Here is a 57,671-nt window from a genome sequence, read left to right as displayed (position 1 = left end):
CTGCGGGTTCGCCTGGTGGAAGACGAAGTGGTCGATCTGGTCCAGCGAGACCCCTGCCTGCTCGGCCACCTCGTGCACCAGCTTCGGCACCACGTCCTCGAAGTACTCTCGCACCGGGCGCCCGTTCATCACCATGTACCGCTCACGCGAATCCACCGTCTCCGCGTCGAGCGGGCGGCGGCTGCCACCGGCGGGCTGGCCGACGAAGTCGGCGTTGCACCCGTCGGTGATCAGGGAGTGCGCGAGCAGACCGTAACCGTCCGGCACGCGGCCCACCCGGGTGGCGGCCGCACCGTCGCCGAACACCGTGACCGTCTTGCGGTCGGGCTTGTAGAGCACCTTCGAAATCGTGTCGGACCCGATGACCAGCACCTCGTCCAGCGACGGGTCGGCACACAGCAGCGAGTGCGCCATCACGAACGAGAACACGTACCCGGAGCAGGCGGCGCTCAGGTCGAACGCGAACGCCCGGCCCAGCCCCATCCGGCCCTGCACGATCGCCGCGGTGGACGGGAAGTTGTGGTCCGGCGTGCTGGTGCCGAGGATGACCGCGCCGACGCTGGCCCGCTTCTCCTGGCAGCCCTCGTACAGCTTCTCCACCGCGAGGCAGGCGATGTCCGAAGTGGACACGTCGTCGGCGGCGTAGTGCCGCTCGACCACCCCGGTGCGTTCGAGGATCCAGGACGGCTCCTGCCCGACCCAGGCACCCACCTGGTCGTTGCCGACCACCCGGGGCGGCAGATAACCGGCGGCGCCGAGAATTCCTGTGGACATGACAAAGCTCCTTACAACGCGGCGAGCGGGGAAAGGCCGATTCATCCCGAAATTTACCGTCCGGGGACAGGCCGTTCAAGGAATTGCGATACAGCGACAAAAACCCGGTGTTTCAAATGGTGACCCCGCCCCCGCAGGTCAGCACCTCCCCGGTGACGTAATCGGAATCGGGCCCGCAGAAAAGGTAGATCGACCCGGCCGCCTCGGCCACCGTGCCGAACCGGCCCAGCGCCACCGTCGACCGGATCCGTTCGAGCACCTCCTCGTTGATGCCGATGGGGATTTCCCGGTCGCCGACGGTGATCGTGTCGTTCTCACCGACCGCGCGGATCAGCCGGGTGTCGATCAGCCCGAACGCCACCGAGTTCACGTTGACGCGGTAGCGGCCCCATTCCTTGGCCAGGGTTTTGGTCAGCCCGAGGATGCCCGCCTTCGCCGAGGCGTACCCGGCCTGCCCGACATTGCCGAAAATCCCGGCGATCGAGGAAACGTTGACCACCTTCCGGTGCACCCGGCGGCCTTTTTCGTCGTCCTCGCGGACCTGCCCCCGCAACACCGGCTGGGCGGCGCGCAGAATGCGGAACGGCGCCTTCAGGTGCGTGTCGAGCACGGTGTCCCACTGCTCGTCGGTGGTTTTCTGGATCACGTTGTCCCACGGGAACCCGGCGTTGTTCACCACGATGTCCAGCGAGCCGAACTCGCGGACGGCGATCTGCACGAAGTGTTCGGGGAACCCGTCCGCGGTGACGTCGCCGACGCACGCCACCGCGGCGCCGCCCGCCTCGGTGATCGCGGCCACGGTGTCGTCCACCGCGCGCTTGTCCATGCCGTTGACCACGACAGCGGCGCCTTCGGCCGCCAGCCGTTCGGCGACCCCGCGCCCGATGCCCCGGCTGGACCCCGAGACGATCGCGGTCCTGCCCGCCAGTGGTGTGCTCACTGCTGTCCTCCGGTGTTCGTCGTTCGCCCGGCCGTCACGGCCGGTTCGGTTCGGGGCAGGAACCAGGCCACCACCCCGCAGAGCAGGACCAGCCCGGCCCCGGTGAGCTGTGCCGCCGAGATCGCCCCGGCGAAGGCCGAGCGCGCGTGCTCGGCCTGTCCGCCGGACTCCGCGCGGCCGAGCGCCTCGGCCAGGGAACCCGCTTCGAGATCACCGGGCAGGCGCCAGGTGAACAGCGCCGCGCTCACCGCGCCGAGCACCGCCACCCCGAGGGACGCCCCGGTTTCGTGCACCATGCCCTGCACGCCCGAGGCCGCCCCGGTCTGTTCCGGCGGCACCGAGCCGAGCAGCGCGTTCGCCACCAGCGGCCCGGCGATGCCGAGCCCGCAGCCCGCGGCGAGCAGTCCGGGTGCCAGTGCCGGATAACCCGCCGACGAGGGCACCAGCGCGATGCTGGCCAGTCCGGCGGCGGCCAGCGCCATCCCGGTGGTGATCCCGCGGGCGGCGCCGAGCCGGGCGCCGGCACGGGCGCTGACCAGGCTGCCGCAGACCAGGAGCCCGGCGGCCATCGGCAGCGTGCGCACCCCGGCGTCCAGCGGTGAGTAACCGAAGTTGAGCTGCAGGTGCTGGGTGAGCAGGAAGATCGAGCCGGCCAGGCCGAAGGCGGCGAGCAGGCTGGTGACCACCGACAGCCGGAACGCGGGCACCCGGAACAACGCCATGTCCAGCATCGGCTCGCGGGTGCGCAGTTCGTGCCGGACGAAGGCCACCAGCAGGAGCACCCCGAGCACCAGCGCGGCCAGCACCTCGGGCGCCGTCCAGCCCCGGCCCGGCGCGGCGATGATCGCCCAGCCGATGCCGACCATGGCCGCGGCCGAGAGCAGCGCGCCCGCCACGTCCGGCCGCCGGCCGCCCGTACCGCGGAACTCCGGCACCCACGACCGGGCGAAGACCAGGCACAGCACCGCGATCGGGAGGTTCAGCGCGAACACCGCCTGCCACGGGAACTCGACCAGCAGCACCCCGCCGACCAGCGGCCCGAGCGCCTGCCCGCCCGCGGCCACCGCGGTCCAGATGCCGATCGCGCGCGGCCGGTCCGCCTCGTCGAACACCCGGGTGAGCACGGCGAGCGTGGCCGGGATGACACACGCGCCGCCGACCCCCATGCCCGCCCTGGCCACGATCAGCTGCGCCGGCGCGGTCGCGGTCACCGCGAGCACGGAGAACCCGGCGAACAACGCCAGCCCGAGCAGCCACATCGCCCGGTAGCCGACGCGGTCGGCGATCCCGCCCGCCGCCACGGCCAGCGAGCCGACCGCGACGGTGTAGGCGTTCACCATCCACTGGACGTCCGCGGTGGTCGCGCCGAGCTGCTCGATGATCGACGGGATCGCCACGTTGACCACCGTGTTGTCCAGCACGGTCATGAACAGCGTCAGGCACAGGGCGAACAGCACCCACCAGCGCCGGGGCCCGGCCGCGCTCATGCCCGGCTCCGGCGCCGCGCCAGGCGGGCCCGCCCCGCCGCCGCGCGGGCACCCAGGTCCGCCGTCGTCCGCTCGGGTTCACCCGGCTCGCTCCCCTGACCGGCCGCGGCGATCGCCCGCGCCTGCGCGGTAACCGTGGTGTGCCGGAACAGCTCCACCACGCCGAGCCGGACCCCGGTGGCCTCGCTGAGCCTGCTCCGCAGTTTCAGCAGCACCACCGAATGCCCGCCGAGATCGAAAAAGTTGTCGCGCACGCCCACGCGTTCGATGCCGAGCAGGTCGCCCCACACCTCGCTGACGATCCGCTCCAGCCGGTCACGTGGCTCGACGTACCCGCTGTCCCCGCCGGGACGGGCGCGATCGGGCACCGGCAGCGCGCGACGGTCGAGCTTGCCGCTCGGGGTGCGGGGCAACCCCGGCACCTCGGTGAGCACCGCGGGCACCATGTACTCCGGCAGCCGGTCACCGAGGAAGGCGCGGACCGCGGACAGGTCGACGGCACCGACCGCCCCGTTCCTGGGCACCACGAACCCGGCCAGCCTGCTCCCACCCTCGTCGGTGTGCACGGTGACCGCCGCCTCGCCGACGTCGGGGTGCGCGGTCAGCGCGGCCTGGATCTCACCGAGTTCCACCCGGAACCCGCGGATCTTGACCTGGTCGTCGATGCGGTCGAGGTATTCCAGGAAACCGTCCGGCGTCCAGCGCACCAGGTCACCGCTGCGGTACATCCGCGTGCCGGGCGGCCCGAACGGGTCGGGCACGAACCGGTCGCCGGTCAGCGACGGCCTGCCGAAGTACCCGCGGGCGACCTGCGGTCCGGCGATGAACAGCTCACCGGGCACGCCGGGCGGGGTCAGCCGCAACCCCGCGTCGAGCACGTATAGGCGCATGTTGCCCAGTCCCCGGCCGATCGGCACGCGGTGCGGCCAGCTGCCGGGCGCCGGGTCGAGCAGGTGCGCGGTGGCGGCGTGGGTTTCGGTGGGGCCGTAGAAGTTGTACGCCCGGCGATCGGGGTGGGCCAGGAAGAACTCCCGGATCGCGTCGGTGACCATGAACGCCTCGCCGCCCTGGAGCACGTCGGTCAGCGAGTCCAGCTCGCTGCCCTGCGCGGTCGCGGCCTCGATCATCGCCTCGATCGCCAGCCGGGGCGCGAACAATTCGTTCACCCGGTGCCGGTCGATCCAGCGGACCAGTTCGTCCGGGTCCCGGCGCACGCGCTCCCCCGGGATCACCAGCGCCTTGCCCATCAGCAGGGTGACCAGGGTTTCCTGGACCGAGAAGTCGAAGCTGATCGCGGTGAACTGCGCGGTCCGCCAGCCGGGCCCGCCACGCAGCGTGGCACGGTGCCAGTCCAGCACGTTGACGATGCCCGAGGTGGGCATGACCACGCCCTTGGGCCTGCCGGTGGACCCCGAGGTGTAGATGACGTAGGCGGGATTGCCCGGCAGGGCCGGGCGCACCCGGTCCGCGTCCGCCGGTGCGGTGTCCGTTGTGGACAGCGCGTCGAGCGTTCCGGTGCCGGTGACCACCAGCCGCGGGGCACCGTCGGGCACCAGGTGTTCCAGGCCGGGCGCGGTCAGCACCAGCCGGGGGGTGCTGTCGGTGATCATGTAGCGGACGCGGTCGGCCGGGTACTCCGGATCGATGGGCAGGTAGGCCGCGCCCGCCTTGAGCACCCCGAGGATCCCGGCGACCAGTTCGAAGGACCGCGGCAGCAGCAGCGCCACCACCTCTTCGGTGCCGACGCCCTGGTCGATCAGGTGGTGGGCGAACCGGTTCGCGGTCCGTTCGAGTTCGGCGAAGGTCATCGTCGTGTCGTCCTGGACCAGTGCCGTGGCCCCGGGCAGCGCGGCGGCCCGTTCCTCGAACAGTTCGGCCACGCTCGCCGCGGTCACCTCGCGGTCGACGTCGTTGAACTCGACGAGCAGCCGGTGCCGTTCGTCCTCGGCCAGCACCTCGGGCGCGCCGATCCGCTGCCCGGGGTCGGCGGCCAGCGCGCGCAGCAACCGCCGCCAGCGCCGGATCAGCAGGTCGATGTCGTCGGCGTCGAACAGGTCCGTGCTGAACTCGATGTCACCGTCGAGCCCGCCGGTGCCCGGCCGCTCGGTCAGGCTGAACACCAGGTCGAACCGCGAGGTGCTGGTGGCGACGGTGACCGGTTCACTGTCCACACCGGACAGCGACAGCGCCGCGCCGCCCGCGTTCTGCAGCACGAACATGATCTGGAACAGCGGGTGGTGCCCGGTCGAGCGCACCGGGTTCAGCTCCTCGACCAGCCGCTCGAACGGCACCCGCTGGTGTTCGTAGGCGGCCAGGTCGGTTTCGCGGACGCGGTCGAGCAGTTCGGCGAAGGTGGGGTCGCCCGCGGTGTCGGTGCGCAGCACCAGCGTGTTGACGAAGAAGCCGACCAGTTCGTCGAGCACCTCGTCGGTCCGGCCGGCGATCGGGCTGCCCAGCGGCAGGTCGGTACCGGCGCCGAGCCGGGTCAGCAGGGCGGCGAGCCCGGCGTGCAGCACCATGAACAACGTGCAGCGATGCCGCCGCGCCACCTCGGCCAGCGCGGCGTGCAGCTCGGCGTCCAAGGCGAACTCGACGGTCCGGCCGCGCTGGCTCGCCCGTTCCGGCCGCGGCCGTGCCATCGGCAGGGTCAGCTGATCGGGCGCGCCCGCCAGCCGTTCGCGCCAGTACTCGATCTCGGCGTCGGCGGCCGCGTCGCGGTCGAGCCAGAGCGTGTAGTCGGCGTACTGCACCGGGAGCGGTTCCCAGTCCGGCGCCCGGCCGCCGAGCCGGGCTAGGTAGGCGGTGGCCAGGCCGCGGCACAGCGGCGCCAGCGACCAGCCGTCCCCGGCGATGTGGTGCAGCGACAGCAGCAACGCGTGCTCGTCGGGGGCGGTGGTGAACAGGTAGGCGCGCAACGGTGGCTCGGCCGCCAGGTCGAACCCCTCGCGCGCAGCCGTTTCCAGTGCCGTGGTCAGGTCCTCGGGATCGATTTCGGCCGTGTGCAGCCGGGGCCGGGCGTCGGCGAGCACGAGCTGTTCCGGTTCCTCGTCGGTTTCCGGGAACACCGTGCGCAGGCTTTCGTGCCGTTCGGCGAGATCGGCCAGCGCCTGTTCCAGCGCGTCGACGTCCAGTTCGCCGCGAAGCCGGAAGGCCAGCGGCATGTGGTACGCCGCGCTGGGCCCGGAAGCGTGGTGCAGGAACCACAACCGGCGCTGCGCCGAGGACAGCGGGACGCGCTCCGGGCGTGGCACGACGGTCAGCCCGGCTTCTTCCGTGCGGTATCCGGCGATGCGCGGCGCGAGCGCGGCGACCGTCGGTGCCTCGAACAACGCGCGGATCGGCACGTCCGCGCCGAGCACCGGGCGGATCCGGCTGACCAGCCTGGTGGCCAGCAGGGAATGCCCGCCCAGCGCGAAGAAGTCGTCGTGCACACCCACCTCTGGTACCCCGAGCACGCCGGCGAAGATGCGGCACAGGGTCTCCTGGAGCGGGGTCAACGCACCAGTCGCGACGGTCGTCTCCGGCGGCTCGGGATCGGGCAGCGCCGAGACGTCGAGCTTCCCGTTCGCCGTGACCGGCACGGTGTCCACCGACGTCCAGGTCGCGGGCACGAGTTGCTCCGGCAGGCGCGACCGCGCGAACGCCCGCAGTTCGGCGGAGTCGACCGCGGCCGAGGGCACCACGTAGGCGTCCAGTCGCAGCGAACCCCGGCCGTCGTCACGGGCGAGCACCACGGCCTGCCGCACCGACGGGTGCGCACGCAGAACCGCCTCGATCTCGCCGGGTTCGACGCGCAGGCCCCGGATCTTGACCTGCCGGTCGCCGCGGCCGGTGTAGGCGAGACTGCCGTCGGCGCGCCAGCGGCAGCGGTCGCCGGTGCGGTACATCCTCCCGCCCGTCACCCGGCCACCACCCCCCACGGAGCCGCTGCGCGCCGCTGTGTCATCGGGCGGTCCGAAGGGATCCGGCGCGAACCGTTCGGCGGTCAGGTCCGGGCGCCCGGCGTACCCGCGCGCGACCTGCACACCGCCGATCCACAGTTCACCGTCGACGCCCGGCGGGAGCAGTCGGCCCCAGGCGTCGGTGACGTAGAGCAGGGTGTTGGGCGCGGCGAAGCCGATCGGGACGTCGGGGTCGCGCTCGCGGCCACACGGCCACCAGGTCACGTCGACCGAAGCCTCGGTCGGCCCGTACAGGTTGTGCAGGCGCGCGCCCGGCAGCACCTCGGCGACCCGGTCGCGCAGCGCACCCGGCAGGACCTCACCACTGCACACGATGTCGCGCACGCTCGTGCAGCCCGCCGCCGACGGCTCCTCGGCGAACACACCCAGCATCGACGGCACGAAGTGCAGCACCGACACGCCTTCGTCCTGGATCAGGCCGGCCAGGTAGCGGGGATCGCGGTGCCCGCCGGGTTCGGCCAGCACCAGCCGGGCCCCGGTGATCAGCGGCCAGAACAGCTCCCACACCGACACGTCGAAGCCGATCGGCGTCTTCTGCAGCACGACGTCGTCCGCGGTCAGTTCGAACGCGCGCTGCATCCAGTCGAGGCGGTTGACCACCCCGGGTTCCTCGACGACCACGCCCTTCGGCCGTCCCGTGGAACCGGAGGTGAACATGACGTACAGCGCCCGGTCGCGGCGTTCGCCCACGGCGGCCGCGTCCTCGGGCAGGTCGTCGACCGCCAGCCAGCCTTCGCCGGGCAGGTCGTGCTTCGCCAGGGTCAGCCCGGTCTTCGCGTCGGCGTCGGCGAGCATGGCCGCGATCCGCTCGGCCGGGAGTTCGGGATCCACGGGCAGGTAGGCCAGGCCCGCCTTCAGCACGCCCCACAGCGCGACCATCAGCTCCGCTGACCGGGGCAGCGCCACGGCCACCACCGAACCCGCCGCGCGGGCGGCCAGCACAGCCGCCACACGGTCCGCGCGCCGGTCGAGTTCGGCGTAGGTGAGCCGTTCTTCGCCGGAGACCACGGCGACGGCGTCGGGTTGGCGGCGCACGACCTCGGCGAAGCGCTCGGTGAGCGTGGCGTCGCCCGGATCGGTCCGTTCGCCGGTGCCCCAGTCGAGCACCCGCCGGGTTTCGGCGGGGTCGAGCACCGGCACCGCGGACAGCCGGTCGTCCGGGTTCGCCGTCACCGCGTCGAGCAGCCTGCCGAAGTGCGCCGCGAAGGCACACACGGTGTCCTCGTCGTAGAGATCCGTGTCGTACTCGAGTTCCCCGGCCAGCTCACCGTCCTTTTCGGACAGGTACAGGGTCAGGTCGAGCTTCGCGGTGCCGTTCGGCACGAACGAGACCTCGGTTTCGGCACCGGGCAAGGCCAGTTCCGCGCCTTCGTCCCGGACCACGAGCATGGTGCGGAAGAACGGGTTCGCGCCGAGCGCGCGATCCGGCTGGAGCCGGTCGACCAGCTTCTCGAACGGCACGTCCTGGTGCCGGTACGCGCCGAAGCAGGCCTCGCGGACGCGGCCGAGCAGGGTGCGGAAGTCCGGATCACCGGCCAGGGAGACCCGGATGGGCAGCGTGTTCAGGAAGTAACCCGCGACCCGCTCGAAGTCGGGATCGGTGCGGGCGGCCATCGGCGTGCCGGTCACCACGTCGTCGGTCCCGGTCCGGGCACCCAGCGCGGCCTGGAAGGCGGCCAGCAGCACCATGAACGGGGTGCACCGCTGGGCCCGCGCGAGGTCCTTCACCCGGTTCGCCGCTTCGCCGGGCACGGTGAACCGCAGTTGCGCGCCGCGGAACGACGGGGCCCCGGTGCGCGGCCGGTCGGGTCGCAAGCCGGTGTCCGCGGGCGCGCCGGCCAGGTTCGCCGCCCAGTGCTCCAGCTGTGCCGTGAACGCGTCGTTTTCCCGTTGCCGGACCGCGAAGTCCGCGTACGTGGCGGCCGGGGGCGGCGGGAGTTCCTCACCGCGGTAGGCGCGGGCCCAGTCCTCGAACAGCAGGTTCAGCGACCACGCGTCGCACACCAGGTGGTGCAGCACCACCCCGATCAGGTGGTCGCGTTCGCCCAGCCGCCACACGGTGACCCGCACCAGCGGCCCGGCGGCCAGGTCGAACCGGTACGCCGCCTCGGCCCGCAGTTCCTCGTCCGCCCGCGACGGGTCGCCCGTCCGGACGGCGGCGACCTCGGCGACCTCCAGCAGGGCGGGCCGCGGTTCGCCGTGGTCGGCGCGAACGACCGTGCGCAGCACCTCGTGCCTGGCCACCACACGCGCCCACGCCCCGGTCAGCGCCGCGACGTCGAGTTCACCGCGGACCCGGACGGCCACCGGCACGTTCTGCGCGTGCCCGGTGGCGTCGAGCTGGTGGGTGAACCACAGGCGTTCCTGACCGAAGGACAGGTTCATCGCAGGGAACTCCTCACTCGGGGATTCGGGCTCAGGCCACGCCGTCCATCTGGCGGCGCACGCTCAGCGGGCGCATGTCGGTCCACACGCCCTCGATGTGGGTGAGGCATTCGGCCTTGAGCCCGTGGTAACCGGCGTCGTGCCAGCCGGCGGGCAGGTCGCGCTCGCGCGGCCAGATCGAGTACTGCTCCTCGTCGTTGACCACGACGGTGTAGACGGTCGTGCGGTCGTCGTCCTCGAAAGCCATGTCCTTCTCTCCTTCGGGTGGGGCCGCTCAGCGCAGGGCGGCGAGCGGGGTGGCGGGCCGTTCCACGACCGCCTCGATCAGGGTCAGCACCGACTGCGCCAGCCCGGCGAACTGCCGGACCACCTCGCGCGGCGGCCCGAGGTGCTCGGTGACCGCGAAGTGGAACGCCGGGGTCGCGAGGTCGATCACCAGCACCGCGGCCGTGCCGGGCGCCGGATCGAGCCGCGTGCCGGTGGTGGTCACCGCGAGCGCGAGTGGCATCGGCCGGTTCGCCAGGCCGTGCAGCGGGTACCGCGCCGGGAGGTCTCGGAGGTAGCTGCCGCGTGCTCCGGCCAGCGCGCGGTCGACCGCGGCGGTCGCTCCGGCGAAGCCGAGTTCCGGCGGCAGTTCGACCGGTACCGGCACGTCCCTGGTGACCAGGGCCTCCAGCCCGGCCACCTCGGCACGCCGGTCGTCGTCGCTGTACCGGACGGTCCCGTACCGGGTGCCGAGGCAGGCCAGCCAGGCGGTCAGCAGCTCGGTCGCCGGGTCGCGCAGCCGGTCGACCAGCGCACGCCGGACCAGCGTGGTCCCGCGCGTCACCGGCGAGTAGGTCCACAGTGGACGCACCACCCGGTCCGGGACGCCGGTGCACGCGGTGAGCCGGTCGAGCCAGGCACCCTCATGGCGGGCCCATTCCTCGAACCAGCCGGTGAAATCGCCCTCCGGCGCCCCGAGGCGGTCCCCGGTGCCCAGCACCGCCCCCGGCGCCACCGTCTCACCATCCACTGTGGACAGCTTGGTCAGCTCGACCGCGCCGTCCGGGGTGCTCACCCGCACCGGTTCCGTGCCCAGCACCGTGCCCGGCTCGGCCTCGACCGGCCCCGGCCGCGGGCGCAACCCGCTCACCAGGAACGCCTCGTTCCCGACGACCAGTCGTGGCCTGCCGAACCGGTTGTCGAACCGGCCGAACTCCCCCGCCCGGCACCAGCGGTCCAGTTCGGCCGCCGTCCGCTCCCCGGTGACCAGGCCGCCGCCGGGGAACAGCCGCCGGGCCGGGAAATAGGTGCGCTCGGCGGGGTCCTGCGCGATCGGGTCCAGCGCGTCCGACTCCAGGTCGTCCAGCAGTTCCTTCAGCGACAGCAACGCGTACTCGTGGCAGCGCACGTCCAGCGCGAGCGTGGTGTCACCGGGTTCGACCGGGAACCGGGCCTGCTTGAGGATCCGGCCCGCGTCGACCTCGGTCACCATCTCGTGCCAGGTCACGCCGTGCTCGGTTTCGCCGTGCAGCAGCGCCCACGTGGTCTGGTGCACACCCGCGTATTTGGGCAGCAGCGAGCTGTGCAGGTTGATCGCCATCCGCCGGGGCAGCGCCAGGTCCGCCTCCCGGAGCACCACGTCGTTGGTGATGCTGAACAGGTAGTCCGGGCGGCCGGGCAGGTCACCAAGGCGGCTCGCGACCGGCACGCCGTGCTCACCGGCCCAGTCGAGCGCGGGCGGGTACCGGGTGACCACGCCGGTCACCCGGTGCCCGCGCGCGGCGAGCAGCTCGGCGCTCTCCACCAGCAGCGCGCCCCAGCCGATCAGCAGGCAGTCGTACCCCGTCACGGTTCGACCAGCGATCCGGACAGCACCTTGGCGACCGTGGCCACGTGGGGTTCCCGCAGCATCGTCTCGTGACCGCCGGGCACCTTGTGCGGCTCGATCGCGCTCGCGTAGGACCGCCAGCCGTAGCAGTCCGCGCCGTCCGCGCCGCTCTCCTCGGCCTGGAGGAACACCACGCGCCCGGCGTAAGGCTCGGGCCGGTACGACTGCCAGGCCGTCAGGTTGTGGTGCGCGGCCACGAACAACCGCACCAGGCGGTCGGTGTCCGGACCGGGCTTGACCAGCCCGCGTTCACCCGCCCAGTCAGCGTAGGCACGCATCCGCTCGGCCACCGTGCCGGTACCCGGCTCGGGCAGGTCGGTCACCGCGAGGTCGCGGGCGTCGAGCAGGGCCAGCACGATCTCGGCCTCGGTGGTGCGCACCGGCTGGTCCGGGTCCGGCGGCTCAACGTCCATGATCACCACTTCGGCCACCCGCTGCCCGGCGGCGGTGAGCTGCCGGGCCATCTCGTAGGCGATCGCGCCGCCGAGCGACCACCCGCCGAGGTGGTACGGGCCCTCCGGCTGTTCGGCACGCAGGTCGGAGACGTACCGGGCAGCCAGTTCGGGCACCGTCTCCGGACCGTCCCCACCGGACACCGACGGCGACTGCAGCCCGTACAGCGACCACTCGGGGGCCAGCTGACCGGCCAGCGCGTGGTAGCAGAGGACCGTGCCGCCGAGCGGGTGCACCAGGAACAACTTCGGTGCGCCCGGGGTGGTGTGCACCGGCACCACGCAGGAGGCGTCCCCACCGGACGGGGTGCCCGCGACCGCACCGGCGAGCAGTTCGACGGTGGTCGCCTTGAGCACGGTGGCCAGGGAGACCGTGGTGTCGCCGAACTCCGACTGCAGGGCGCTCACCAGGCGGACCGCCAGCAGCGAATGCCCGCCCAGTTCGAAGAAGTTGTCCCGGACGCCCACACGGTCGATGCCGAGCAAGCCCTGCCAGAGCCCGGCGATCCGGCGTTCGGTCTCGTCGCGCGGCGCCAGGTACTCGGTGGCGAGGTCCGGCCGGGGATAGACGGTCTCACTGGTTTCCTGAGCCGGGTCACCGGTTTCCTGGCCGCCTGCCGCTTCGGCGATCCGCGCGGGCAGGTTCCCGGTGGACACCACCAGCTGCGGCAGCGGATCGGCGGCGAACACCCGGCGCAGTACCTCCCGCGCCTCACCACCGTCCAGGCCGAGCTTGCCGGTGTTCCGCCAGCTGTCCCAGGCGACCGCGATCCACGGTGTCTCCCCGGCCATCGACTGGCGCGCGGCGAACAGTTCGGCGTAGACGGCCGCGGCCGAGTAGGTGGCGAAACCGGCACCGCCGAGCACCGAGGAGATCGACGAGCAGAGGAACACGAAGTCCAGCTCCCGCCCGGCGAACACCCTGGCCAGCACGGCGGCACCGTCGGCCTTGGCGGCGAGGTGGGCACGGGCCGCTTCGGCGGTCGCGTCGGCCACCGGGACGAGCCGCTCACCGGAAACCACCCCGGCGGCGTGGAAAACGCCGTCGAACCGGCCGAGCCGCTCCTCCAGCCGGGCGACCGCGTCGCTGAACGCGGCCTCGTCGGCGACGTCGGCGGTGATCGCGGCCACCTCCGAACCGGCGGACTCCAGTTCCTGGATCACCCGGATGTCGTCGGTGCCCGATCGCCGGATCAGGCCGATCCTGGCCCCGGCCAGCAGCCGCGCGATCTCCGTGCCCATCCGGCCGAGCCCGCCGACGATCAGGTAGCAGCCGTCACGCCGCAGCAGCGAGGAATCGGCGTCCGGCAGGGGAACCGCGACGTGGTCGGGCACCCAGCGGTGCTCACCGCGGTAGGCGGCGCACGGCTCGTCCCCGGCGAGCAGTTCGGCGGTGAGCCTGCCGAGCAGCCGCGCACGCCGCTTCCCGGTCCCCACCGGACCCGCGTCGACGAACCGGCAGCGCAGGCCCGGCGCCTCCTGCGCGACCACGCGCAGCAGTCCGGAGATCATGCCGCGTTCGGGCAGCACGCGCGGCTCGTCGGCGATGGCGAGTCCGGAGACCGTGAGCACGGACAGGTTCACGCCGGTGACCCCGGCCTTCGCCAGCGCCCTGGCGTGGAACAGCACACCGAGGAACGAGTCGTAACCACCGGGCGCGGTGTCGTCGTCCATCACCCCGGCGCCGTGCACGATGTGGTCAGGCGCCTCGCCGGCATCCCGCAGCGCCTCGACCAGGCGTTCCCAGTCGGCGGGCGATTCCGGGTCGACCAGGTAGCCGTCCTCGCCGAGATCGGCGAACGACCGTCCCCAGTGGACCGGGATCACCCGGTCGGCACCGAGTTCGGCGACGTCACCGGCGATCGTGTCCATGCCGGCCACCAGCCAGGTGCCGCCGGTGCCGGTCGCCACCGGGCGGGTGGCGCGCTTCCACGAAGGCGCGTAGAACCAGTCGGCCGGATCGGCGACGCGCTCGCCCGCCGGTACCGCGATCGCCGACGGCTTCGCCTCGGCGGGCGGCTCCAGCCAGTAGCGGTTGCGCTCGAACGGATAGGTCGGCAGCCGCAGGCGCGCCCGCCGCTGTCCCTCGAACAACGACTTCCAGTGCACCACCGCACCGGAGAGCCACAGCCTGCCCAGCGCCGCGGCGAAGTCGTACTCGGCGTCGGCCGAGTCCTCCGGCAGCACCTCGACCAGCTCACCCGACGGCGGTTCCCAGCCCGGCACCGAACCGGTCGCGCCCGCCACCACCAGCACCTGCGCGGGGTCGTCCAGCAGCGGTTCGAGCACCTCGCCGAAGTCGCCGCCGGCCCAGATGCCGTCGGTCCAGAACTCCGGATCACCCAGCTCGTCCTCGGTGACGAACCCGTCGCACGCCACCGAACTCCACGGCATCTCCGGCGCGGCACCGGCCTCCGGCGCGCCCTGGCCCAGCAGCACGGACACCGCCTGCTGGAGGTCCAGCACGCCGGTCAGGCACGCGGCCACCAGCTCACCGGCGCCGGACGCGGCGATCTCGTCCGGTCGCAGGCCCAGCTCGGTCAGGCCGCGGGCCAGTGCGTAGAGCGTGACGAACCGCGCGGCCTTCTCGAACCCCGGGTCCACCGGATCGTCGGCGGGTGCCAGGAACACCGACTCGCGCAGGTCGGCGCCGAGGCCCGGGGTGAGCAGGTCGCAGCACTCGTCGACCGCGGCCCGGATCACCGGCAGCCGCCAGTACAGCTTCGCCAGCCTGCCCGGCGCGACCGGGAAAGCACCCGGCAGCACCAGCGTCCAGGAACTCCGCGCGTCACCGCTTTCGCGAACCCGCAGGAACTCCTCCCCGCCGTCGCGGGCCAGTTCGGCCGCCTCGGCGGTGGTCTTGGCCAGCACCACCCGGCGCTGGTCCAGCGCGGTCCGGCCGAGCTGCAGCGTGTAGGCCACGTCGGCGAGATCGGTGTCCGGTGTCCCGGCGAGGTGGTCGGCCAGTTCCTTGGTCGCGGTGTCCAGCGCACCGCGGCTGCGGGCGGAAAGCGGCAGGATCTGCCAGCCCCGACCGGGCGTCGACGGCTGCCGCGCCGGTGGCTGTTCCAGCACGACGTGGGCGTTGGTACCGCCGATGCCCAGTGCGGTGACACCCGCGCGACGCGGGCCGTCACCGGGGAAAGCGGCCGGTTCGCTGCTGACGAAGAACGGGCTGCCGTCGAGATCGGTGTTCGGGTTCGGGCGTTCGAAGTGCAGCGACGGCGGTACGACCCCGTGCTCGACGGCGAGCGCCGCCTTCATCAGCCCGGCGACCCCGGCCGCGGTCCCGAGGTGGCCGAAGTTGGACTTGGCCGAGCCGAGCGCGCACGACGCGGGCGGCAGCGGGCCGTGCTCGGTGAACGCCTGGGTCAGCGCGGTCACCTCGATCGGGTCGCCGAGCACCGTGCCGGTGCCGTGTGCCTCGATCAGCCCGATGCTGCCCGGTTCGGTGCCCGCCGCGGCCAGCGCCTTCCGGATCACCGCGGCCTGCCCGGCCACGCCCGGCGCGGTGTAGCCGACCTTCGCCGAACCGTCGTTGTTGATCGCCGAACCGCGGATCACCGCGTGCACCGGGTCGCCGTCGGCGAGCGCGTCGGCCAGCCGCTTGAGCACCACCACGCCGACGCCGCTGCCCGGCAGCGTGCCCTGCGAAGCCGCGTCGAACGGGCGGCAGTGCCCGTCCGGGCTGAAGATCCCGCCTTCGACCCACTTGTAGCCGACGTTCGGGATGAGGATCGACGCGCCACCGGCCAGCGCCATGTCGCACTCGCCGGCGAGCAGCGCGCGGGCCGCGACGTGGGTGGCCACCAGCGAGGTGGAGCACGCGGTCTGCACGGTCATCGCCGGGCCGCGCAGGTTCAGCTTGTAGGAAACCCGGGTGGCCAGATGGTCCTTGTCCCAGGAGATCAGCAGGTGCGCGCCGTTGGAGTTCGGCACCGTCTCCTGGTTGACGAAGGTGTTGTGCCACATGTAGTCGCTGTGCCCGACCCCGGCGTAGACGCCGATGCCGCCCTCGAACTGCTCGGGGTCGTGCCCGGCGCGTTGCAGCGCCTCGGCCGAGCACTCCAGGAACAGCCGCTGCTGCGGGTCGATCAGCTCCGCTTCGCTGGGGCTGTAGCCGAAGTAGCCCGCGTCGAAGTACTCGATGCCCTGGAGCGCGCCACCGCGCGGCACGAAGTCCTCGGCGAAGGCGTCGTCACCGAACCCCGCCGCGCGGATCTCGTCCGCGGTGGCGGTGGTGATCGTTTCGAGGCCGTCCAGCAGCACCCGCCAGTACTCCTCGGGGCTGCTCGCGCCCGGGTACCGGCAGGCCATGCCGATGACCGCGATGTCGTTCTCGCGGGCGCTGGGTTTCTCGCTGCTGCGCACCGGTTTCTCCTCCTTCACAACGGCCTTCGGTGTGACGGGTTCAGCGAGTTCGCGCAGGTGGGCGGCGAGCGTGCTGACCGTGGTGTGGCGGAACAACTCGGCGAAGGGCACGGTCACCGGCAACGCCTCGGTCAGCGCGGTGTGCATGCGGATCAGCAGCAGCGAATGCCCGCCGAGGTCGAAGAAGTTGTCGTGCGGCCCGACGTCCTGCCGCGACAGCACGTCCTGCCAGATGCCGAGCACCAGCCGTTCCATCTGGTTGCGCGGGGCCACGCGCTGGGTCTCGCGCGCGGCGGGCCGGGGCTCGGGCAGGCGCGAGCGATCGGGTTTCCCGCTCACCGTGCGCGGCAGTTCGTCCAGCCGGACGAGCACGCCGGGCACCAGGTAGGCGGGCAGGCGCTCACGCAGGAACGCCTTCACCGCGCCGGTGTCCACGTCCCCGGTGAGGTACCCGGCCAGCAGCCGCTCCCCCGCCTCGGTGGTGACCACCTTCGCGGCCGATTCGGTGACCCCGGGGAACCCGGCCAGCGCCGCCTCCACCTCACCCAGTTCGATCCGGAACCCGCGGATCTTCACCTGGTGGTCGGCCCGGCCGCGGAACTCCAGCCCGCTGTCGGACCGCCAGCGCACCACGTCACCGGTGCGGTACAGCCGCGCACCCGGCTCACCGAAGGGATCGGGCACGAACCGCGACGCGGTCAGCGCCGGATTGCCGAGGTAACCGAGCCCGACCCCCGAACCACCGATGTACAGCTCACCGAAGACCCCGGTCGGCGCGAGTGCGCCCGTGTCGTCGAGCACGAACACCCTGGCGTGGCCGAGCGGCCGGCCCAGGTGCACGTCCGGCTGTTCGCCCGCGGTCAGTTCGAGGCTGGTGGCGACGACCGTGGTTTCGGTGGGGCCGTAGACGTTGACCACCCGGCGGGCACCGGCGTCGAAGATCGCGCGTGCCGTGGCCGCGGGCAGTTCCTCGCCACCGGCGATGTAGGTGCGCAGGTCGCTGGGCAGGCGCCCGGCCCGCAGCAGTTCACCGACCACCGAAGGCACCGCGAAGAAGTACCGCGCCATCGCCGCCGCCTCGTCCGGCAGCGTGCCGACGTGCAACGCGTTGTCCACCAGCACCACCCGGCCGCCGAAGGCCAGCGGCACCCACAGGTCGAGCACGGAGGCGTCGAAGCAGACCGAGGAGGTCGCGACCGCGCCGGCCAGTTCGTCGTCGTCGAGCAGGTCGCGGCCCCAGGACAGCAGGTGCCGCACGGCGTCGTGGGAGATGACCGTCCCTTTAGGACGGCCGGTGGAGCCGCTGGTGTAAATGACGTAGGCGGCGCTCTGCCCGGACGGCGGCGTTTCCGGCAGTGGGGCCTCCGCGCCATCGCCCCCGACGGTGAGCACCTGGCCGTCATAGCCGTCGAAGGCGCCGGGGTCGTCGGTGATCAGCGCGGGAGCGTCCGCGTCGGTGAGCATGAGCCGCCGCCGCTCGGCGGGGTACTCCGGGTCCAGCGGCACGTACGCGCCCCCGGCCCGCAATACCGCGAGCAACGCGATCACCAGGTCCGGTGTGCGCGGCAGGCACACGCCGACCCGCACGTCCGGTCCGATCCCGGCGGCCCGCAGGCGCCGGGCCAGCCGGCCGGATTCCCGGTCCAGCTCGGCGTAGGTCAGCACCCGATCCGCGTGCCACACCGCGGTCGCGTCCGAAGTGGACCCGAGCACCAGTTCCGGCAGGGTGGCCTCCGGCACCGGCACCTCGGGCCAGCCGCGCCGCCCCCACTCCAGCAGGCGGTCGCGCTCACCGCCGTCCAGCAGCGGCAACGCGGACAGCGGCGTGCCGGGGTCCGCGGTGATCCCGGTCAGCAACGTGGTGAACCGGCGGCCGAGGCGTTCGACGGTTCCGGGGTCGAACAACGCGGTGGCGTACTCGAAGGAACACCGCAGCCCGTCCTCGGCCTCCCCCGCGTACAGGGACAGGTCGAACTTCGCGGTGTTGTTGTTCTTCCCCTGGTACTCCAGGGAAAGGTCGCCGACGCCGACCTCGGCGCTCGCCGGTCCCTGGAACACCAGGATGTTCTGGAACAGCGGGTCGTGGCTGGGGTCGCGGTCCGGTGCCAGCTCCTCGACCAGCTTCTCGAACGGCACGTCCTGGTTGGCCACCCCGTCCAGGCAGGTCCGGCGCACCCTGGCGAGCAGTTCGGTGAACGCCGGATCGCCGGAGAGGTCGGCACGCAGCGGCAGCGTGTTGACGAAGAACCCGACCAGGTCCTCCAGTTCCGGACGGCCCCGGCCGGTGATCGGCGAGCCGATCACCAGGTCGTCCTGCCCGGCCGAACGCGACAGCAGCACCGAGAAGGCCGCGAACACGACCATGAACAACGTGCAGTTGTGCGCTCTGGCCAACGTCCGGAGCTCATCGAGCACGTCGGCGGGGACCACGAAGTCGTGCCAGGCACCGCGGTGGTCCCGCTTCGCCTGGCGCGGCCGGTCCAGCGGCAGCGCCGAGAGCCGGGGCGCGTCACGCAGGTGCTCGCGCCAGTGGTCCAGCTGGCGGGCGAACTCCGGTGTCTCGGCCAGATCCCGTTGCCAGATCGCGAAATCCGGGTACTGCACGGCGAGTTCGGGCAGTTCGGGAGTCTCGTCACGGGCGAAGGCGGCGTAGCACTCGCCCAGTTCGCGGAAGAAGATGTCCTGCGACCAGGCGTCGCAGACGATGTGGTGGATGGTGATCAGCAACTGGTGGTCGGCCTCGCCCAGCCGGACCAGCAGCGCGCGCAGCAGCGGCGGCTCGGCCAGGTCGAACGGGCGCGCGCCGAGTTCGGCCTCCAGCCGGGCCAGTTCCGCCTCCGGGTCGGCGTGCGCCCGCAGGTCGGTCACCGGCAACGGCACCTCCACCCGGCCACGCACCACCTGCACCGGCTCGCCGTCCTCGACGGCGAACCCGGTGCGCAGCGCCTCGTGCCGGTCGACCACGGCGGCCAGCGCCCGCCGCAGCGCGGGCACGTCGAGTTCGCCGCGCAACCGCATCCCCATCGGGATCAGGTAGAACGGGTTGCCCGGATCGACCTGCTGGACCAGCCACAGCCGCCGCTGGGCGAAGGACGCCGGGAACCGGTGGATCTGCTCGTGCTCTGCGCTCACTGGGTCATCGCTCCTGTCGGCTCGGCCGCTTCGCGGCGCTGCCGGTAACCACCGCGGTCGACGCGGGTGATCGACGGCGCCGCCGGCGCGGCCTTCAGTTCCGCCACCGCAGCGGCGAGTTCGGCCACCGTCGGGCTGGTCAGCAGGGTGTGCAGCGGCACCTGGACCCGCAGGTCCTTCAGCACCCGCGAGATCACCCTGGTGCCGAGCAGCGAGTGGCCGCCGAGTTCGAAGAAGTTGTCGTGCACGCCGACCCGGTCGATGCCGAGCAGGCCCGCCCACACCCCGGCGAGCAGCTTCTCGATCTCGGTCTCCGGTGCCACGTACGCGGTTTGCAGGTCCGGGCGGGCGTGCCCGCCGCCGTGGCGGGGTGCGGGCTCGCCGTCGTCACCGTCGCCGGACCACTGGTCGAACCGGGACTCCAGGTCGCCGGTCGAGTTCACCAGCTGGGCGGGCAGGCTCCCGGCGAGCACGCGGTCGAGCACGCCCCTCGCGTCGTCCTCGTCGATGAGGTACTCGCGCAGCGTCGCCGCCGCGTCGTCGTCGCCCTCGACGGTCCAGCCCTCCCAGGCCAGTGCCGTCCACGGGGTGCCGTCGGCGGCGGACCGGCCGGCGGCGAACAACTCGGTGTACAGGTTGGCCGCGGCGTAGGCGGCGAACCCGATCCCGCCGAGCACCGACGCGATCGACGAGCACAGCAGCACGAAGTCGAGCTCCCGCCCGGCGAACACCCCGGCCAGCACCCGCACCCCCCGCGCTTTCGCGGCCAGGTGCGGTTCCGCGCTGTCCGGTGTCGCCTCGGCCAGCGGCACCACGCCCTCCGCGGTCACCACCCCGGCCACGTGGAACACGCCGTCGAACGGGCCGAGTTCCTGTTCCAGCCGCGACACCGCGCCCGCGAAGGCCTCCTCGTCGGCGACGTCGGCCGAGGCGGTGGCCACCGTGGCACCCGCCGCCTCCAGCCGCCGGATCGTGGTGATCTCGGCGGCGACCGAGTCGTCCGGATCGGCGTTCGCCAGGTAGTCGTCCCACTGGTCGCGGGCGGGCACCACCGAACGCCGGATCACGCCTATCCGGGCCCTGCGGGTGGCCAGCAGTTCCCCGATCACCGCGCCGATCCGGCCGAGCCCGCCGGAAACCAGGTAGCACCCGCCCTCACGCAGGCGCGTGGCGCCCGTGGCCGCCAGCCGGGCGGGCACGAAGCCGCGCACCCAGCGGGTGTCACCGCGGTAGGCGACACAATCGTCTTGACCCGCCACGATTTCCGCGTGCAGGTGGGTCAGCAGGCGCTCACGCTGACGGGTCCAGACCGCCGGCGCGGTGTCGATGAACCGGCAGCGCGCCTGCGGCAGTTCCTGGCCGATCACCCGGCACAGCGCCGCCACCATGCCGCGTTCCGGCCGCACCTCGGTCTCCCCGGCCACGGCCAGCCCGGACACCGACAGCACGCCGATCTCCACGTCGTCGACGAACCCGCATTCGGTCCACGCGCGCACCAGCGACACCAGGCCGTGGAAGGCGGTGAAGTCCCACTGCGGACCGTCCACACCGAACACCACGCGCCCTGGCACGGCGTCCTTCAGCCCGCGCAGCAGGGTCAGCCAGCCGTCCAGCTCGCCGGGATCGAGGGTGTACCGGTCCTCGCCGTGCGCGGTGAACGCCTCGCCCCAGCTCACCCGGATCACCCGGGCGGCCGAACGGGCGGCGACCGCGCCGGCGATCGACTCGGCGTCCCCGGCGACGAGCCAGGTCTCCCCGGCCGCCGCGTCTGCCTCGGCCTCCGGCGGCAGGCCGCGGGAGAAGTTCGGCAGGTGGAACCAGTCCGCCGGATCGGCCTGCCTGCCGGTGGCCCGCGGACCGGGGACGGCCTTGCCCGGCGCCCGCGCGGACAGCCAGTAGCTGGTGCGCTCGAACGGGTAGCCGGGCAGGCTCACCCGGCCCCATTCACCGCTCGCGTGCAGTTTCGGCCAGTCCACCTCGACCCCGGCGAGCCAGGCCCTGGACAGCGCTTCGAGCAGGACCGTCCGGTCCTCCGCCCGATCGTGCGCGGCGGGCGAGGTGGCCAGCACGAGGCCGTCGTCGGCGCGAGCGGGGTGCTGCACGAGCAGGCTCCCCAGCGCGCGGCCCGGCCCCAGTTCGACCACCACCGGCGCGGTCAGCTGCCACATCGCCTCGATCTGGTCGGCGAACCGGACGGTGGCCACGCTGTGCCGCGCCCAGTGCCCGGGATCGGTCGCTTCGGCCGGGGTGACCCACTGCCCGGTGACGTTGGACAGGTACGGGATCTCCGGCGGCTTGAGGCCCACCCCGTCGAAGTCGGCCCGCAGGCTTTCCTCCAGCGGGCGCATCATCCAGGTGTGGAACGCGTGCTCGGCGGGCACGCGGCGGCTGGCGACGCCGTCGGCGCGCAGGCGTTCGGCGAGCGCGTCGACCTCCTCCGCCGGGCCGCCGACCACGCACAGCGAGGGAGCGTCCACAGCGGACAGTGACAGGCGGTCGCCCAGCAGCGGCTCGACCCGCTCGGCCGCGCTCATCACCGCGAGCATCGCGCCCCCGGGCAAGCCGCCGATGTGCCGCGCGCGGCGGGCGACCAGCCAGGTGGCGTCCGCGAGCGAGAACACCCCGGCGACGGCGGCCGCGACGTACTCGCCGACGCTGTAGCCGAGCAGGGCGTCCGGGCGCACGCCGTAGTGCATCCACAACCGCGCCATCGCGTACTGGACGGCGAACAGCAGCGGCTGCGCGACGATCGTCTCGTCGAGCGGCCCCGCCTCGCGCTCCTGGAGGAGCCGGGCGAACGGGTCGGCGGGCAGTTCGCCCGCCGGTTCGGCCGAACTGTCGAACAGCTTCTCCCGCAGGTCGAAGCCCAGGTGCGGGGTGAACAGTTCGGCGCACCGGTCGAGTTCGGCGCGGAACACCGGTTCGTCCCGGTACAGCCCGGAGCACAGGTTCACGTACTGGTCGCCGACGCCGGAGAAGAGGAACACCACCGACCGGCTCCCGGCGGGCCCGGCCGAGGTGAACACCTCCGGTGCCCGGTTCTCCAGTGCCTTCGCCGCGCCCGCGAGGTCGGCCGCCACCACGGCCCGGCGGTGGGCGTGCACCCGGCGGCCGGTGGCGAGGGTGCCCGCCACGTCGGCCAGAACCAGGTCCGGGTGCGCCCGCAGGTGCTCGGCCAGCCGGTCGGTGGCCCGCTCCAGTGCGGCGGGGGTGCGCGCGGAGAGCAGGATCGGCCGCTCCCCACCCCCCGGTGCCCGCCGCCGCGGTGGCGGGGGCTGCTCGACGACGATGTGCGCGTTGGTGCCGCCGATGCCGAACGAGCTCATGCCCACCCGGCGCGGCACCCCGGGCACCGGCCAGCCGGCGAGTTCGGCGTTGACGTAGAACGGCATCGAGGCGAAGTCGATGTTCGGGTTCGGGGCCCGGAAGTGCAGGCTCGGCGGGACCTTCCCGTGCTTGACCATCAGCACCGACTTGATGAACCCGGCCACCCCGGCGGCCGAGTCGAGGTGCCCGATGTTCGACTTCAGCGAGCCGATCGCGCACGCGCGGTCCCGGTCGGCGCCGAGCGCGCGGAAGGCGTCGGCGAGCGCGGTCATCTCGATCGGGTCGCCGAGCGGGGTGGCCGCGCCGTGCGTCTCGACGTACCCGATGGTGTCCACGTCCACGCCCGCGGCGCTGACCGCGTCGGTGATCACCTGGGTCTGCCCGCGCGTGCCGGGCGCGGTGTAGCCGACCTTCGCCGAACCGTCGTTGTTCATCGCCGAACCGCGGACGATCGCGTGGATCGTGTCCCCGTCTTCCAGCGCGTCCTCCAGGCGCCGCAGCACCACCACGCCGACCCCGCTGCCCGGCACGGTGCCCTTGGCGTCGGCGTCGAAGGAGCGGCAGTGCCCGTCCGGGGAGAGCACGCCGCCCTCCTCGTACACGTACCCGCGGACCTCCGGCAGGATCAGCGACGCCCCACCGGCCAGCGCGATGTCGCACTCCCCGGTGAGCAGGCCCTGGCAGGCCAGGTGGATGGCCACCATCGAGGTGGAGCAGGCGCTCTGCACGGTCACCGCGGGCCCGCGCAGGTCGAGCTTGTACGCCGCGCGCGTGGCCAGGTAGTCCTTGTCCACCGACAGGATCATCTGCATCTGGCTGACGTCGGCCAGCTCGCTCTCGCTCGGGTAGATGTTGTTCCACATGTACGAGCTGAGCCCGACCCCGGCGTAGATGCCCGCCACGCCGTCGAACCGCGCCGGGTCGTACCCGGAGTCGTCGAGCGCGCCCGCCGCGCATTCGAGGAACAGCCGCTGCTGCGGGTCGATCAGCTCGGCCTCGCGCGGGCTGTAACCGAAGTAGGCGGCGTCGAACCGGTCGAGGTCGCTGAGCACCCCGCCCCTCGGCACGAAGCCGGGGTGGTCCAGCAGCGCCGGGTCGACCCCGGCCGCCCGCAGCTCGGCCGGGTCGAAGGTGGAGATGGACTCCACGCCGGCGGTCAGGTTGGCCCAGAACCGCTCGGGATCGTCCGCACCGGGGAACCGGCAGCTCATGCCGACCACCGCGATCGCGTCTACCGGATCACTCACAAACCTCACCTGACCGTCTCGTAGTCATTCCGTCGTTCACCGCGCGCCCCTGGCCCCGAGGCGCTTCTGCCGCAGTTCCGCGGCGGCCCGCCGCCTGCCCGCCCGCGGCCGCGCGGCGGGCTCGCCCCCGTCCGCGCCGCCGAGGTGCGCGGCCAGCGCCCGCACCGTCGGGTGGCTGAACAGGTCCACGATCCGCAGTGGACGGTCCAGCGCCCGCTGCAGCCGGGCGTGCACCCGCAGCAGCAACAGCGAATGCCCGCCGAGGTCGAAGAAGTTGTCCGTCACCCCGGGCACCGGGCGGTCCAGCGTCTCCGCCCACACCGCCGCGATCGCCGCCTCCAGCTCGGTGGCGGGCACCACCGCCGCCGAGTTCCCGGTGACGTCGTCCGGGGCGGGCAGCGCGCGGTGGTCGAGCTTGCCGTTGGCGGTGACCGGGAGCTCGTCCAGCACGGTCCAGGTGGCCGGGAGCATGTAGCCGGGCAGCACCACCCTGGCGCGCGCCCGGACGTCCTCTGTGGACAGTCCGGCACCGGCGGGCACCAGGTAGGCGTCGAGCAGCACGTCGCCTTCGCCGCGACCGCCGTCGCGGGCCCTGACCACCGCCTCCCGGACGTCCTCGTGCCGCGCCAGCACGGTCTGGATCTCGCCCAGTTCCACGCGCTGGCCCCGGATCTTGAGCTGGCCGTCGTCGCGGCCGAGGTAGTCCAGCGCGCCGTCCGCGCGCCACCGGCAGCGGTCCCCGGTGCGGTACACCCGGGCGCCGGGAACGCCGTGGGGATCCGGCACGAACCGTTCGGCGGTCAGCCCGGGGCGCCCGGCGTACCCGCGCGCCACCTGCACCCCGCCGATGCACAGCTCACCGGCCACCCCGGGCGGCACGAGCCGCCCGCCCGCGTCGACCACGTGCAACGAGGTGTTCGGCACGGCCCGGCCGATCGGCACCGACGGACCGGAATCCTCGGCACACGCCCAGCGCGTCACGTCGATCGAGGCTTCGGTCGGCCCGTACAGGTTGTGCAGGCGGGCACCCGGCAGCACGCCGGCCACCCGGTCCCGCAGCGCACCCGGCAGGACCTCACCACTGCACACGATGTCGCGCACGCTGGTGCACTCCGGCGCTTCGGGATCCTCGGCGAACACGCTCAGCATCGACGGCACGAAGTGCAGTACCGAGACCCCCGCCGCGCGGATGACCTTCACCAGCTGGCCGGGATCGCGGTGGGCGCCGGGCGGCAGCACCTCCAGCCGTGCCCCGGCGACCAGCGGCCAGAAGAACTCCCAGACCGAGACGTCGAACCCGGCGGGGGTCTTCTGCGCCACCACGTCGGCGCCGGTCAGCTCGAACTCCTCCTGCATCCAGTGCAGCCGGTTCACCACACCGCGGTGTTCGACGACCACGCCCTTCGGCCGTCCCGTGGACCCGGAGGTGAACAGCACGTACATCGGTGTCCCGTCGGAGATCTCCGGCTTCAGGTCGTGCGCGGGCAGTTCGGCCAGGCGGGCCGACGCCCCGGGATCATCGAGCACCAGCCACTTCAGCTCGGGCAGGACCGGCAGGGTGCCGGTGACGGTGAGGCCCAGCTTCGCCCCGGCGTCGCCGATCATCATCGCCACCCGCTCGGCGGGCAGTTCCGGGTCGACCGGCAGGAACGCGGCGCCGGTCTTGACCACGGCCAGCAGCGAGACCACCAGCTCGGCCGAGCGCGGCACCGCCACGGCGACCACCTCGCCGGGCCCGGCACCGAGCGCGACCAGGCCGCGGGCCAGCCGGTTCGCCTGCTCGCCGAGTTCGCGATGGGTGAGCTGTCGGTCCCCTTCGGACAGCACGACGGTGTCCGGCTGGGCGGCCGCGGTGTGCTCGACCCACTCCAGCACGGTCTCCCAGCCGGGGTCTCGAGTGGGTCCGGCGCTGACCTGCCGCAGCCAGGCTTCGGCCTCGCCGTGCACCGACGGCACCGCGGCCAACGGGCCGCCGGACACCGCGGCGACCGCGAACCGGGCGAAGGCGGCGGCGAAGTGCTCACCCCACAACAGGTCCGGCGCGCACTGGAAGAGCAGTTCGATGTGGTCGTCGTACTCGCGCAGGGTCAGGTGCGCCTCGTCGAACGGCACGTCCTCGTAGGTGGCGTACGCGACGTCGCCACCCACCTTCGCGACCAGGTTGGCCGGCAGGAAGTTGAAGACGAACCGGAGGTTGTCCTCGGGCAGGATCCGGCGCTGCTGGAAGGCGGAGACCGCCTCGTGCCCGCGTGCTTCCCGACGTCGCCGGCGGAAGCGCGCGGCGTAGTCGGCCGCCGATTCCGCCGGCCCCGGCCGCGGTACGTGCACCGGCAGGACGTGCAGGTAGCAGCCGAGCGAATCGGCCTGCTCCGGCGGACGGCCACCGGCCAGCGTGTAGACGAAGTAGTCGTCCTGCCCCGCCGCATGCCGTCCGGCGAAGGCGGCGAACAACGCCAGCAGGAAGCCCGGCAACCGCTGCCCGTTGGCCTCGCACCAGGCGCGGACGGCGGCCAGGTCGTCGCCTTCGAGCGAAGCCACCGGCCGCAGCACGGCGCGGCCGTCGCCCTCGGGCACCGGCGGGATCTCCAGCGCCGCCGAGGTCGCAGCCAGGCCGCGCCAGTAGTCCAGCGTTTCCGGGCGGTCGAAGCGCGCGGCGATCTCGGGCACGCGGTCGAGGAAGGACTCGGCGCCGTCCCGGCCCGCGTCCCGGCCGTGGTAGGCGTCCACCAGCCGCCGGAACATCAGCGGCACCGACGGCCCGTCGATCACCGCGTGGTGCGCGCCGACGACCGCCTGCAGGTGCCCGTGCTCGTCGCGGACCAGCAGGTGCCGGATCAGCGGCTCGCCCTCCGGGGCGTAGGGCCGTTGCGCGTGCTCGGGAATCGCGTCGAGCAGGCCGTACGGCTGCTCGGCCGCCTCGCGCACGTCGAGCAACGGGCAGTCCACTTCGGACGGGGACAGCACGGCCAGCGCCGGTTCGCCGTCGAGCAGCACCGGGGCGGAGCGCATCAGCTCCTCGGCCGCGGTGACCGACTGGACAGCGGCGCGCCACCGGTCCGCGTCCCCGTCAAGCCCGAGGTCCAGCGAGAAGGCCGGGATGAACGCGCCGACGTCGGGCCGGGCGGCGTGTTCGAGGTACAGGTCGCGCTGCACCGGGGTGAACGCCGAGATCCGCTCGATGCCGCCCGGCGGCAACCCGAACCGCTCGGCCACCCGGTCGGTGAGCCCGGCCGGCCTGCCGTACGGGGCCGCCGGATCGGCGGCGAACCGCTCCAGCGCGGTCAGGTACCGCCCGGCCACCTCGTCGATCCAGTCGGCGCCGAAGCGGTGCCCGTCGTACTGGACCCGGATGAGGATCTCGGCGTTCTGCGGGTCCGCGACGAAGTAGACCGCGAACGGGAACTCGGTCTCCTCGAACAGGGTCGAGTCGAGCACGTGCACGTCTTCGTTGTCCGCCAGCGATTCGTAGGCCAGGTAGCGGACGAAGTTGACGCCGGTCTCCACCGCCAGCCCCGACCCGGCGAGCTGGTGCACCTCGGCGTAGGGGAAGTGCCGGTAGGGCATCAGCTCGCATTCGGCGTCGAACACCGTGCGCGCGAGATCGGTCCAGCTGCCCTCGGCGAGGGTGGTGCGCACCAGCGCGCCGTTGACGAACAGCCCGCACTCCTCGGCGACACCGGACTGCGGTGGCCGCCCGTTCGCAGCGAGCGCGGTGTAGACCTCGGCGTGCCCGGTCACCTGGCCGAGCACCCACAGGTGCGCGGCGAGGCAGGCGTACTTGACCGTGAGGCCCTCGGCCCGCATGGCCTCGCGCAACCGGTCGGCGACACCGCCGTCGAGCAGGTACTGGCGGGCCGCGCCCCGCGGTCCGGCGGGCGTGCCCGCGGTATCCGGCAGGCGCAGCGACGGCAGCGCGCTGGTCTTGCGGTACCAGTAGTCCCGCTGCTCCGGGTCGCGGGCGGCACGGCGTTCCAGTGCGACGAACTCGCGGTAGGCACCGGTGTCCCGCTCGTCCAGACCACCGGGCTCACCCCGCAGGCGGCGCCGGTAGTCGCCGAGCCAGTGGCCGAACAGGGTGGAGATGCTCCAGCCGTCGAGGATCGAGTGGTGGAAGCTGATCACGATGGTGAAGCGGTCCGCCGCCCGGCGGAACACCCTGATCCGGGCCAGTGGCGCGCGGGTCCAGGTGAAGCCGCGGGTCTTCTCCTCCTCCAGCCACGCCGCGATCCGCTCTTCCTGCTCGACGTCGGTGAACTCGCGCAGGTCGCCGAATTCCAGCGGCAGTTCCGCTTCGGCCCAGACCAGCTGCATCGGCTCGCTGTAGGTGACCAGGTCGAACGAGGTGCGCAGTGCCGGGTGCCGCCGGACCACCGCGGCCAGCGACGCGCCCAGCGCCTGCTCGTCGTAGGGCGCGCGGACGTGGTAGCCGATCAGATCGTGGTAGATCGGCGTGTTCGGGTCGATCGTGCTGTGGTAGAGCGTGCCCGCCTGCGCCGCGGCCATCGGGTAGGCGTCGGCCAGCCCCGGCGGCAGCAGTTCACCGTCCTTTTCGGACACCAGGTCGAACGGCGCGGTCGGCTCCGGCACCCGGCCGCCGTGTTCGAGCGCGGCGGCCAGCTCGGCCACGGTCTGGCAGCGGAACAGGTCCTGCAGTTCGAGGGCGAATCCCCGCTCCCGCAACAGGCCCAGCACCCGCAGGCTGCGCAGCGAGTCGCCACCGAGTGCGAAGAAGTTGTCCTCCGGACCGACTTCACCGGCCCCGAGCACCTTCGCCCAGATCCCGCTGACCACCTCTTCGGCCGCGGTCCGCGCGGCACCGCGGCCACCGCCGCGGGTGGGCGCGGACACCTCGGGCAGCGCGCCGCGGTCGAACTTGCCGTTCGGTGTGCGCGGCAGCGCGGGCAGGCACCGCAGGTGCGCGGGCACCATGTACTCGGGCAGGATCTCGCGCAGTGCGGCCCGGATCGCGTCCTCACCGGGGTCCTCGCCGTCCGGCACGTAGAACCCGGCGAGCTGCGTGTCGCCGCGTTCGGTGGTCGTGGTGACCGCCGCTTCGAGCACCCCGGCCCGGCCGCGCAGGGCGGCTTCGACCTCGCCCAGCTCGATCCGGAAACCGCGGACCTTGACCTGGTGGTCGGCGCGGCCGAGGAACTCCAGCGTGCCGTCCGGCCGCCAGCGCGCGAGGTCGCGGGTGCGGAACATGCGGGAGCCCGGGGTGCCCGAGGGATCCGGCAGGAACCGCTCGGCGGTCAGCCCCGGCCGGTCGTGGTACCCCCGGGCGACACCCGGTCCGGCCACGTACAGCTCCCCCGGCACCCCGAGCGGCACCGGTTCCAGGCTGCCGTCGAGCACGAAGACGCGGACCCCCGGCACGGGACCGCCGATGGTGGCGTTGCCGTCCACCGGTCCGCCCGGCAGGCCGGCGAAGGTCGAGTAGACGCTGGCCTCGGTGAGCCCGTACAGGTTGAGCACCCGGCGCACGCCCGGCAGCCGGTGCAGGTCGGTGACCACCGCGTTCGGCAGCGCCTCCCCGGCCATGCTGACCACCTCGACGCCACCGGGGATCCCGCCGGTCCTGGCCAGTTCGGCGGCGGCCGAGGGCACGGTGTTGACGATCCGGACCCCGGCGGCCACCGGCTCGGGAAGCCGTGGCAACGCGAGCACGTTCTCCACCAGCACCACGCAACCGCCGTGGCACAGCGGGAGGAACAGCTCCCACACCGAGGAGTCGAAGCAGACCGACGAGGAGGCGAGCATGCCCGCGAGGAGTTCGTCGGAGTACAGGCCGCGGCCCCAGTCCAGCAGCACCCGCAGGCCGCCGTGTTCGGTGATCGCGCCCTTCGGCCGTCCGGTCGAGCCGGAGGTGTAGAGCAGGTAGGCCGCCGACCGGTGGGTCAGTGCCCGTGGTGGCGGGGTCGTCGCGTGCCCGGCGATCCGGGCCACCTCGGCGGGGTCGTCGAGCCGGAGCACGTAGGCGGGCGAATCCGCGAGCACCTCGGTGGTGACCACGACGGAGGCACCGGAGTCGGCGAGCATGAAGGTCAGCCGTTCGGCCGGGTAGGCCGGGTCGAGCGGCACGTACGCGGAGCCGGCCTTGAGCACCGCGAGCAGCGTGACGACCAGGTGCTCGTCGCGCGGCAGGCAGACCGCGACCGGTGCTTCCGGCCCGGCACCGAGTTCGGTCAGCCGCCGGGCGAGCCGGTTGGCCGCTTCGTCCAGCGCGCCATAGGAAAGCGTGGTGTCCGCGGTGCGCACGGCGGCCCGCGTGGGGTGTGCCGCGGCTTCGCGCTCGAAGAGGTCGACGAGGGTTTCCTCGGCGGGTTCGGGATCGGGATTTCCGGCCCACGCGGTGAGCAGGGCCTGCTCGACGCCCTCGATCAGCGGCAGGCGGCCGACCGGGGTGTCCGGTGCTTCGACGGCGGCGGTGAGTAGGGTGGTGAAGTGCCCGGCCATCCGCTCGACGGTCTCCGGGTCGAACAGATCGGCGTTGTACTCGACGAGTCCGTGGAACGCGCCGCGCTCTTCGCCGGGGAAAACGATGAACAGCAGGTCGAACTTCGCCGTGTTGTTGTCCAGCGCGCGGACGTCGACCTCCAGCCCGCTCGCGCCGATCTCGCCCACGGGCGCGGATTCGAGCACCAGCATCACCTGGAACAACGGGTTGCTGCTCAGGTCGCGGCCGGGCGCGATCTCGTCAACGAGCCGTTCGAAGGGGACGTCCTGGTGCTGGTAGGCGCCGAGGCAGGTGTCGCGGACCCTGGCCAGCAGCTCGCGGAAGCTCAGCTCACCGCCGACCTCGGTGCGCAGCACCAGCGTGTTGGCGAACAGGCCGATCACCGGCTCCAGTTCGGCCTTGGTCCGGTTGGCGTTGAAGGTGCCGACGAGCAGGTCCTCGCGGCCGGTGTAGCGGTGCAGCACGGCCTTCAGCGCGGTCAGCAGCACCATGAACGGTGCCGCGCCGGACTCCCGGCCCAGTTCCTTGAGCCGCTCGGTGGCGGCCGGGCTCAGCGAGAACTCCTGCCAGCCACCGCGGCGGCTCTGCACCGCGGGACGCGGGCGGTCGGCGGGCAGTTCGAGCAGGGGCGCGGCCCCGGCCAGCCGCTGCTTCCAGTACGCGATCTGGTCGTCGAGGTGGTGGCCCTCGTGCGCGGCGGCCTGCCAGTGCGCGTAGTCGCGGTACTGCACGGCCAGTTCGGGCAGGTCCGGTGAGCGACCGGCCGCGAAGGACTCGTACAACCGGAAGATCTCGTGGAACAGCAGGCCGCTGGACCAGTAGTCGGAGACGATGTGGTGGGTCGAGACCAGCAGCACGTGCCGCGTCGGCGCCAGGCGCAGGAGCCGCGTCCGCAGCAGGTCACCGGCACGCAGGTCGAACGGCTCCCGGCAGAACTCGGCGGCGATCCGGGCGACCTCCGCCTCGGGGTCGCCGAGCGCGGACAGGTCCAGCTCCGGCAGCGGCTGCGCGCGCGGCGGGCCGACCACCTGCACCGGGCGGCCGTCGGCCAGCGGCATCGCGGTGCGCAGCGTCTCGTGCCGCCGGACCAGCTCGTCCAGTGCCGCGCGCAGGGCGCCGGTGTCGAGTTCCCCGGTCAGCCAGACGTCGTTGGCCATCACGTAGAACGCGCTGCCCGGATCGAGTTCCTGGAGGAACCACAGGCTTTCCTGCGTCGAGGACGCGGGAGCCGGGCCGTCGGCGGGGGCCGGGCGCAGCTCCGGGAGCGCGTGCCCGGCCGGGGCCGCGCGCAGACCGTCGAGCACGGCGGCGATCCCCGCCACGGTCGGCTCGGTGAGCAGGTCCCGCACCGAAAGCTCGACGCCGAAGCGGTCGGTGAGCTGGGCGGCCAGCTGGGTGGCCAGCAGCGAATGCCCGCCGAGTGCGAAGAAGTCCCTGCGCAGGCCCACGTCCGGGACGCCGAGCAGGTTCGCCATCAGCCCGGCGACCTGCTCCTCGGTGACGGTCCGCTTCGGTGCCTCCACCGGGGTTTCCGCCACGTCACCCGTGTCGAGCCAGGCCACGGCGGGAGCAGACGCGCTCAGCGTCGTCGCGCGGTTGGTGGCCAGCGCGGCGGCCCATTCGGCCGGGCGCCGTTCGCCGTCCCACTCCAGCACGACCCAGTTCACCTCCGCGTCCTGGGCGACCATGCCCAGGCGCCGGGCGAAAACCCGCTCCTGACCGGTGGTGCCCGGCAGGACCAGCACCACGGACTCCGCGTCGAGCCGGGTGGCGGTGTCGAGGAGTTCGCGCGCGAGCCGGTCGACGTCCTCGGCCGGGGCGCCTTCGAACAGCACCCCGTCGGCGGTGTCCAGTTCGGCGGCGGGACGGACGGTGACGCCGGTGAGGGCGTCGGCGAGCGGTCCGCGGGTGCCCGCCACGGCGAAGGTGGTCCCCGCGCGCAGCCAGCCGGATCCGGTGCTTTCCACCGGGCGCAGGCCCGGCAGGTAACGCTGTTCTCCTCGGTACGCCACGACTGCCGGCCCCTCGGCGGCCGAGGCGTCGGCGATCAGGGAGCGCAGCACCGCCGCCCGGCGACGGCCACCGGACGGCAGCCGGTCCACGTCCACCACGCGATGGGTGCCCGCGGCGGCGAGGGCGACCACGGTTTCTTTCGCGCGGTCGGCGCTTTCCACCGCGAGGCCGGCGTGGGTGAGCACGGTGATGCCGGTGAGCAGGCCGTCCGCGATCAGGTTCTCGTAGGGTTCCGGGGCTCGTGAGGTCACCAGGCGCAGGGGGCCGTGTTCACGTGCGGCCGCCTCGAGGTCGTCCGGGTTCGTCGCCACGGCGGCGTTTTCGAGTTCGGGGAGCGGGTCGTCGGCCAGGAGCAGGAACGGGCCGCCCTCGGCGGGCGCGGTACCCGATTCCCAGGTCCGGACCTGGGGGCCGTCCGGGCGCGCGGTGGTTTCCGGTGGGTCGATCCAGTACCGCCGCCGCTCGAACGGGTAGGTGGGCAGCTCGACGCGGGAGCGGCGTTCCGCCCCGCGCGGCCCGGCCCAGTCGACCGGCACTCCCCCGGCCCAGACCGCGCCCGTGGCGGCGGCCAGTTGCGCGCCCTCGGTCGCCGGATCGGCGGCGGGCAACGTGGGCACCACGACATTGGTCGGCCCGGCGCTCGCCGCGCCGGTCCGCGCGGCGGCCAGTGAGCTGAGCGTCCGCCTCGGGCCGGCTTCGAGCAGGACACCGCCGACCTCCTCGCGCAGCGCGCGGACGCCCTCGGCGAAGCGCACCGTGCCCCGCAGGTGGCGGCACCAGTGCGCCGGATCGGTCGCCTCCTCCGGCCGCACCCAGGTGCCGGTCACGTTGGTGAGGTACGGAATGTGCGGCGGGTGCAGCTCGACGCCGTCGAACGCGGCGCGGAACTCGTCGAGCACCGGCTCCACCAGCGGCGAATGGAAGGCGTGCGCGGTGCGCAGGAACCGGGTGCGCACCCCGCGTCCGGTCAGCCGGTCCCGCAGGGCTTCGACCGCCGCCACCGGACCGGAGGCGACCGAATCGGCCGGGCCGTTGTCCGCCGCGAGCGCCAGCTCGCCGTCGAGCAGGGCGGCCAGTTCGGCGGCGGGCAGCCGGGTCGCCAGCATGGCCCCGCCCGGCATCCGCTGCACCAGCTCACCACGCCGGACCACCAGCCGCAGCGCGTCCTCGAGGCTGAACACCCCGGCCAGGTGCGCGGCGACGAACTCGCCGATGCTGTGCCCGAGCATCGCGGCGGGCCGCACCCCGCGCGACTCCCACAACCGCGCGATCGCGTACTGCACGGCGAACAACGCGGGCTGGGTGAATTCAGTGCGCCCCAGGCGTTCCGACGCTTCGTCGCCGGTGGTGAACAGCAGTGCGCGCAGATCGAAGTCCAGCAGGCTCGCGCAGTCGTCCAGTGCTTCCCGGAACGCGGGTTCCTCGGCGTGCAGCCCGCTGCCCATGCCCGCGTACTGGCTGCCCTGGCCGGGGAACAGCATGGCCACCGAGGCCGTCCCCTCCCCCGCTTCGGCCGTGGTGCCCGCCTCGGGATCCCGCAGCGCGCGCACGGCCTCCTCGACGTCGTGGGCGCTGAAGGCCCGCCGGTGCGTCATCGCCGTCCGGCCGGTCTGCAGCGTGTGCGCGACGTCGGCCAGGTTCAGCCCGTCGTGCGCGGCCAGGTGTTCGGCGAGCCGCTCGCTCGACCGGGCCAGCGCGGCGGCCGACCGCGCCGAGACCACGATCGTCTCGGCCGCGCGCCCCCGCTTGTGCGACACCTTCGCGGGCGGCTGCTCCAGCAGCAGGTGCGCGTTCGTGCCGCCGATGCCGAACGAGCTGACCGCGGCCCGGCGCGGGCCGTCGCCGGGGAACTCGTGCAGGCCGGTGCTGACGTAGAACGGGCTGCCGTCGAAGTCGATCTCGGGGTTCGGCTCGGTGAAGTGCGGGCTCGGCGGGATCAGCCCGGCCTCGACCGCCAGCACCGCCTTGATCACCCCGGCCACGCCCGCCGCCGAGTCGAGGTGCCCGATGTTGCCCTTGAGCGAGCCCAGTGCGCAGTACCCGCCGCCGGTGGCGCCCGCCGACCGGTAGGCCTGGGTCAGTGCGGCGACCTCGATCGGGTCACCCAGCGGCGTGGCCGTGCCGTGTGCCTCCACCATGCCGACGGTGTCCGGGTGCACCTCCGCGGCGGCCAGCGCGGCGCGGATCACCTCGGCCTGCCCGGTCACGCTCGGCGCGGTGTACCCGATCTTCGCCGCGCCGTCGTTGTTGATCGCCGAACCGCGGATCACCGCGCGGATCGGGTCGCCGTCGTCGAGCGCGTCCTGCAGCCGGCGCAGCACCACCACCCCGGCGCCGTTGCCGGGTATGGTGCCCGCCGCGAGCTTGTCGAACGGGCGGCAGTGCCCGTCCGGTGAGGCGATGCCGTTCTCCCCGCCGTGGTACCCGATCCGCTGCGGCACCCGGACCGTGCTGCCCCCGGCCAGCACCAGATCGCTCTCCCCGGCCAGCAGCGACTGGCAGGCCAGGTGGATGGCGACCAGCGAACTGGAGCACGCGGTCTGCACGGTCACCGCGGGCCCGCGCAGGCCGAGCTTGTACGCGGTCCGGCTGGCGATGAAGTCCTTGTCGTTGGCCAGCAGCTTCTGCAGGTAGCCGACCACGTCGTCGAGGCCGCGGTGCGGGTAGACGTTGCGCAGCCCGTACTCGTTGACGCTGACCGAGGCGAACACGCCGATGGCACCCGGTTCCTGGTCCGGGTCGTGCCCGGCCGACTGCAGCGCTTCGGCCGCGCACTCCAGGAACAGGCGCTGCTGCGGGTCGAGCAGCGCGGCCTCGCGCGGGGTGCAGCCGAAGTAGCCGGCGTCGAACCGGTCCTCGCCGTCGACCACCGCCGCCGCGCGCACGTACCCGGCCGCACCGGCCTCCGCACTGTCCACACCGGACTCACACAGTTCGTCGGCGGTGAGTTCGCGGATGCCTTCGGCGCCGGCGCACAGCAGGGACCAGAACCGTGCGACGTCCGGCGCCTGGGGAAACCTGCCGCCGAGGCCGACCACGGCGATCTCCAGCCCGGTTCCTTGCTCCATCGAGTCTTCCCCTGTTCTCAGGCGTCCTTTTTGAGCAGCAGTTCGAGTGCGTCACCGAAGCGGTCGATCTCGTCTTCGGTGTTGTAGTAGTGGACCGAGGCACGCAGCTGCGCGGTTTCGTGGCGCTGCGCGGGATCCAGCGGCGCCAGCTCGCGCTCGGAGACCGAGACGTTCACCCCGCCGCGGTGGAGTTCCCCGCGGATGCGGTGCGGATCGGCGCCCGGCAGCCGGAACCGGACCAGCCCGCTCGGCGCCACCAGCGCGTCGTCGGGCAGGAGCACGCCCGGCACGTACCCCAGCCGTTCGGTCAGCCGCGCCGACAGCAGCAGGATCCGTTCCCAGATCGCGTCGATGCCCCAGTCCAGCGCGTAGTCGATGGCGGCGCCGAGCCCCAGCCGGATGGCGAAACTGGCTTCCCAGGTCTCGAACAACCGCGCGTCCTGGCGGGCGCTGACCTCACCGTTGCCGGACCAGCGCAGGCCGCGAGTGTCCAGGCAGGTACCCCGCAGCTCGGACATCCGCGCCGAGTTCACGTAGAGCAGCCCGGTCCCGCGCGGGCCGCGCAGGTACTTGCGGCCGGCCGTGGTCAGCAGGTCGCAGCCGATGTCGGCCACGTCCAGCCGCAGCTGCCCGGCCGTCTGGCAGGCGTCGACCAGGTAGAACGCCGGTGCGTCGCGGAGCAGCCGCCCGACCTCGCGCACCGGGTTCACCGGCCCGCCGTAGACCGGCACGTGGGTCAGCGCCACCAGTTTCGTGCGCTCGTCGAGCACTTCGCGGAAGAACTCGAGGTCGAACCGGCCGTGCTCGTCGTCCGGCACCACGGTGACCCTGGCCCCGGTGGCCTGCCGGACCGCCTGGAGCACCAGGTGGTTGCTCACGTACTCGGCCGCGCCGACCACGATCCGGTCCCCCGCCGCCAGCGGCACCGCCCGCACCGCGGCCTGCCAGGCCCGCGAGGCGTTCTCGGTGAGCGCGATCTCCGACGGCAGGCAGCCGAGCAGGGCACCCGCCGACTCGTAGACGCCGAGCACCGCCGCCTCGGCCAGTTCGGCGGCCTCGTACCCGCCGATCCGCGCCTCCAGTTCGAGGTGCCCGACCACCCGGTCCAGCACCGGTGCCGGCATCAGCGCCGAACCCGCGTTGTTCAGATGGATCACCCCGGCACAGCCGGTGGTCTCCGCCCGCGCCCGCGCGATGTCGAAGCGCGGCACGCCGCCCAGTTCCGGATCGGCAAGCTCCATCCGACCGCCGCACACGCCAGCAACCTCCGAGGTATTAGTGCCGCAAGCATGGGAAACAAACCGAACCATGAATTGCGCTCCGACAAAGGAACAGATGCGGCCGCGCCGGTCGGGAAACAAATTCGGTAATCAACTGCCGACGACCACCGGACGGCTTCGACACTACCACCGGAAAGCGCGGGCGCAAGCCACCTTGAACACCACTCGCGGCGAACGAAGACAGCAGGGACAAACACATTTCCTCAGGTCGGTTCAGACCGCGACGCGGACCGGCCCCGGTTCGCGCCGTCTCATTTGGACATCGCCGCGGGACACCGCGGCCTGCCGCCGCACCGGCACCTCGGCCGGCGCGCCCGCGGCCATCGCGGACAGGCTCCGCTGATCGGTCGCACCCGCCCTGCGCACTGCGGACTCGACCAGCACGTGCAGCCATTCCGCCAGTTCAGGTTCGATTTCCCGGCTTTCGGCGGCGAGCGCGAGCCGGTCCCACACCCCGGCCACGGTCCACCGCGCGAACCAGCGGTGGGCGGTCGGCACGGCCACCCCGAACGCGGGCGGCACCGACCGCCACGAGGTCTGCCCGCTGAGCACGAGCGCCACCGCGGCGAACACCCGGCGCGACTCGGCCCGGGCCCGGCCGCCGCCCTGCGGGCGTTTCGGGGCTTTCGGCAACAACGGTTCCACCAATTCCCACAACTCGTCGGGAACCAATCTCCGGATCAACGCATCGGCCATGGAACGGACCATCGCACCGCACCCCCCGATCGGGCAATCGTGTTCGTTGTCCAGCCATTTCCCGCGGTTCGGCGTCGATGACAAGAACCGGGGAACGCCGATAGAGTCGGCCGCGCGAATCCCCGCCGAAAACCGTCCCGGGAGTGATCCATGTCCACATCGCCGGAGGTCGCGGTCGTCTACGACCTCGGCTCGGCCGGGCCCGCCGACGTGCTGCGGGCCGCGCGGGGGCTGTGCACCCCGCTCTTCGTCTACGACCGGGCCGACGAGCACCCGGCCGAGGTGGCCGGCCTGCTCGCCGACCTCGGCGAAACCCTCGACACCACCGGCTGGGACACCCGGCGCACCGCCGCGGCACTGCGGCGGCGGGGCGTGGCCGGGATCGTCACCTTCGCCGAGTACCAGCTCCGGCGCACCGCCGAACTGGCCGAGCTGCTGGGACTTCCCTACCAGGACACGGAAACCGCGGAACGGCTGACCGACAAGGCCGCCCAGCGGGCCGCGTTCGCGGCGGCCGGGGTGGACACCACCCGCATCGCGCGTGTCGACACCCCGGACGAGTTCGAGGCCGCGCTGACCGCGGTCGGCCTGCCCGCGGTGCTCAAGCCCGCGGTCGGCGGCTCCAGCCGGAACACCTACCTGGTCCGCTCCGCCGAGGAAGGCAGGGAACTGGCCGACCGCCTGCTCGCCGGTCCGGAGACCCGGTTGGTGCTGGAGGAATACCTGGTCGGCGAGCCGCTCGGCGCGTGGGGCGACTACGTCAGCGTGGAGTCGCTGACCTCCGGCGGCACCACCGTGCCGCTCGCGGTCACCGGGAAGTTCCCGCTCACCACCGGGTTCCGGGAGACCGGCATGTTCGTCCCGGCCGACCTGCCCGGCGAGCTGCGGGCCGAGACCGAGGACCTGACCCGGCGCGCGCTCGCCGCCCTCGGGCTCCGGCACGGCCTCACCCACACCGAGCTCAAGCTCACCGCGGCCGGACCGCGGTTGATCGAGGTCAACGGGCGACTCGGCGGGCACGTGGCCGATCTGGTCCGCCGCGCCGGTGGCCCGGACCTGATCCGGCTCGCGCTGCTGGCCGCGCTCGGCACCGGCGCGGTCCCGGACCGCCCCCGCTGGGACCGGGTGTCCTTCCAGTACTTCGTGCTGCCGCCCGACGGCGCGCGGGTGGTGCGGCAGGTCAGCGGGGCGGGTGCCGTCCGCGCCCTGCCCGGGGTGAGCAAGGTCGACCTCGCCGACCTGCCCCGTGTGCTGCCCGCCGTCGCGACCGGCGCGAGCAGCCGGATCGGCACGGTGTACGGCGCCGTGGCCGACCACACCCAGTTGCGATTCCTCAGCCAGCTCGTCGGCGAAACCCTTCGCGCGGCGGCCGAACCGGAGGTGGCCCGATGACCAGCGACACCGTGCCCGAACTCGTCGACCGCCAGGCGGCGGTCTCCCCCGACGCGATCGCCCTGCACCATCCCGGCGGCACGCTCAGCTACGCCGCGCTGAAGGCCCGCTCGGACGAGCTGGCCGGTGCGCTGGCCGCGCTGGGGGTGCGCCGCGAAACCCCGGTCGCGCTCCAGGTCCCGCGCGGCGCCGAGGCCGTGGTGCTGATGCTCGCCGTGCTGAAGTGCGGAGGTTTCTACGTCCCGCTGGATCCGGGACACCCGCCCGCGCACCGGGACCGGGTGATCGCCGACTCGGGTGCGCGGCTCGTGCTCACCGGCACCGCCGAACTGGACACTGTGGACGGTGTGGTTCCGGAGCCGCCGCTGCCGGGCAACTCCGCCTACCTCGTCTACACCTCCGGTTCCACCGGCGTGCCCAAGGGCGTGGTGGCCACCCACGAGGCCGTGGTGAACCTGGTGTCCGAGCCGGGGCTCGGCATCGAGCCGGGCGACCGTGTCCTGCAGTACGCGCCGCTGGCCTTCGACGCCTCCACCTTCGAGATCTGGGGCGCGCTCACCCGCGGCGCCACCCTCGCCATCGCACCGCCCGGTGCGCTGGGCACCGGTGACCTGCTCGAATTCCTGGAGTGGGCGCGGGTCAGCGTCGCGTGGCTCACCGCGGGACTGTTCCACGAACTCGTCACCGCGGAGAAACGGCTGCCGGGCGGGCTGCGCCTGCTGTTCGCCGGCGGCGACACCGTGCGTGCCGACGTCGTGCGCCAAGCCGCCGCCCTGGCACCGGGAACGCGGCTGGTGAACGGCTACGGCCCGACCGAGTGCACCACCTTCACCACCCTCCAGCCCGGCCTCGGCGAACTGGCCGCGGACGGCCGGAGCACGATGCCGATCGGGCACCCGCTGGCCGGGGTCACCGCGCAGGTGCTGGACGACAAGCTCGTGCCGGTGCCGGACGGGGAAATCGGGCAACTCTACGTGAGCGGGGTGAACCTGGCCCGGGGTTACCACGACCGGCCCGGCGCGACGGCCACCCGGTTCGTCGCCGGGCCGGGCGGCACGCGGCGCTACCGCACCGGCGACCTGGTGCGACGGCTCTCCGACGGCACGCTGGAGTTCCTCGGCCGGGCCGACCGGCAGGTGAAGATCCGCGGTTTCCGGGTCGAACCCGGTGAACTGGAAGCCTGCCTCGGCGAGCACCCCGACGTCCGTGCCGCCGCCGCGCTGGGGGTGCCGGACCAGGCGGGCGGTGCCCGGCTGCTCGCGTACGTGGTGCCCGAAACCGATGGGCTCGACCTGACCGCGCTCCGGGCGTGGCTGGCCGAGCGGGTGCCCGCCTACCTCGTGCCGTCGTCGCTGCTCCAGCTCCCGGCACTGCCGTTGTCCCCCAACGGGAAGGTGGACACCGCGGCGCTGCCGGTACCCGGCGAGCCGGTGACCGAGGCGGGTCCCGCCCCGGTCACCCCGGCCGAGAAGCTGGTCGCCGAGACCTGGCAGGCGGTGCTCGGCGTGGACGCGGTCGGCATGGACGACAACTTCTTCGAACTCGGCGGCGACTCGCTGCGGATGAACCGGGTCGCCGCGGAGTTGCGGCGGGCGACCGGGCTGCCGATCGCGCTCGCCGACCTCCTGCTCGCCGAAACCGCGGGCGAGCTGGCGCGTTCGCTGGACGAACGCTGACTACCGCGCCGCGCGCTGGTCCGCCGGGACGAGCGCGCGGCGCACCTCGTCGAGCACGTCGACGAGCTGGTCCTGCAGGTAGAAGTGCCCGCCGGGGAAGATCCGGTGGCTGAACCGCGCGGTGGTGTGGCGCTCCCACGCGCGCAGGTCGGCGGGCGGCACCATCCGGTCCTCGGCCCCGCCCAGCGCGACCAGGTCGTGGGTCAGCGGTTCCCCGCCCGGCCACGTGTACTCCTCCACCACGGCCAGATCGGCGCGGACGGTGGGCAGCACCAGCTTCAGGTACTCGGGGTTGCCGAGCACCTCGGCCGACAGCCCGCCCAGCTCGTGCAGCGCCTCGACCAGTTCGGCCTCCGACAGCGCGTGCCGGTGCGGGCCGGTGCACTCCAGGTGCGGGGCGTGGTGCCCGGACACGATCAGCACCTCCGGCCGCCGCTCCGCGCGGAGGTACCGGCTCAGCTCGAACGCCACCAGCGCGCCCATGCTGTGCCCGAACAGGGCGTACCGGCCCGAGGTGAGCGGGGCGAGGTGCTCGGCCAGCGCCGGGACCAGGGTGTCCATCCGCGAGTGCGGGGTGTCGAACATCCGGTTCTCGCGGCCGGGCAGCTGCACCAGGTTGACCTCGACGTCACTGCTGAAGCAGCCCGGCCAGTCCCGGTAGGCCGCCGCGCCGCCGCCCGCGTGCGGCAGGCAGATCAGCCGCAGTGCCGCGCCGGGCCGGGGCTGCGGGGTGAGCACCCAGGGATTGCGGGTCGTTCCGGCCATGTCGTGCACTCCTGTTCTCAGTTCTCCGCCGCGGCCCGGTCGGAGCGGATCGCGTCCCAGTTCACCGGCACGCCCTCCAGCCACAGGCGCGCGGCGGCCGCCAGCAGGCTGTCGGTGTCGGACTCCCAGTACGGGGACGGTGCCAGCGAAGCCACCACGGGCGCCGGTTCGGCGCCGCTGGAGGCGAGGAAGCGGGTGGCCATGTTCAGCGCCGTCTGCTCGGGCCCGATCTCCAGCACCACCCCCGGCGGGCGGCGCCACAGCGCGCGCAGCCCCTCGTTGAACAGCACCGGTGAGCACATGTGCCGCCCCCAGTGCTCGGGATCGGTGGCCTGCCGCGGGTTCAGCCGGGTCCCGGTCAGGCACGACACGTACCGCAGGCGTGGCGGCTTCCTGGTCATCGACGCGGCCAGGTCGACCAGGCGCGGGCGCACCGGCTCCAGCTTCGGCGTGTGGAAGGCGTGGGTGGTGTCGAGCAGCCCGCACCGGATGCCGTCGGCGGTCAGCCGGGCCCGCAGTTCCTCGGTGTCGGCGGTGCCGCCCGCCGCGATGCTCACGTCCGGCCCGTTCGTCGCGGCCAGCCAGAGCCCTTCGCGCAGATAGGGTTCCAGCCCTTCCCTGGACAACGACACCGCGAGCATCCGGCCCTGCGGCAGTTCGTCGACCATCAGCGCGCGGCGCACGATCAGCCGCAGCGCGTCCTCGGCGTCGAGCACGCCCGCGGCCGTGGCGGCGACGTACTCGCCGAGGCTGTGGGACAGCATCGTCGCCGGTTCGACACCCCAGTCCTGCCACACCCGCAGCAGCGCGTACTCCAGCACGAACAGCGCCGGGTGCCCGATCGTGTTGCGGCGCAGCAGTTCCTCGTACTCCGCGGACCGCGGGTCGTCGGCGGGAGCGAACATGGCCCGCCGGGGGTCCACGCCGAACTCGGCCACGAGCAGGTCGCTGAGCCGGTCGGCCACCGCGCGGAACCGGCCGAGCCGGTCGTACAGATCGGACCCGCGCACCACCGACAGCTTGCCGAACCCGGCGAACAGCACCGCCACCGACGGCGTGCCGGTGGCCGGTTCGCCGTCGGCCGGTGACCGGGTCAGCAGCCACCGGGTGTCCCGGTCGCGGACGGTGGCGAGCGCGTGCGCGGTGTCGTAGGCGAGCACGCAGCGCCGGTGGCGGTGCGCGGGGTCGACCGGCACCGCCTTGGCCACCGCGGCCAGCCCGCCGGCGGCGGTCTCCAGCTCGGTGGCCAGCGCGGCGGTGCGGTCCTCGAGTTCCGCGGCGGTGGCACCGGTCAGCGGGATCGGGTGCAGCATGACGGTCTCCTCGGCACTGTCCGGTGGGTCTGCTCGGTGGGGCTTCGTGCTCCAGGTGGGCCGGTTCGCCGCCTAGCCCTGGGCGATCTCGAGCTCGGCCGAACCGCTGTCCTCCAGCGAACCGGCCAGATCCGCCCAGGCCGCCGCGTAGACCCTGGCGAACTCCGCCACCAGCGCGCGGCAGTGGCTGGGCACCGCCTGCACCAGCTGGCCCCATTCGGCGATACCGGTGGCGTGCCGGTCCAGCCAGCGCAGCAGCATCCGGCCGGATTCGCTGAACCGCAGCGCCGGATCCCGCTTCATCTGCTCCAGCGCCCGGCGCATCTCCGCGGCCGAGACCACCCAGGACTGCCCCGGCCTCGCCGGTGCGGGCCGGGAACCGCGCCGCTGCGCGGGCACCGGGTCGTCCCCGGCCCGCAGCCGCCGCCGCACGTCCTGCACCGTCGCGGGCGAGACCCCGGCCCGGCGGGCCACCGAGCGCAGCGACGCGCCCGGCTCCTCCACCAGCAGTTTCCCGGCCAGGCGGCGGCCGACCGCCGCGTTCACCGGGCGGCCGCGGCCGTCCCGGCCCACCCGCTTGTCCAACTGATCATTCTGCCCAGTCGAACACGCGCGCAAGCCGGCCACGGTGCCCGCGGCCAGTCCGACCGCCGCCGCGATCCGGCGGTCCGACCAGTGCCCGTGCGAGGCGAGGATCCGCTCGGCCGCCGCCCGCCGGTCCCCGCGGCCCAGCGGCAGCCCGTGCGCGCGGTTCAACCACACCGACAGCACGAACGCGTCCTCCGCGCTGCCCGAATACCGCACCGCGGCGATCCGGGAACACCCGCGGCGCACGGCGGCGCGGACCCGGTGCACCCCGTCGATGATCCGCATCGACGGACCGTGCACGACGATCGGCGGCAATTCCGCCTCCGCGTCCGCGAGCAGGCCGACGTGGGCGCCGTCCTCGCCCCCGCTGCGCACCCATCCCGACGCCGACAAGCCCGCGACCTCCACCAGTTCCACCGGGCAACCCTCCAGCTCAGCCCGCACCCAGTCCGCGCACGCCCCGGACTCACCACGAACCCCGCCACCCGGCGGGCGACCCGGCTGCACCATCAGCACTCCATGAGGATATTCAGACATCAGGACAGGAAGGACAAGGGAACAAATGGTCACCCGAGCCGGGCGCCACAATTCCGGTCGGCAAAGGAAACGATGTGCGCTTGTCCGGAAAAGGCGCTACGACAAGCTCGGCATACGACTAGACCCCAGTTTTTCTCGCACTTTCGGCGTAAACCAACAAACTAACCCTAGCAACGGAAAACTCTTCACCGCAACCAGTGATAAATGACTCGTCCGTTCGGGCGATTCAGGCATCGATGAATATCTGTGCAGCTGCCGGGAGTTCACTGGTCAGGCCGCACGTATCGCGGTTCGCCCGGAATGGCAAGTGCAATACCGGATGACACTCGCGGCCGAAATGTCCCACTAAACGGTGTTCACCCCCGGGGGCGGAGGCCGTCCAGGGCGAGGTCGACGAAGCGGCGCCAGTCACCGCTGCCGGTGCGGATCACCGCGGAGAGGCACCCGACGAGCAGGTACACGTCCGCGACCGTGCAGTCCTCGCGGAGCACGCCCGCCTCCTGGTCCCGCGCGATCACCTGCGCCACCACCGCTTCCAGCCCGGACCGCGCGTCCCCGCGTGGCTCGCTGCCCGGCGCGCTCCGGGCCGACTCGATCGCCGCGGACAGGCCCCGGTCCTCGGACAGCACCTTCCCGACGTGCCGGAGGTAGCGCGCCAGGCCGGACCGCCCGTCGAGGCACCGCGACCGCGCGTACTGCCCGATCTCGGCGAACCGCGCCTCGGCGGCGGCCTCGACCAGGGCCCGCCGGTCCGGGAAGTGCCGGTAGACCGTGCCCACCCCGACCCCGGCGGCGCGGGCGATCTCCGGCAGCTGCACCTCGTCCCCGCGGTCGGCGAACAGCTCGCGGGCCGCTTCGAGCACCCGCGTCCGGTTGCGCTCGGCATCGGCGCGGGGCCTGCGTTCCGTTGACACCGACCGACCTCCCGGGGTTAATGTGGAATCGGAGTCCGTTTCCACTTCATCGAGAGGGTACCCCATGCCGAAGGACCGCTTCCTCCTGCTCGAACCCGGTCAGGCCAGGCCGGGCCGGGTCGCGCTGCCGCCCGCGTTCTCGGTCAAGGCGATGACCGGGGACACCGAGACCCGCTTCTCCCTGCTCGAGGTCACCCTGGCCCGCGACATCCCCCGGCACACCCACCACGAGGCCGACGAGTGCATCTACGTGCTCGACGGCGAACTCGGGATCGACTTCGACGACGAGTCCCACGTCGCCGGGAAGGGGAGCTTCGTGCTGCTGCCGCACGGCGTGCCGCACGCGCTGCGAGCCGTTTCGCAGCCGCCGCCCCGGGTGCTGCAGATCTCCTCACCGGGCGGCTGGGAGCACTACCTGGAGGACCTGTTCGAGGCCGGGCCCGCCGTGCTCACCGGGGGCGCGCTGGACCCGGTGAAGATCAACCCGATCGCCGCGCGGTACGCCATCACCTACGAGGAGTGAACGGCGGCCTCGGCGGCCGCGCACCGGTCGAGGCCGTCGAGGGCGTGCTGCCGCTCGTCGAGTGAATTGGCCGGGTGTTCCCGCGCGAGCACCACCTCGAACTGCCTGCGCGCCAGCGCCGGCTGCCCGGCGGCGAGGTAGGTGTTGCCGAGCCGGACGCGGATCTCCAGTTCGAAGAGCGCCGGGTACTGCTCACTGAGCAGGCCCAGGGCCTGGTGGTGCCGGTCGAGCGCGACGCCGAGGTGGCCGAGCCCCTCCTCGGCCGTGCCGAGCCTGGTCAGGCAGCCCGGCAGCAGCAGCAAGTCGGAGATCCGCTCGGCCAGCTCGACGCTCTCCCGCAACGCGACCGCGGCCTCGGCGAACCGGCCGACGTGCAGGTGGATGCTGCCGATGTGGCACAACGCCTCGCCGACGATGTGCGGGTTCTCCAGCTTCTCCCCCAGCACGCGGGCGCGTTCGGTGTGCTCCAGTGCCTCCTCGGGCCGTCCGGCCCGCAGGTGCAGGTATCCCAGCGTGGAGGTGGCGCGCTCGGCCAGCCAGTCGTCGTCCAGGTCGACGGCCAGCGCGAGCACCTCGGCCAGCTCGCCCGCCACGTCCTGGTTCCGGTCGATCAGCCCGTCGATCAACGCCCGGCAGCCGCGTGCCCTCGCCTCGGTGCCCCGGTCACCCTGGCCCTCGGCGAAACAGGCCCGCGCGCGGTCGACCTCGCCCCGCACGAGGTGCGCGTAACCCAGGCAGAACCGCAGGATCGCCGTCGTCCGCGGGTCGTCGGCGCGGGCGGCGACCGGCAGCGCGGCCTCGATCGCCGCCCGGCACTCGTGGTAGCGACCGCGCCGGACCAGGTAGTCGACCGCGCCCTCGGCGAGGCGGCAGGCCAGGTCCGGGTGCCCGGTCCCGGCCGCGTGGGCGACCACGTCCGCCAGATCACCGGCGGTGTCGAGCCAGGCGAGCGCGTCCTCGCGGCGCTCGAACGGCCCGGGCTCGGCGGGCAGGCGCGCGATGCCACCTCGACCGGCACACCGGACGGCGGCCAGGTGCAGCCGGAACAACCCGGCCCGCACCGCGTCCGCCTCGGCCCGGTCCTCGGCGGCGAGCCGCCGCGCGTACACCGCGACCAGGTCGTGCAGCCGGTACCGGCCGGGCACGGTCTCCTGCACCAGGTTCACGTCCACCAGGTGCTCCAGCAGCCGCCCGGCCTCGGCGAGCGGGCGGCCGAGCACCGCGGACAGGGCCAGCTCGTCCAGCTCGGCGGCGGTGGCCAGGCCCAGCGCCCGGAACGCGCGCCGCTGCCCGGCGGGCAGCTGGTGGTAGGACAGCCGGAACGCGGTCTCCACGCTGCGGTCCTCGGCGGTCAGCTCGCCCAGCCGGTTCCCGTCGTCGGCCAGCCGGGAGACCAGGTACTCGAACGTCCACATCGGACGGTTCTGCAGCCGGGACCCGGCGATGCGCAGCGCGAGCGGCAACCGGCCGCACAACCGCGCCAGCTCCCGCACCGCGTCGCGCTCGGCGGCCGCCCTGCTGCCGCCGACCAGCCGGTGCAGCAGGTCCTCGGCCTGGTCCGGGTCGAGCGGCCCCAGCGACACCCGGCCGGTCACGTCCAGCCCGGCCAGCCGGCGGCGGCTGGTCACCAGCACCCGGCTGCCCGGACCGGCGGGCAGCAGCGGGCGCACCTGCTCGGCACCGGCGGCGTCGTCGAGCACCAGGAGCAGGCGCAGCGAAGCGGTCGCCGCCCGCCAGGAGGCGGCCAGCTCGTCGAGGTCGTCGGGGGTGGTGTCGTCGGCACCGACGGCGCGCAGCAGCCGCCGGAGCACGCGCGCCGGTTCCAGCGCCTCGTGGCCGTCGCTGTGCCCGTGCAGCGTGACGTAGAGGCTGCCGTCCGGGCAGCGCTCGCGCAAGGACCGCGCCGCGCGCACCACCAGCGCGGTCTTCCCGGCCCCGGCCACCCCGTCGACCACCCGCACCTCGACCGCGTCCTGGTCACCCGGGGCGGTCAGCGCGGCCAGCTCCCGTTCGCGGCCGGTGAGTTCACCGAGGTCGTTGGGCAGTTCGTCGCGGATCCGGCGGGGCGGTACCGGCCGGTGCGCGGGCCGTTCGCCGATCTCCGCCAGCTCGTCGTCCCCGCGCAGCACCGCCTCCTGCACCCGGCGCACCTGCTCGCCCGGTTCGAGCCCGAGGTCGTCGATCAGCCTGCGGCGGAGCGCTTCTAAGGCGGCCAGCGCGTCGGCCTGGCGGCCACTGCCGTACAGCGCGCGCAGCTGGAGCGCGACCAGCGGCTCGCTGTACGGGTTCGCCGCGATCAGCACGGCCAGCTCGTCGATCGAGTCGGCGTACCAGCCCAGCCGGATCTGGCCGTCCAGCTTCTCGCGGGCCAGTTCGGTGCGGCGCTCGGTCAACCGGCGGCGCTGCCCCTCGGCGAACGGGCCCGGCAGCCCGGCCAGCGGTTCCCCGGTGAACAGGTCCAGCGCGCGGGCGTAGGCCCCGACCGCGGCGGTCAGGTCGCCCGCCTGCCGCGCGGCCCCCGCCTCGGCGACGATCGGCTCCAGCCGCGCGACGTCCACCTCGGCCCCGCGGCTGACGAACCGGTACCCGCCGCGGTCGCTGTCGATCACCGGCTCGTCCCCGCGCAGCGACTTCCGCAGCCGGAAGACGTAACCGGGCAGCACCTTGACCCCGGTGCCCGGCGGCTCGTCGCCCCAGACGCCGTCGAGCAGCTCACGGCGGCTGACGGTGAGGTCGGGACGCAGCACCAGTGCGGCCAGCACCGCCTGCTGGAGCACGTGCCCGAGGTCGAGCTGGCCGGATCCGCGCCAGGCGCGCGGCGGGCCGAGCAGGCTCAGGCGCAGTCCGGTGGTCATCGGCTCAGCCCCGCCGGTGGCCGACGATGTCGAGACTCACCCACCGCACGATACCGGCCCGGTCAGATCAGGCCGTGGCGCAGCGCGTGCGCCACGGCGTGCGTGCGGTTGCGCAGTTCGAGCCGCGTCAGCAGGCCCGACAGGATGTTCTTCACGGTCCGCTCAGCGTAGGCGAGTTCCGCGGCGATCTCCGCGGTGTCGCGGCCTTCGGCGAGCAGCCGCAGCACCTGGATCTCCCGGGGCGACAGGCCCTTCGGGGGCCGGGGCGCGGGCGGACTGGCCAGCCCCTGGCTCGCGTCGCTGATCGCGCGCATCAGGGACGCGGTGGTCAGCGCCCGCCGCGGCAGCCGGACCACCCCGTCCCCGGCCCGCCCCGGATCGTCGGAGACCAGCACCACGCGGGCACCCGGATCGATCCCGCCGAGCACCTCACCCGCGCCGTCCGGCAGCACGACGACCACGTCCGCGCCCCGATCCACCACCAGGATCCCGGGCTTCCCGCCGAGTTCACCGGTCACCCCGGCGAGCAAGAACGGATCCGCGGCCAGCACCGCCACCCGAACCGGCACGGGTCACCTCCGAGGTCGTGAGACCCCAGCAGACACCCGGCCGCTGGGGCACACTCAAGCCCCGGTGACGCGCACCACGTCAGGCCTTGCGCTGCATGCTCTCCCGCGCGGGGTTGCCCTGCTCGCCGGCCTTGGGATCCTTCTCGTCCTGCTTGGCCCGGACGCCGGACTCCACCCGCTCCCCGAGTTCCTTGTCCACATTGGACCAGTAGTCGAACGCCCGCCGCAGCACCGGTTCCGACACGCCGTTGAGCAGGTGCCCGACGATGTTGTCGACCAGCCGCTCGCGCGCGGCGTCGTCGAGCACCTCGCGCACCATCGTGCCCGCCTGGCCCCAGTCGTCGTCCTCGGCGTGGTCGACGTAGGCCGCGCGGACCATCTCGCCTTCCGCGGCCCAGCCCGCGGGGGTGCCGTAGCGCTGCACGTCGGCGCGCGGCCCGCCGTAGGAATTCGGCGCGTACACCGGGTCGGCGACCTTGGTGTAGCGCATGCTCCCGTCCTTGCTGTAGCTGTGCACCGGCGAGGTCGGGGCGTTGACCGGCAGCTGCTTGTAGTTCGCCCCGATGCGGTACCGGTGCGCGTCGGCGTAGGCGAACAGCCTGCCCAGCAGCATCCGGTCCGGGCTCGGCCCGATGCCCGGCACCAGGTTGTTCGGCTCGAACGCGGCCTGCTCGATCTCGGTGTGGTGGTCGGTCGGGTTGCGGTCCAGCGTCATCCGCCCGACCTCCCGCAGCGGGTAGTCCCCGTGCGGCCACACCTTGGTCAGGTCGAACGGGTTGAACCGGTAGTCCTTCGCCTCGTCGAAGGGCATCACCTGCACGTACAGCGTCCAGCTCGGGTGGTCCCCGCGCGCGATGGCCTCGAACAGGTCGCGCGTGTGGTAGTCGGTGTCCGCCGCGGCGAGCTGGTCGCCCTCGTGCTGGGTGAAGGTCTCCACGCCCTGGTCGGTCTTGAAGTGGTACTTGACCCAGAAGCGCTCCCCGGCGGCGTTGACCCACAGGTAGGTGTGCGAGCTGTACCCGTTCATGTGCCGCCAGGTGCGCGGGATGCCGCGGTCCCCCATCAGCCAGGTGACCTGGTGCGCCGACTCCGGGGACAGCGTCCAGAAGTCCCACTGCATGTCGTGGTCGCGCAGGTTGTTGTCGGCGCGGCGCTTCTGCGACCGGATGAAGTGCTGGAACTTCAGCGGGTCCTTGACGAAGAACACCGGCGTGTTGTTGCCGACCATGTCGTACACGCCTTCGCCGGTGTAGAACTTCAGCGCGAATCCGCGCGGGTCGCGCCAGGTGTCCGGGCTGCCGCGCTCCCCGGCCACGGTGGAGAACCGCGCGACCATCTCCGTCCTGGTCCCCGGCTGGAACACCGCGGCCTTGGTGTAGCGGCTGACGTCCGCGGTCACCTCGAAGTGGCCGAACGCCCCGCTGCCCTTGGCGTGCGGCTGGCGCTCGGGCACGCGCTCGCGGTTGAACTGCGCCATCTGCTCGATCAGGTAGTGGTCCTGGAGCAGGATCGGCCCGCCCGCGCCGACGGTGAGGGAGTGCTCGTCGCTTTCGACCGGGATTCCGGCGTCGTTGGTGGTGGGGTGGTCAGTCATTCGCGCCGGGTACCCGGTGATCACCCGTTCACACCCGCGCGTCGCTCACCCGGGTGAAGACAGCAGCGGCTCCAGGCGTTCGACCAGCCTCAGGTAGTCGGGCTCACCCGGGATGCCCGCGTCACCGGCGGGCAGCTCGACGATCCCGGGTGTTGGGCACCGTCGAGCTGGTCGCTCCGGTCGGTCATGTCGCCGTTCTCGGCCACGTCGAACAGCGCGATGTCGTTCTCCGGTTCACCGAGCGACGGTTCGTCCGCCGGCTCGTCCGAATCCACCGAGTCCGGGCAGAACGCCGGCGGGGTCTCCCCCGCTTCGACCAGCACCACCACGCCGGTCACCACCGCCGCGGCGGCCAGCGCGGCGACCAGGATCCCGCGCTTCACCCCGCCGCCGCGGCCGTGCCGCCCCGGCTGCCGGTGAAGCCCACCAGCACCGGTCCGGCCGGCAGCCGGGTGCGGCCGGGCACCACGTCCACCACGTGACGGCCGTCGGGCGCGAACACCGAGGCGGTGCCGCGTTCGGCGGAGTACAGCCACCCGTCCCGGACGTGGATCGGGCGCGACGCGGCGGCGGCGCCCGGCGGGAGGCCGAGCCGGAGGGACTGCTCCAGCGTCTGCGGTGAGTCCACCGAAGCCAGCACCTCCAGCGGGAGCACCGGTTCCGGCGGCTCGACCGGCCGTCCCGGCGGCGGCTGGTAGCCGTCCACGGTCGCCCGGCCCCAGCGGTACGGGTCGCCCTGCACCCCGCCCCAGGTCGACCAGCCTATCCGCGTCTGCCCGGTTTTGTCCTGCGTGTCCGAGTCGTAGACCAGCACGTTCAGCCCCAGCGACGCCGGGTCCACCGCGCCGGGCAGCTGCTCCATCGGAATGGCGACCTCGACGGTGTACCCGCCCTCACGCGGTTGCGCGGCCACCCGCACGCCGGGCGCCGGGCCCTGGGCGTTGTCGGCGTCGCGGAACGCACACGGTCCACCATCCGATGTGGACGGAAGGACCGCGAGCTTGTACGTGCTGGAGGTGTTCTCCGACTTGCCTCGTGGATCGAAGGTGAGTTCCACCGCGTCGGTGCGCCAGTGCCGCTTGCAGTCCGCGGTCGGCAGCTTCGTGCCCGCGACGTCGTCGGTGACGTCGACCAGCGCGTACAGCGTGTCGTCGTGCCAGGAAAGCCTTGCGCCGCCGGAACAATCCGCTGCCGATTCGCAGTCGTCCCCCTCCCAGCGCGCCGAGATGTCCAGCGCGTCGGCGGGGTACTCCCCCTCGCCCGCGGTGCCGTCGATCGCGGGCGCCGACGCGGCCCGCGGGATCACCGTCGCGGGCACGACCTCCAGTGCCGCCGCGGTAGTGCCACTCGACGTGACCAGCTGGTAGGGAAAGTCCTTTCCGGACGGAAGCGACGCGTCGGTGTTGCGCACGCCGAACTTCACCTGGTGCGTGGCACCGGGCGCGAGTTCGGGATAGGCCTGCTCCTCACCACCGCTGAACCCGGCGGGCAACGCGAGGGACACCACCCCCTGCCGCGGGACGGGGCTTTCGTTGCGCACGGTCACGGTGATGTCCCGCGTCCCGCCGGAGGGCACGGTCAGCACCGGCAGCACATCGCCCGCCCGATCGGGGAAGCCGGTCTCCCGCGCCCACGCCTGGTACTGCGCGACCTGCGGCAGCGGTTCCTGCGTGGCGACCACCGGCGGCACCACCTCGACGATCGCCTCGGTGCGGTCCCCTGTGGACAGTGCCGCGCCGATGCGTGCCTTGCCCGGCTCGGCGTCGGCGGGCACGGTCACCGTGCGGTCCCGCACGGTCCAGCCCTCGGGCGCGGTCAGCTCGACCTCACCCGGTTCCGACGAGCGCACGTCGATGCGCACCCGCTCCCCCGGCGTCACGCGGTACCGGTCGGCCGTGGCGGTCAGCGTCGGACCCATCGGGACCGCGCCCGCGAGCAGACCGTCGATCCCGCGGAGTTCCTGCTGGTAGGGCACCCGGCTGGCCACCTGGGTGAAGTAGTCACACGCGATCTTCGCGGGATCCGCCGGCGCGTCCGGGAATCCCGCCCAGCCCTGGCTCGCGTATTCGCGCTGCGCCTCGCGTTCGATCTGGGCCCAGGTCTTGCCGTCCGGCCCGGTCTTCCCGGCCCACACACCCCAGACCCGGTCGGTCGGCTCGTCGGGGGTGAACGCCGAAACGCAGTCCGGCCCGGTGGTTCCCGAGCCGCCCAGCCCGGTGGTGAACAGTTTCGCCACCGCCCACGGCTTCCCCGCCCCGGGGAACCGGGACGGGTCGGCGGCAGCCGTGTACGCCTCGAAAGCCAGCCTCGCGGCGTACTGGTGATTGCCGTGGTTTCCCGGCGAGGGCGCCGGATCCATGGTGAACACGATCTCCGGCCGGGTCTGGCGCACCACCCGCACCAGCTTCTCCAGCGTCGACTCGTGCCCCCACGCCTGCTCGGTCAGCGGCGAGCTGACCGTGTAGTAGAAGTCGGCCCGATCGAGGTTGAACACGTCGGTGACCCCGGCGCGCCCGACGGCCTTGCGTTCCTCGGCCTCCCGGAGCAGCCCCAGCTCGGGCCCCTCTTCCGGACCGACGGCGTTGCCGCCACCCTCACCCCGGGTCACCGTGACCACGCCGGACTCGAGGCCGAGCTGCCCGATCGTGGACAGCGTCGACGCCTCGTCGTCGGGATGCGCCCCGACGAACAGCACGTCCAGATCCGCCCGCGGTTCCGCCGCCGCGACCGGCGGCGCCAGCCCCGCCACCAGTGCCGTCCCCAGCACCGCTGCCACCAGTGCGCGCATGACCAGCCTCCCGAATCAGCCCTTGACCGAACCGTCCACCATGCCGCGGATGAAGTGCCGCTGCAGGAACAGGTACAGCACCACCACGGGTAACGCCACCAGGACCGACGCCGCCGCCAGCAGCGGCACCGTCGTGGTCGCCGGGCCGGAGAAGAACTGCAGGCCCAGCGGCGCGGTCCGCAGTTCCTCGCCGGTGACCATCACCCTGGCCAGCAGGAACTCGTTCCAGGTCCACATGAACACCAGCACCGCCAGGGTGACCATCGCCGGGCGGCCCATCGGCACCAGGATCCGCCACAGCGTCTGCCAGTGCCCGGCGCCGTCGAGCCGCGCGGCCTCGACGATCCCGCGCGAGGTCGACCGGAAGTAGGTGCGCAGCCAGAACACGCCGAACGCCACCGACTGCGCGACCTGCGGGAAGATCAGCGACGCGTAGGTGTTGGTCAGCCCGAGGTCGCGCAGGTCGAAGTACAGCGGCACCACCACCGCCTCGGCCGGCACGGTCAACCCGAGCAGCACCAGGTAGAACAGCACCTCGCGGCCCCGGAACCGCATGGTGCCGAAGGCGTAGGCGGCCAGCACGGACAGCAGCAGCGACAACGCCACCACGCAGATCGACACCAGCACGCTGTTGAGCAGGTAGCTGCCGAACCGGGCCTGCGTCCACGCCGCGGCGAAGTTCTCCCAGTGGATCCCGCCCTGCCCGGCAACCTCCGACCGCAGCGCGGTCACCAGGATCGCCACCATCGGGTACAACGCGAAAACGGTGAACACGCCGAGGATCAGGTACGTACCGGCGCGTTCGGCCGCGGAGGCCTTCATCGGCGCCCACCCCCGGCGATCCGGGTGATCACGAAGGTGACCGCGAAGGCCAGCAGGGTGATCGCCACGCCCATCGCGGCGGCCGAGCCGACCTGCCCGCCGTGGAAGGCGCGCTGGTAGATCTCGTACGCCGGCACCGTGGTCGAACCACCGGGCCCGCCCTGCGGGGTCATCATGTAGACCAGGTCGAAGGTGCGCAGCGCGGCGATCACGGTCAGCGTCAGCGCCACGCCGATCTCCGGGCGCAGCGAAGGCAGGATCACCGTCCGGAACTCCCGCACCGGCCCGGCCCCGTCCATCCGGACCGCGTCGAACAGGTCACCGGTGATCTTCCCGATGCCGCCGAGGAACAGCACCATGGCCAGCCCGGTCTGCACCCAGGTGCCGACCACGCCGACCGCGAGCAGCGCGGTGCTCTCGTCCCCGAGCCACGCCCGCCCGGGCGTGCCGAGCAGCGCGTTGAGCACCCCGTCCGGGGCGAAGATCCGCTGCCACGCCACGGCGACCACCACCATGGCCACCACCTGCGGCAGGAACAACGCGGTCCGGAAGAACGGCAGCCCGCGCACCCGGGTCCGGTGCAGCACGGTGGCCAGCACCAGCCCGATGCACACCGGCAGCACGGAGAAGAACAGCACCAGCACCGCCGCGTGGCCGAAGGCGGCCGCCGCCCCCTCCTCGGTGGCCAGTTCGACGTAGTTGTCCAGGCCGGTCCAGGTGCCCGGGCTCAGCCCGTCCCAGTCGAACAGCGAGAGCCATCCGCTGTGCAGCAACGGGAACAGCAGGAACAGGCCGTAGACCGCCAGTGCCGGGAGGACGTAGAGGTAGCCGACCCGCCGCGGTTCACCGGCCGCCACGACTCGCGTCCAGATCGGCCTGCAACGCGCCGAGGAACTTCTCGGTGTCCAGTGCCCCGCTCAGCAACTGCTCGACCGCCCCGCTGACCACCTCGTAGGCGTTGGGGGTGGCGTAGTCGAGGTAGGGCACCAGCCCCGGCGACGCCGACGCGGCCTGCCAGGCGTCGAACACCTCCTTCTGCAGTCCGGCGACCTGCTGCTGCCCGGCGTCGAGCACCGGCAGGTTCGCCGTCTCCCCCAGCACCTTCATCGCCTCGGGCGAGGTGATGAAGTTCAGGTAGGCCGCGGCCGCGTCGGGGTTCTTGCTCTTCGAGCTGATCGCCCACGGCAGGCCGGTGCCGCCGGTGATCGACTCGCCCGGCGGGCGCAGGAAGCCGACCGAGTCGCCCATGGCCGCGGTCAGGTCCGGGGTGAGCCAGGTGCCGTTGATGTGGAAAACGCCCTCGCCCTTGGCGAAATTGGCCCACGAGTCGTCGTTCTTCAGCCCGGCGAACCCGGGCGTGAGGTACCCCTGGCCCGACCAGTCGAGCACCTGCTTCGCCGCCGCGCGGTTGGCGTCGGTCGGCCAGCTCGCCTCCGGTTTGCCCAGCGCCAGCGCGGTTTCCGCGGCGGGCTGGGAATGCCGGTGCATGGCCACGCCGAACAGGTACGGCCCGGCGCTCTTCTCCAGGTTCCCCAGCTGGATCGGCAACTGCCCGGCGGCCTTCGCCTTGGCCAGCGCGGCGTCGAACTCGGGCCAGGTGGTCGGCGGGGCCACGCCCAGTTCGGCGAGCTTGGTCTTGTTGTAGTAGACCCCGACCAGCTCACCGGTCTGCGGCAGGCCGTACAGCTTGCCCTCGCCCAGCGCGTCCCCACCGTCCGGATAGGACGCCAGGCGCCGCACCGATTCGGGGTAGCGGGTGGTCCACTGGTAGGCCTGCGCGTAGCCGTCCAGCGGCACCAGCAGCCCGGCCTTGACGAACGCGCCCATGTCCTGCTTGCCGTTGTTGACCTGCGCGATGTCGGGTGCCTCGTTGCCGCTCAGCCCCAGCTTCACCGTGTTGCGCAGGTCGTCGAAGGAGCGCGCGACGCGGTTGAGCTTGATGTTCGGGTAGGTCCGCTGGAACTGCTCGTTGAGCCGGGTGATCTGCTGTTCCTGGCCCGCGCGCGTTTCCTGGTCCCAGATGGTCAGCGTCACCTCGCCCATCGCCGCGACGTCGGTGCGCACCTCACCGGCCGGGCGGTCCGCCGGGCGATCGGAGGAGCCGCCGGGCGTGCAGGCGGTCAGCGCGGCGATCGCGGTGCCGATGGCCGCGACGCGCAGTGCGGTGGGGTAACGGCGTTTCACGAGATGCCTCGCAATCCGATCGTGGCGCTGGCCCGGCGCACCTGGGTGCTGCCCCGGTCCGGCAGCAGTTCGTTGAGGAAGGTGTAACCACGCAGGTCGCGTTCGTCGCGGCGGCCGACCAGCCGCCACCACGCCGCGATGTCACCCCAGCCGGGCGCCGACTGGGAACCGCCGAAGTGCTGAACCGACAGCGCCGCGCAGAGGTTCGCGAAGTGCACCCGGTCGGCCAGCGGCCAGCCGGCCAGCGTGCCCAGCACGAACCCGGCGCCGAACACGTCCCCGGCCCCGGTCGGGTCCAGCGCCGCCACGTTGAGCCCCTTGACGTCGGCCTCCTCCCCGGTGGCCGAGTCGACCGCGTACGCCCCGCGCGGGCCGCGCGTGACCACCACGGCGGGCACGATCTCGGCGAGCTTGGCGGCGGCGGAGCGCACGTCGTCGGTGCGCGTGTAGCGGGTGGCCTCGACACTGTTGGGCAGCACCACGTCGTAGCCGTCGAGCAGCTGGCGCAGCATCGCCGGTTCCCACCGCTGCGTCGGGTCCCAGCCGACGTCGGCGAACAGCAGTGCGCCGTTCTGCTTGGCCGTGCGCACCCACTCGTCGTCGTGCAGGTCGACGTGGACGAAGCAGGCGCGGGTGGGCGGCGGCGGGTTGAGCAGGTCGTCGGCGCTGATCGGGGCGGGGTGGCCGTGGGTGACCATACTGCGGTCCTTCTCCACCGCCATCGACACGGTCAGCGGGGAGTGCCAGCCGTAGAAGCGGCGCGAGTGCGACAGGTCCACGCCCTCCTGGTTGGCCAGCACGTCCCAGCAGAAGTCCCCGTAGGCGTCCTCACCGAACGCCGCGGCCAGCCCGGTCCGCACCTGGAGCCGGGACAGCGCCACCGCCAGGTTGGCGATGCCGCCGGGGCTGGAACCGAGGCCGTTGGCCCACACCTCGGTGCCCGGCTCGGGCAGCTGGGGCAGGCCGGTGAAGATGATGTCGAGGAAGACCGTGCCCGACAACAGGATGTCGAGCGCGGGCGGGTCGTCGGCGGCCGTCCTGGCGCCCGCGTCGAGATCGATCGTCACGTCGCAGGGTTCGTTGTCTTTCCCGGGAGTCACCGCCGAGCCTCCTTTGCTGGGTTCCGGCAGTCTGCACCCTTTTGAAAGGAATTGACAACTGCCGGTGCAGGGAAATGACTGATAATGTCCGCAGGGTGCTACCCCAGCGCCGGTACTCCGAGATCGTGCGGTGCCTGACCCGGGACGGGTCGGCCTCGATCTCCGTGCTCACCGACCAGTTGCAGACCAGCGCGGCGACCATCCGGCGCGACCTGATCTCGCTGGAGCGCGACGGGGTGCTGACCAGGGTGCGCGGCGGGGCCGTGCTCAACCCGGCGGCCGAGCTGCCCTTCGACTACGTGGCCGATTCCGGTCACGACGGCAAGGCGGCGATCGCCGCGGCCGCCGCCGAGCTGGTCCGCGACGGTGAGGTGCTGCTGCTCGACATCGGCACCACCGTGCACCAGCTGGCCAAGCACCTGCACGGCAGGCGGATCACCGTGGTGACCAGCAACCTGGCGGTGTACGACGAGTTCGCCGACGACCACGCGATCGAGCTGATGCTGCTGGGCGGGCTGGTGCGGCGCAACTACCGGTCGATGGTCGGTTTCCTCACCGAGGACGCGCTGCGTCAGATCCGCGCCGACCGG

At 72.9% G+C, this 57,671-nt stretch carries 28 protein-coding genes (2 of these 28 only partly in view); 4 read left to right on the top strand and 24 right to left on the bottom strand.

Features of this window, described 5'->3' with window-relative positions; translation table 11 throughout:
- From JYK18_RS46265 to JYK18_RS48375, 11 genes are all read right to left on the bottom strand, one after another.
- On the bottom strand, positions 1–774 hold the 5' portion of the coding sequence (locus JYK18_RS46265) for a 3-oxoacyl-ACP synthase III family protein (RefSeq protein WP_206810745.1). The gene continues 198 nt to the left of window position 1, outside the view; only the first 774 of its 972 coding nucleotides appear in the window; its start codon is at positions 772–774; its stop codon lies beyond the left edge, outside the window.
- A gap of 112 nt (positions 775–886) precedes the next feature.
- Entirely contained in the window at positions 887–1,714 is an 828-nt protein-coding gene (locus JYK18_RS46260) for an SDR family NAD(P)-dependent oxidoreductase (protein WP_206810744.1), read from the bottom strand.
- Positions 1,711–3,201: an MFS transporter gene (locus JYK18_RS46255; RefSeq protein WP_206810743.1), complete on the bottom strand. Its 1,491-nt coding sequence runs from the start codon at positions 3,199–3,201 to the stop codon at positions 1,711–1,713. Before JYK18_RS46255 ends, JYK18_RS46260 begins: the two co-directional genes overlap by 4 nt.
- The gene (locus tag JYK18_RS46250) at positions 3,198–9,548 is read right to left on the bottom strand and encodes a non-ribosomal peptide synthetase (protein ID WP_206810741.1); all 6,351 of its coding nucleotides are present in this window, start codon (positions 9,546–9,548) and stop codon (positions 3,198–3,200) included. The genes JYK18_RS46255 and JYK18_RS46250 overlap by 4 nt, the downstream gene beginning before the upstream one ends.
- Positions 9,549–9,579: 31 nt before the next feature.
- Positions 9,580–9,795 carry an MbtH family NRPS accessory protein gene (locus JYK18_RS46245; RefSeq protein WP_206810738.1) on the bottom strand — a complete coding sequence of 72 codons (216 nt, stop codon included), beginning with the start codon at positions 9,793–9,795 and terminating at the stop codon, positions 9,580–9,582.
- Between the two features lie 27 nt (positions 9,796–9,822).
- Positions 9,823–11,382: a formyltransferase family protein gene (locus tag JYK18_RS46240; RefSeq protein ID WP_206810736.1), complete on the bottom strand. Its 1,560-nt coding sequence runs from the start codon at positions 11,380–11,382 to the stop codon at positions 9,823–9,825.
- Positions 11,379–19,376 carry a non-ribosomal peptide synthetase gene (locus JYK18_RS48245; protein ID WP_206810734.1) on the bottom strand — a complete coding sequence of 2,666 codons (7,998 nt, stop codon included), beginning with the start codon at positions 19,374–19,376 and terminating at the stop codon, positions 11,379–11,381. The genes JYK18_RS46240 and JYK18_RS48245 overlap by 4 nt, the downstream gene beginning before the upstream one ends.
- A complete protein-coding gene (locus JYK18_RS48240) occupies positions 19,373–23,950 on the bottom strand; it encodes a type I polyketide synthase (RefSeq protein WP_206810732.1) in 4,578 nt (1,525 codons plus the stop codon). Before JYK18_RS48240 ends, JYK18_RS48245 begins: the two co-directional genes overlap by 4 nt.
- 36 nt (positions 23,951–23,986) lie before the next feature.
- Positions 23,987–35,485: a non-ribosomal peptide synthetase/type I polyketide synthase gene (locus JYK18_RS46225; RefSeq protein ID WP_206810723.1), complete on the bottom strand. Its 11,499-nt coding sequence runs from the start codon at positions 35,483–35,485 to the stop codon at positions 23,987–23,989.
- A 17-nt stretch (positions 35,486–35,502) separates the two neighbouring features.
- Positions 35,503–36,726 (bottom strand): aminotransferase class V-fold PLP-dependent enzyme, encoded by a 1,224-nt coding sequence (locus tag JYK18_RS46220; RefSeq protein WP_206810720.1) that lies wholly within the window; start codon positions 36,724–36,726, stop codon positions 35,503–35,505.
- Between the two features lie 252 nt (positions 36,727–36,978).
- Positions 36,979–37,461, bottom strand: a complete 483-nt coding sequence (locus JYK18_RS48375; RefSeq protein WP_206810719.1) for a transposase — start codon at positions 37,459–37,461, stop codon at positions 36,979–36,981.
- A 150-nt stretch (positions 37,462–37,611) separates the two neighbouring features.
- On the opposite strand from JYK18_RS48375, the gene JYK18_RS46210 reads away from it, so the two are divergent.
- Positions 37,612–38,853 (top strand): acetyl-CoA carboxylase biotin carboxylase subunit family protein, encoded by a 1,242-nt coding sequence (locus tag JYK18_RS46210; protein ID WP_206810718.1) that lies wholly within the window; start codon positions 37,612–37,614, stop codon positions 38,851–38,853.
- Positions 38,850–40,529: a non-ribosomal peptide synthetase gene (locus JYK18_RS46205; protein WP_206810717.1), complete on the top strand. Its 1,680-nt coding sequence runs from the start codon at positions 38,850–38,852 to the stop codon at positions 40,527–40,529. The genes JYK18_RS46210 and JYK18_RS46205 overlap by 4 nt, the downstream gene beginning before the upstream one ends.
- Here the strand turns inward: JYK18_RS46205 and JYK18_RS46200 are convergent, their stop codons facing one another.
- The 4 genes from JYK18_RS46200 to JYK18_RS46185 all read right to left on the bottom strand — a co-directional run bounded on the left by JYK18_RS46200 (position 40,530) and on the right by JYK18_RS46185 (position 44,646).
- Positions 40,530–41,294 (bottom strand): thioesterase II family protein, encoded by a 765-nt coding sequence (locus JYK18_RS46200; RefSeq protein WP_206810716.1) that lies wholly within the window; start codon positions 41,292–41,294, stop codon positions 40,530–40,532.
- Positions 41,295–41,311: 17 nt separating this feature from the next.
- Positions 41,312–42,607 carry an acyltransferase domain-containing protein gene (locus tag JYK18_RS46195; RefSeq protein WP_206810714.1) on the bottom strand — a complete coding sequence of 432 codons (1,296 nt, stop codon included), beginning with the start codon at positions 42,605–42,607 and terminating at the stop codon, positions 41,312–41,314.
- A 72-nt stretch (positions 42,608–42,679) separates the two neighbouring features.
- Positions 42,680–43,705 (bottom strand): ParB/RepB/Spo0J family partition protein, encoded by a 1,026-nt coding sequence (locus JYK18_RS46190; protein ID WP_206810712.1) that lies wholly within the window; start codon positions 43,703–43,705, stop codon positions 42,680–42,682.
- A gap of 383 nt (positions 43,706–44,088) precedes the next feature.
- The gene (locus JYK18_RS46185; protein WP_307796386.1) at positions 44,089–44,646 is read right to left on the bottom strand and encodes a helix-turn-helix domain-containing protein; all 558 of its coding nucleotides are present in this window, start codon (positions 44,644–44,646) and stop codon (positions 44,089–44,091) included.
- Between the two features lie 64 nt (positions 44,647–44,710).
- On the opposite strand from JYK18_RS46185, the gene JYK18_RS46180 reads away from it, so the two are divergent.
- Positions 44,711–45,169, top strand: coding sequence for a cupin domain-containing protein (locus tag JYK18_RS46180; protein WP_206810703.1), 459 nt, complete (start codon positions 44,711–44,713; stop codon positions 45,167–45,169).
- Here JYK18_RS46180 and JYK18_RS46175 read toward each other — a convergent pair.
- From JYK18_RS46175 to JYK18_RS46135, 9 genes are all read right to left on the bottom strand, one after another.
- Positions 45,157–48,024, bottom strand: a complete 2,868-nt coding sequence (locus tag JYK18_RS46175) for a BTAD domain-containing putative transcriptional regulator (RefSeq protein ID WP_206810700.1) — start codon at positions 48,022–48,024, stop codon at positions 45,157–45,159. The two genes, JYK18_RS46180 and JYK18_RS46175, sit on opposite strands and share 13 nt — an antisense overlap.
- A 62-nt stretch (positions 48,025–48,086) precedes the next feature.
- Positions 48,087–48,593 carry a LuxR C-terminal-related transcriptional regulator gene (locus tag JYK18_RS46170; protein WP_307796385.1) on the bottom strand — a complete coding sequence of 169 codons (507 nt, stop codon included), beginning with the start codon at positions 48,591–48,593 and terminating at the stop codon, positions 48,087–48,089.
- Positions 48,594–48,672: 79 nt separating this feature from the next.
- Positions 48,673–50,187: a catalase gene (locus JYK18_RS46165; RefSeq protein WP_206810698.1), complete on the bottom strand. Its 1,515-nt coding sequence runs from the start codon at positions 50,185–50,187 to the stop codon at positions 48,673–48,675.
- 89 nt (positions 50,188–50,276) lie between these two features.
- Positions 50,277–50,570 (bottom strand): hypothetical protein, encoded by a 294-nt coding sequence (locus JYK18_RS46160; protein ID WP_206810697.1) that lies wholly within the window; start codon positions 50,568–50,570, stop codon positions 50,277–50,279.
- Positions 50,567–52,975, bottom strand: a complete 2,409-nt coding sequence (locus JYK18_RS46155; protein ID WP_206810696.1) for a sugar-binding protein — start codon at positions 52,973–52,975, stop codon at positions 50,567–50,569. Before JYK18_RS46155 ends, JYK18_RS46160 begins: the two co-directional genes overlap by 4 nt.
- Positions 52,976–52,990: 15 nt before the next feature.
- Positions 52,991–53,797, bottom strand: coding sequence for a carbohydrate ABC transporter permease (locus JYK18_RS46150; protein WP_206810690.1), 807 nt, complete (start codon positions 53,795–53,797; stop codon positions 52,991–52,993).
- Positions 53,794–54,654 carry a sugar ABC transporter permease gene (locus JYK18_RS46145; RefSeq protein WP_307796384.1) on the bottom strand — a complete coding sequence of 287 codons (861 nt, stop codon included), beginning with the start codon at positions 54,652–54,654 and terminating at the stop codon, positions 53,794–53,796. Before JYK18_RS46145 ends, JYK18_RS46150 begins: the two co-directional genes overlap by 4 nt.
- Positions 54,641–55,981, bottom strand: coding sequence for an extracellular solute-binding protein (locus JYK18_RS46140; protein ID WP_206810689.1), 1,341 nt, complete (start codon positions 55,979–55,981; stop codon positions 54,641–54,643). Before JYK18_RS46140 ends, JYK18_RS46145 begins: the two co-directional genes overlap by 14 nt.
- Entirely contained in the window at positions 55,978–57,042 is a 1,065-nt protein-coding gene (locus JYK18_RS46135; protein ID WP_206810847.1) for a PfkB family carbohydrate kinase, read from the bottom strand. Before JYK18_RS46135 ends, JYK18_RS46140 begins: the two co-directional genes overlap by 4 nt.
- A 134-nt stretch (positions 57,043–57,176) precedes the next feature.
- Between JYK18_RS46135 and JYK18_RS46130 the strand changes: the two genes are divergently transcribed.
- Positions 57,177–57,671, top strand: the 5' portion of a protein-coding gene (locus JYK18_RS46130) for a DeoR/GlpR family DNA-binding transcription regulator (protein WP_206810688.1). 258 nt of this gene lie beyond the right edge of the window; the window shows 495 of its 753 coding nt (coding positions 1–495); its start codon is at positions 57,177–57,179; the stop codon falls past the right edge of the window.

Source organism: Amycolatopsis sp. 195334CR, assembly GCF_017309385.1.
Classification (GTDB): Bacteria; Actinomycetota; Actinomycetes; order Mycobacteriales; family Pseudonocardiaceae; genus Amycolatopsis.
This window is presented reverse-complemented; position numbering and strand designations above follow the sequence as displayed.

Coding starts and splice junctions, on each gene's coding strand:
- JYK18_RS46200 (WP_206810716.1), bottom strand. CDS start 41,294: ATGGCCGGAACGACCCGCAATCCCTGGGTGCTCACCCCGCAGCCCCGG.
- JYK18_RS46150 (WP_206810690.1), bottom strand. CDS start 53,797: ATGAAGGCCTCCGCGGCCGAACGCGCCGGTACGTACCTGATCCTCGGC.
- JYK18_RS46180 (WP_206810703.1), top strand. CDS start 44,711: ATGCCGAAGGACCGCTTCCTCCTGCTCGAACCCGGTCAGGCCAGGCCG.
- JYK18_RS46220 (WP_206810720.1), bottom strand. CDS start 36,726: ATGGAGCTTGCCGATCCGGAACTGGGCGGCGTGCCGCGCTTCGACATC.
- JYK18_RS46225 (WP_206810723.1), bottom strand. CDS start 35,485: ATGGAGCAAGGAACCGGGCTGGAGATCGCCGTGGTCGGCCTCGGCGGC.
- JYK18_RS46245 (WP_206810738.1), bottom strand. CDS start 9,795: ATGGCTTTCGAGGACGACGACCGCACGACCGTCTACACCGTCGTGGTC.
- JYK18_RS46155 (WP_206810696.1), bottom strand. CDS start 52,975: ATGCGCGCACTGGTGGCAGCGGTGCTGGGGACGGCACTGGTGGCGGGG.
- JYK18_RS48375 (WP_206810719.1), bottom strand. CDS start 37,461: ATGGCCGATGCGTTGATCCGGAGATTGGTTCCCGACGAGTTGTGGGAA.
- JYK18_RS46175 (WP_206810700.1), bottom strand. CDS start 48,024: ATGACCACCGGACTGCGCCTGAGCCTGCTCGGCCCGCCGCGCGCCTGG.
- JYK18_RS46195 (WP_206810714.1), bottom strand. CDS start 42,607: ATGCTGCACCCGATCCCGCTGACCGGTGCCACCGCCGCGGAACTCGAG.
- JYK18_RS46210 (WP_206810718.1), top strand. CDS start 37,612: ATGTCCACATCGCCGGAGGTCGCGGTCGTCTACGACCTCGGCTCGGCC.
- JYK18_RS46165 (WP_206810698.1), bottom strand. CDS start 50,187: ATGACTGACCACCCCACCACCAACGACGCCGGAATCCCGGTCGAAAGC.
- JYK18_RS46250 (WP_206810741.1), bottom strand. CDS start 9,548: ATGAACCTGTCCTTCGGTCAGGAACGCCTGTGGTTCACCCACCAGCTC.
- JYK18_RS46205 (WP_206810717.1), top strand. CDS start 38,850: ATGACCAGCGACACCGTGCCCGAACTCGTCGACCGCCAGGCGGCGGTC.
- JYK18_RS46255 (WP_206810743.1), bottom strand. CDS start 3,201: ATGAGCGCGGCCGGGCCCCGGCGCTGGTGGGTGCTGTTCGCCCTGTGC.
- JYK18_RS46190 (WP_206810712.1), bottom strand. CDS start 43,705: ATGGTGCAGCCGGGTCGCCCGCCGGGTGGCGGGGTTCGTGGTGAGTCC.